The following is a 57,671-nucleotide window of genomic DNA, read 5'->3' as shown; positions in this document are numbered from 1 at the left end:
CGGCTTCCCGCGCAAGCCTCAAAACTGGGGCAGCGTGTTGATCCACGGACGAGCGGCGCCTATTCTAGGGCGCGTGTGCATGGATCAGTGCGTGGTGGATGTCACCGCCATTGAGGCCGAGTGCGGGCCGGTGCGCCAGGGCGATGAGGTCATTCTGATCGGTCGCCAGGGAGGTGAGGAGATTTCTGCGGCGGAGGCCGGTCGCCGCGTGGGGACCAACAACTACGACATCGTGAGCCGCATTCTGGCGCGCGTGCCCAGGCTTTACGTGGATTGAGTGAGGAGCAGGCTGATGGGGCAGAACGGGGCCGAGACCGAGAACTTGCAGCGCAAAGCGCGTTTTATCTACGAGACGCTGCTCGAGCACTACGGCGAGCCGCGCTTCGAGGGCTGCGACGACCCGGTCGATGAATTGATCGCCACGATCCTCAGCGCCAACACCAACGACGCCAACAGCGGCCGCGCCTTCGAGCAATTGAAAGCGCGCTTCAACGGCGATTGGGACGCCGTGCGCACCGCGCCGCTGGATGCGATCAAGGAGGCGATTCGCCCGGCCGGCATGTACAACCAGAAGGCGCCGGCGATCGTCGCAGCGTTGGAGCGCATCAAGGCGGATTGGGGCGGCTATGACCTGCGCCCTCTGGCGCAAAAGCCGGTCGAAGAAGCGCTCGCCTACCTCACCTCGTTGCCGGGCGTCGGCCACAAGACGGCGAGCATCGTCATCCTCTTCTGTTTCAATGGCGCCGCCTTCCCGGTGGATACGCACATTCAGCGCATTTCGCAACGCACCGGCGTCAGCAGCCGCCGCGCCGACGCCTATAAAATCAAACGCATCTGGGAGTCGCTCATCGAGCCGTCCGCATTCTATGCCCTGCACATCAATTTGATCCGCCATGGCCGACGCGTCTGCCAGGCGCTGACCCCCCGCTGCGAGCTGTGCCCGTTGCAGCCGGCCTGCGATTACTACCAGGGCGCTGGGGAATGGGCGTCCTCCCCAACGACGTCAAAATAAAAAAGGCCAGATTTACAACCATCTGGCCTGTGCCTATTTTTGGTTTGACCGCCAGGAGAGGCGCTTTAAAGCCTGCGCCCGCCAACCAAGGCGCACGTCGGTGCGTAAATCAGGCGGCGGCTTGATGTTTGTGCAGCATCATCACAAGCCGGCTTGTGCGCCGCGCGGCGTTGTTGCGGTGAATGACGCCCTTTTGTGCGGCGCGCGCCAGCGCGCGCTCTGCGTTGCGCACCAGCTCCGCTGCATTCGGGTCGCCGTTCAGGATCGCCAGGCGCGCCTTCTTCACGGCTGTGCGCGCACTGCTGCGATACACCCGGTTGCGAGCGGTGCGCACCGGCGTCTGACGACTGCGCTTTTCAGCTGATTTTGTGTTTGCCATTGAATTGCTCCCTTAAAACTCCACTCAACCCCGTTCAGGTTGTCAGTTTATCGGTCCGGATGTTTTTGAATGCGCTCGATCGATAAGATTTCTCAAGCCAGGCCACGAATCAACAAGCTTATAGTATAAATCCTGCAGCCGGGTTTGTCGAATCTTGAACAGGTTGAAACGATCTATGGATGGGTGTCCGGCGGCTGTCCGGCTCCGCTTGCGGCGGCGGGCGCATGGAAACTTGCACGGCGCAGCAGCTCCGTCTCCAGCACTTCCTGCATGGCCTCCTGCACGTAAGGATAGGCCAGATAGACCGCTGCAGCGCCGAAGAGGGCGCCGGTGAGCGTGCGCAGGAGCCAGTTGCTCTCGCGCAGGCCGAACAATTGCGTGCCGCCGTCGATCGCAATCGGCAGCGCCAGCAACACGAAGAGTTTGAAGGGCAGAGGGCGGGCGTTTCGCCGCAAAAAGGCATAGCTCAGGCCGGCGAGGAGCACGCCGGAATAAATGGCGACGTCGCGCTGGCAGAGCGCCACCTTCCAGCCCACCTCAGGGCTGCCGATAAACGAGCGTTCGATCAACAGCGAGTCGGTGATCGGCATGCCGCCTGCAATGAGTTCCGGCGCCTGCGGAATCAGCGTCGGGCCGAAGAGAAAGTAGCTGTGATCGGGAAGCTGATGGCAGAGCATCGAGTAGATGGCGTAGATGACGCCGGCCGCCCCTGTCCACCCGATCTGCATGAAAATCGGAGCAAGGAAGGGCGTGAAGAGATAGACGGCCCACACCGTATTGAAGATGGCCAACCAGTGACGCGCCACGCCGATGATCAGATCGTTGGCGTAGCGGGTTAGCTTTGACTCGCCTGCGCCGAGGCTCCGGTCAGTCCTGGGTTCAATCGTCATATCGTTCGCCTGGATGCAGTGGAGAGCGCCTGCCACACAACGCCTGGATCGTGCGGTGGATAGAGCAATGGGCCTCCCTCGATCTCCAGCACCGGGATCCAATAGCGATAGCGTGCAAAGTCGTCCGGATGTTCTAAAATGTTGCGCTCAACCAACTCAAAATGCAGGCCTTGCTGAAATGTGCGTAGCTCTTCCTTCAGTTCATCGCACAACGGGCAGTCTGGCTTGCTGTATAAAATAACTCGCATCGTTCACCTATCGCTGGGGCCGTGCGCCGACCGCTGCGCCGCTGAGATAGCCGATGTAGGCGGGCACGAGCGGCAGGACGCACGGACTGAGGAAGCTGATCAAGCCGGCGCCAAACGCAAGGGCGATCTCCGTAGTTGCGCCGGCGCCGATGAGCACGCCGCCGCCGGCGAGAACCGCAGAGACCTGCTCCTCCGCCTGGAAGACGAACTCGTTGAGCGCCATAAAGCGGGTCGTGAGCAGCGCCAGGCTGTCCGTCCAGAGCAGATAGGCCACGTAGAGCATGAAAAGGCCGCTAACGATGCTGACGATGCCGAGATGGCGATTAAGGCTGCGCAGCCAGCGCGTCATGCTGCTGAACATCAGGCCGGTGAGCAGGAAGGGAATCCCCAGCCCTAGGCTGTAGATCAGCAGAAGGCCGGCGCCTTGCAGCGCAGTCTGGCTGTTGCCGGCCAGGAAGAGGATGCTGGCCAGGATCGGGCCGATGCAGGGCACCCAGCCCGCGGCGAAAGTGACCCCCATCAACGCGCTGCTCAGGTAGCCCCAGCGCCGGTTGACCTGATGCATATCGGCGACGCGTTTTTCGGTGTAGAGCAGCTGATTGGGAAAGTTCAACAGCGACGCGAGCGCCTCGGCGGCAGGGTTTTGTCTCACATCGACGCGCTGCTCGAGGGCGTTCACGAGCCAGCGAAAGACGCCGAGCGTCGTCAGGCCGAAGATCAGGAGCAGGATGGCGCCAAATTTCTGGATCACGGGCATGTACGGGTTGAGGCTGCGGCCGAGCAGCCCCGCTGCAGAACCCAACAAGGTGAAAATGAGGGTGAAACCGAGCACAAAAAAGAACGCGTGCAGGAAGACGCCCCAACGCGCAGCGCCCTCACTTCTCCGCTGAGCGGGTTGTCCCTGAACAGCAACGGCAGATTTTTCTAGGGGGTTGGTTTCCAGCGTCTTAGCCATACTGCTTGCACCTTGCGTGTTCTCGTATGAACCTTGCGCTTTCCCGGCTCCGGCCTTTCATTGCCTTCGGAACTTTCATTGTCTTCGGAAGCGACGCAGTTCCCTTCGTTCTCACCGAGCAGGGCGAAGTCAAACGATAAACCCTGCTTTATCCAGCGCAACGATGCTCCACCTGGTCTGCGCAGACGCCTTGTCGCAAGACGTCTCACCCATTTTGATGCGCACGCGACCGCCAGGTTACATTACGTTCGTTTGCGATTGGCGGTTTCAAGCTCCTCGCGCAGCGCGCGCATTTCCGCATCGAGCTGGCGTTGGCGCACGCCGAGATAGACGAGATAGAGCGTCACCAGCAGCCAGACCGCTGCAAAACCCATCATCAGGTAAAACATAGCTTACGCAATTTCCTCTCTCAGTTCCGCCACCGCATCCTCGTTGCGCAGCTGACGCCAGCGCAACACCAGCAACGCGCTGAAGAGGATGCAGAAGCCGATCAAGTTGATGTGGAGCGCCTGCGTCATCGTCGGCCCGACGCTGAAGCCTCCCTGTGCATCGACATTTTCTGCGCCGTAGACGACCGGATGGATCGAACGAAAGATGCGGGCGCTGTAGAAGGTGAGCGGCACGCTCAGAAACGCAACCAGCGCGTAGATGCTGGCGAAGCGCGCGCGGGTGTGACGGTTGTCGATGCCGTTGCGGAAGAGCAAATAGGCCAGATAGACGAGCACCGTGATCGCCGAGGTGGTCAGCCGCGGATCCCAGGTCCAGTAGGTGTTCCAGGTGGGCTTGGCCCAAAACATGCCGGTGAGGATGGTGCCCATGCCGCAGATCAGACCGACTTCGATGGCGGCCTGAGAGACGCGATCCCAGTCCAGGTCGCGTTTGATGAGATAGACGAGGCTGCCGATGACCGACATCAGAAAGCCGGCGAGCGCGCCGATGTTGCAGCCCATGTGAATGTAGAAAATGCGCTGCGCAAGTTGCTCGTCGCCCGCCAGGTTGCTGGCCGGCGGCGCATAATAGAGGGCGGCCCACATGGAGACCGTCATGGCCGCTACGGCCAGCGCGCTCAAAATCAGTTGGAGAAGATCGATCCCTCGCCATCCGACAGGACGAGGCTGGGGCATCGTTGAACGCATAGATGTTCCTTTCTAACTCTAAACCGACAAGATAGACAGCCAAGGCTCATCCGCCCAAACTGCGTTACGCATCTTCCCAGATCAGATCGAACAGTAGATAGGCGACCACGATAAAAATGGCGTCGAAAGCCGCCAGGATGCCAAACCACTGGCTCAAATCCTCCCACGCCTTGCCGTCCAGCACACCGGCGGTCAGCGCCACGCCGGATACAAAGACCGGAACCATGACCGGCAACAACAAGATGGGCAACAGGGTCTCCCGGGCGCGGCTGTTGGCCGTCAGGGCGGCGAACAGCGTGCCGACGCCCACATAGCCGATCACCCCCAACAGCATCGCCGCCAGGTTGTAGGGTTGAAAGAGGTTCAGGTCGAAGATGAAAAACATCACCGCCAGGATCACCAGGGCGGTCGCCAGCGTGAAAATCAGGTTGGCGAGCATTTTGCCGAAATAGATGGCGCTGCGGTCGACGGGCGCCAGCAGCAACGAAGGCAATGTGCCGCGGTCCACCTCGGCGCCAAAGCTGCGATTCAGCCCCAACACGCCGGTGAAGAGCACCACCACCCACAGCACGCCCGGCGCAATCATCTCCGCGCGCGGCACGCGCAGATCGAACGCCATGCCGAAGATCAGCACCGCCAGCACACTGAACGCAGTCATGGTGCTGAAAATTTCGCGGCCGCGCAGCTCCGCACGCACATCCTTAAGCAAGACGGCGGCGACCTTGCCCAAATAGGCGAGGACGCCTCCATTCAGCCGCATTGCAATGGGATGCGCGGCGAGATCGATTGGAGCCGAATGCAACGGCGGTGGCTCGGCGGAGAGCGCCTTTTTACCCATGGATGGACTTTACACCTCAAGCTCCGTCATCGCCTGTCGCAGCTTCTCCGAAGTCAATCCTTCGGTCGCAGTTGACCAAATAATTTTACCATCGGCCAACAGGCTGATCGAATCCGCCCATGCGATGGCTCGCTCCAGGTTGTGCGTCGTCAACAGGATGGCGCGCCTGCCGGAGCTTAACATGCGGATGAGCTGCGCCAGCGTTTCGGCGCTGCTCGGGTCGAGGCCGGTGTCCGGTTCGTCGAGCAGCAACACGGGCGGATCGTGCAGAATGGCGCGTCCGATGGCGAGTCGTTGGGTCATGCCTCGGCTGTAGGTGCGCACCGGATCGTGCCGCCGCGTCCAAAGGTCCACGGCGCGCAGCACCGCCTCGACGCGCGCGGCGGGCTGTTGGATGTCATAGAGGCGCGCAAAAAAATGCAGGTTGTCCCACGCACTCAGATTATCATAGAGGAGCGGGGCGTGCGCCACAAGCCCGATATAGCGACGGATCTCGTGGCCTGCTTTGCGCGTGGAGACGCCGCCGAGCAAGATTTCCCCTCGATCGGGCTTCGCCAGGCCGGAGATGATGCGCAGCAGCGTCGATTTGCCTGCGCCGTTGGGACCCAGCAGCGCCATCACCTGACCTTGCGGCACACACATTTCAACGCCGTTGAGCACACGCTTGCGCCCGTAGCGCTTGACGATGTTGCGGGCGACAATCAGCCCACTCTCGTTCATCTCGTCATCCCTGCTCCGTGGACGCAAGGCGGCTTCGTGGTGTGCAGATAGCGTCGATGCAAAGCCGCAGAGAAGCAAAGGCGCAAAGCAAAGCGCAAGACAGCCAGACTTCACCGAACCGCTTCAACGAAGACCTCTTCCGGCTCTTCCTCATAGCGGCTTGGGCACTTCAGCAGCAGCGTCTGCGCCTGAAAGGTGCCGTCGGGATGGAGCTCGCCCTCAATGATCGCCGACGCCGCACGCGTGAAGTTGTCGGGCCGGGGGCCGTAGAAGACAATGGGAAGCACGTGCTGGCTTTCATCCGTGATCTGGAAGCGCAGCGTCACTTCCTGGGGGTTCCAGTCCTCGCTGCCTTCGACGACATTGCCGCTCACGCGCACGCGCTCGCCGTAAATTTGCGGGACGCGTTCATACAACTCGCCGACGGTGAGATAATAGGCGCCGGTCGTGGTGGTGGCGTGATACACCTGGAAGATCAAAAAGCCGACGAAGGTCAACAAGAGCAGCCCGCCGACGATGTACTTTGATCGAAATCCAGAGCGATTTCGTTCGCCTAATTCAACGGGGATGACAATTTGATCCGTCTTTTGCACCATTTCTACTGTCCTGAAGAAGATTTACGTCTCCGATGCGCGATCGGATGCCTCCGACGAAGCTTCTTCCTCTTCCTGCGACGATAAGAGCGCCAGCGCTTTCTCGGCCAGCGGAGCGGGCACCAGCACCTTCGAAACGGCCAGATGACCGGTGGTTAGGCCATAGATGGCGGCCAGCGCTTCTCCGCGAATGAGGGCGGGAATGCCTTCGCTTTCCAGCCGCCCCTTCACCACATGCGCCTCCATCAGGTGCGCGGCCTCCCATACGACCACCAGCTCGTTGACGGAATCGCCGCCCGTGGTGGTCGCGGCGCGGACAGAGGCGGTTTTGTTATGCGCCGTCGGCCTGTTCTCAACAGACCGGCGGAAAAAGCCGGGCAGCCGGTCGATCCATGCGCTCATTGTTAGAAATTATAAACTGATTTCGATGTTTTCCGGTAAACCGCACGGCCAGCCGTTCATCGCAAAGATGCCCGTTCCCCCACATACGGGTTGTGGACGCGCTCATAGCCGATTGTCGTCGCCGGCCCATGACCTGGGTAGACTGCATAGTCATCCGGCAGCGTCAACAGCTGTTCGCGGATGCTGTGCAGCAGCGTGGGCCCGTCGGCGCCGGGCAGGTCGAAGCGTCCGATGCTCCCCTGAAAGAGAGTGTCGCCGGCGAAGACCTGCCGACCTGCATGGTGCACGAAAACGACGTGGCCCGGAGAATGGCCTGGCGTAAAGCGCACTTCCAGCGCCTCGTCTCCAACCTGAATGATCTGCCCGTGCTCCAAGAAGTCGTCCGGGTCGTCCACCGGGTCGACGTCCATATCGAGCCACAGGCGCACGCGGTTGGGCAGGTCGTGCAGGATCGGCAGTTCGGCGCGATGCAGCAGGAAGGGCGCGCCGGTGGCGGCGCGCACGGCGGGCACGGCCAACACATGGTCGAAATGGGCGTGCGTGTTGATGATCTTTTCGACGCGCAGGGCCTGCTGCTCCACCAAACGCAGAATGGCGCGCGCATTGTCGCCTGGATCGATGATCACCGCGCTGCGCGTGCGACTGCACCCGAAAATATAACAGTTTTCCTGCAATAATCCGACGGTTAACCCTTTGACAATCATGAAAAGAGTCCAATCTTCTTGCGACGCCTGTCAGGCGTCCAACTCGATCAAGAACGCTGACATAGCCAGGCGTTGCTCCAGCGCGTCACCTCGCGAATGACGCCACCCAGGTCGCGTCCCATCGCCGTGAGGCTATACTCGACGTGCGGCGGGATGGCGCTGATCTGCTTCCGTCGCACAATGCCCTCCTCTTCGAGCATTTTCAACCTGCTGCTCAGTGTACTGGGATTGACGCCCCCTAATCTGTCCTGAAGCTCACAAAATCGCATGGAGGGGTTGTTCAATAGAAAATAGACGATTTGCAGCGTCCATTTCTGTCCGATGATGTGCGCAGCCGGCTCGATCGGGCAGAGCGGAAGTTCGAGCGCCCCCTGCCCTGTTTCAGAAAGTGGCATAAGCATTCTCTTTATACGTTGCAGTAAGCTTCCTTGCCTTCCCATTCATGCTATATGAAACGTAGTGCTATGTCAATTTGAATGCAGAAGGCCGCCAGGCCCCGTCGTTTCTCCGGGCGGGATCAAGTCTATTGCGTAGGCAATGGCTCCAGCGTGATGGAAACGCCGTCCACCGTCAGGCGCGGGCGAGCGTCGCCGCCGCCGTAGATGATTTCCACGACGCTGCGCACCAGCTCGCCCGCCGTCCATGCGCCGGTCGCATATGCGCCGGCCAGCGGCGCGCTGAGCTCCTGCTCGCCAAGGCGCAGCGCCATCGTCAGGTCCGCAGGCCAGTCGGCCGGCAGCGGCGAGGGCGCCTGCCAGTAGAAGATAAAGGTGACGGCGTCTCCCGGGCGCACCGGCGTCTTCGGCGCATGGGCAAAACCGCGACGATACGCGTCATAGCCGATCAGGTGCACCCTGCCGAGCGTCGCAGCCAGCCGATGCTGCATAGGGATGACCTCCGTCGGCGGGGCCTGGACTGCGCGCACCACGAGCACGGAGCCGAGCGAGAGCATCTCCTCTTCAGGGTGGCGCACGCGTGCGCCGGTCTCTGCGTCATAGAGCGCCGCCTTCAGGACGTAAACGCCCGGCGGCGCGCCGAAAGGAATGGCGACGCCGTGGTTGTCGATGATGCGCTGCCCCGGCGACCAGCGATCGGTCGGCAGGGCGCCCCCGCCGGGTTCGCCGTCGTGTTGTGCGATGACTTGACTGCGTTCATCGAGCAGTTGGACGCTGACCTTGTAGCGCCGGTCGAGCGAGTGTTCGACGCTCCACGTCAAGCGCACGAGCAGCGCATCCCCTGGCGAGACGCGCTGTGGTGAAGAGTCCCCCTGCTCGACTCCGAGCAGAACCATGCCGTTTTCCCATCGAACCGGCGCAAAATCGGCGGCGACCAGGTCGTTGGCCAACGTATAGACGACAAAACGTAGATTGCCCTGCCAGCTTTCCACCGTCTTGAAGGCGTTGGCGTTCAACCACCCTTCGACAAGCTGCGTCGGGTCGGCTTCGTCCGTCGCCCAGAAGAGTGCAAAGACGCGGCGCTTTTCCCTTGTCGCAGCTTCAAGTCGGGCCTGGACGTCCGCCGGATCGGCGGGCCGTTGCGCCGGCAACGCCAGCACCGGCAGGCCGGGGTCGTAGTAGCGCCAGACTTCCTGCTGTCCAGGCGCATTGAGCAGGACGAGGTCTGCGCGTGGGTCTCCCACGGCCCGCAGATAGCGTGCAATGCCCTGATAGTTGTCGCGCGCAAAGGGGTCGCTGAAGTAGTGCGGCAGCGCTGCGAGCGCTGCGCCTGCGCTGAATCCGATCGCAGCCAGGAGGAGCGCCTGCCCTAGACGGCCACTGACGCGCATCGGCGAACCTATCCATGGCGCAGCGGCGGCCAGCAGGCACCACGCAGGCGACGCCGCCAGCAAAAATTTCAAAAACGCATCCGAAAAAAGGCCCAGGCCAAACATCATGGCGACCGGCGCCAGCAGCCACAGCCCGGCTGCAAGGCTCAGGAAAGGGCGCCGACGCAACGCAAAAAGCCCCACCAGCGGCAGGAGGCCTGCCAGCGCCAGCCACGGCCCGAGAGGCTCCGGCGTAGAGCGCAGCGGCCCAAAGAGCAGCGTGCGCAACGTCAACGTCAGCCCGTCCAGCGCGCTAATTGCAACGCCGCCCTTGGGCCAGTTCAAAACGCGCTCGATCGCCGTCGGCAGCCAGGGCAGAAAAGCAAGCAGAATCAGCAGATTGAGCATCAGAAAGCGGAGAAGCAGGGCGAGGGGCGAGGGGCGCAACAGAGAACGGCGCCGCGCCATCGCCCACCAGACGACAAAGCTTGCGCCCGCCGCCGCCAGAATGACAGGGAAACTGTAGTGCGTCCACAGGCCGGCGACGCCGAAGCAAACGAACAGCGCCTGCGGGGAAAGCTGGCGCAGGACGGAAGAGAACGACGATGGCCGCGTGGAAGATTGGAGAGAGGGGGAATTGGAGCCGTCGGAGCTTTTCCATTCCCCACCCTGCGTCTCTATCATCCACAACAAAGCCCAGAACAGCCCGGTCGCTTCCACCGCCAGGAGCATGTACATACGCGCTTCCTGGCTGTAGTAGATTTGGAATGGATTGACCGCCGCCAGAAAAACCGCCAGCGCCGGAAACCATCGCCAGCTTGCTTCCCTGCGCACCGCGCGCAGCGCAATGGCGGCGATGAGCGCCGCAAGCGTCACGCCGAGCATCGCCGAGAGGCTGCGCATCGCCGCAGCGCTGTCGCCCGCCAGCAGCGACCACGCCTTGAGCAGCCAGTAATAGCCCGGTGGGTGGATGTCCGCCGCCGCCGCCGCCGCAATTTCGCCGAAGCTGCGCGAGAGCATCGCCCAGGAGTTCCCCTCGTCGTTCCAGAGGGAAGAGGCGTCGAGTCGATAAAAACGCAAGAAGGCAGCGAGTAGAAGCGAAGCGGCTACAGCGAAATGGGGAAGCTGCAGGTCGACGATCTTCGGCCGTCTTTCCACCTTGAACTTTCCCTCTTCAACCCGAAAATCCGGTCGGCGCATGGTCTTCCGCCCGTCACTTCTCCAACGAAGCCGTGAACGCGCGCATACTTTCATACACCGGCTGCGGCGTGAAATCGGGCGCCAGCAGGCGGAAGTAGGCCTCCGGCTGACGATTTTGCTCCCAGAGGTCTGTGGCGCGCTTGAGGTACCACGTATTTGCCACGCCGATCCAGGGCCACTCCTCGATGACGCGGCGGTAGGCGATGGGAAGATAGCGCGCCTGCTGCTCCAGCGTCACGCGCCCGTAGCGCGGCTCGACGTCCTCCGGCGCAGCGTTCCAGTTCATTTCTGCGATCCAGATCGGCTTGTGCGCGTCGCCGTTTTTAACCATCAAGTCGCGGATGAACTTATGGCGGCTGATGTTGATCACACGTGGGTGCATGCGGTCGTCGGTCGGTCCGCTGTAGAGACCATAGCCCTGCATTGCCATGACGTCGAAATAGGGCGCGGCGCCGGCGTCGTACATGCGCTGCAGAAAGAGCAGGTCGTTCAGGCTGTTGCCCGGCGGCGGGTCGTCCGGCTGCAGGTTGATGGTCGATGCGAGCGCGCCGGCGATGATGACCACGTCGGGGTCGGCGGCGCGCGCGGCTTCGGCGCCGGCTTTGAGCAGCTCGACGTAAGCTTCCGGCGAGATCGGATAGCTGCCCCACTCCGGGTAGATGTTCGGCTCGTTCCAGAGCTGGTAGTAGCGGATGCGCCCTTTGTAACGGCTCACCACTGCATACACAAAGTCGGCGAAGTCCTGCACGTCGTCCGGCGGCGCGAAGGTGTCCACGTTGTTCTCGCCTTCGCCCTGAGCGCGCGTCCACGCCGGCGGATTGGAAAGGCGGACGATCAGCTCCATGCCGTAGGCTTCCGCCGTCTCGACGATGTGATCGTATTTCTCCCAGGCCGAACGATGCGGCTCATGGCGGCGATCCTCGAAGTCGCCTTTGCCGTGAATTTCGATGTCTTCCCAGGGGAATTCCTGCCGCAGCCAATGAAAGCCGGCCTCGGCGGCCATGCGGATCGCCAGCTCGCGCTTGGCCGGCTCCACCTCCTGCTCCAGGAAGGTGTTGACGCCAAAGGGGTTGACGTCGGCGTGTTGCATCTCGGCGTCCGGCGCCAGCGTCAACGGCGGCCGCAGACGATCGCTCAGCAGGTCGGTGAATCCCTTGATCTGGGCGAGCAACTCCTCCTCGCCCGTATGTCGCCAGAGCCAGGCGCGCACGGGCGCCAGTTGGACGATCAAAAAGCTCAGCCCGCCGAGGAGCAGCAGGCTGAGCCAGAGGATCGAGAGTTGTTTGAACGCAGTTCGCATGAGCGGTCACCATGCCCGAGGCTTTGGGCCGGCGGTTATCTCCTGTAGAAGGTGATGCCGGTGCACTGTTCGCTCTCGTTGATCGTGCGCACCCATTTGGGCGACTGCGGCGTCAGATCGCCGAAGTTGGAGGAGAGACCGCCCGGCGGCAGCGGGCCGGGGCACTGGACGACAAAGATTTCCACTGTGGTGCCGCGTGGGGCCGGGCCGCCGAAAGGCGAGAAGCCCCAGACGCCGTCGCCGACGCCGTCGCAGCCGGAGCATTTGGTCGTGCGCGGCTCGTAGAACCAGATGTGCACGCAGACGCCGTTGACCGGGTTGTTGTTTGCATCGCGGACGTAGCCGGAAAAATAGGTCTGCCCCGGATTCGGATCGCAACGCTCCGTGTTGCCGAGGATGAACGGATAATTGTCGCCGGAGGGCGGCGCCGGCTGTTGCGGTTCAGCAGGCGCAGGTTCAGCAGGGGCGGGTTCAGCCGGCGCAGGAACCGGCGTGTTGGTCGGCGTCGGCGGGACCGGCGTGGGCGGGATGTTCTGCGCCACCGCTACGCTTTCAGCGCCGGTGACGGTGACAAGCTGTCCAAAGACCCATCCTTCGCGACCGTTGTAATCGATCCGCCACCATGCGCCGTCCGGGCTTCTGCCGGTGACGCGATAGGTGCTGCCGGGGCGTTCGGTGCCCAGGAGATTGTAGTTGGTGCCGGGGCCGCTGCGGATGTTGACGTTGTCGTTGAGCACGAGCTGCGCAACCTGCGGCGTGGGCGTCGGCTCAGGCGTCGGCGTGTCGGTGGGCGGGGCCGGTTGCTCCGGTGCAGAGGGCTGCCCTTCCTGCGCCGGCGGTTGCGTCTGCTCCTGGCCGGAGGGTTGCGCCGGCGCCGGCGGCTGGGCGATCACGCCTCCTTCCGGAGTGGGCGTGAAGGTGGGCAGCGGCGTGCGCGTAGGCAGCGGCGTGGCCTGCGGCGCGACTGCTCCACACCCCGCCGCCAGGATGGACAGCCAGAGCGCAAGGAGCATCAGGCCGATTCTGCTCAGACGAAATTGGTTCGCCATCTTTCTGTCTCCATGGATTTCTTTTCGCTCGTCCAGGCGCAAATAAAATCGATGATAACGGCGCTCATTTCATGTAACGAGCAGCATAACGCGAATTGCCCATGTTACGCAGTCAAGTGAAACCTTCTTGTAGAATGCTTCCTGGAAGGAAGCTGGATGGAATTTCACAGATGATTCTGGCGCCTCGTAGACGCAGCTGCGCTCCCTCGTATTCTCCAGAGCTTGCGGGCCATCGAGGGCGTGCGGCTGCAAGCCGTACCTACGAGGAAATCGACGTCTGCGCGTAGACGCAGCCTGCAGCTGCGCTTCCCGCATCACCGCAGACCTTGTGGTTCACCGAAAACGTGCGGCTGGGAGCCGCACCCACCATCACCTCCGCCTCTTTGCTCAATCCGCTCCATCAATTGCCAGGTGCAACTGCGCACTCTTCGTCCATTATACAGCACTTGAGAATAAGACGCCGAAACTGAATCGTTCGGTTCCTTCACTCTCGCCATACACTGCCCTTCAGGCGCGCGACTTCCAGGAAGCTTGGGCGCTTCCTGGAAGTCGCGGATGCACGTTTCAGATGAATCTGGAAATCATCAAAGCCGGATGCGCCGCAGTCGCAGGCTGTTGCTGACGACGAAGACGCTGCTGAAGGCCATCGCTGCGGCGGCGATCATCGGGTTCAGCTGGTAGTGCGGCCCGAAGAAGGGCACGAGCACGCCGGCCGCCACCGGAATGGCGGCGACGTTGTAGGCGAAAGCCCAGAAGAGGTTTTGCTTGATGGTGCGCAACGTGCGCCGGCTGAGATGGATGGCCTGCGGGACGCTGCGCAAGTCCCCGCGCATCAACGTAACGTCGGCGGCCTCGATGGCGACGTCGGTTCCCGTCCCGATCGCCATGCCGACGTCCGCTTGCGCCAGCGCCGGCGCGTCGTTGACGCCGTCGCCGACCATCGCCACTATGTGGCCGGCTTCCTGCTCCTGCCGCACGACCTCGGCTTTTGCGCCGGGCAACACCTCCGCCTTGACCTCGCGCGCCGGGTCCAGCCCCACCTGACGCGCAATGGCTCGAGCCGTGCGCCAGTTGTCCCCGGTCAGCATCACCACGCGCAGGCGCAGCGCATGCATCTGGCGGATCGCCTCGGCGCTCGTCTCCTTGAGGGTGTCGGCCACCGCCAGCAAACCGAGCAGCTCGCCGTCCACCGCCACCGCCATCACCGTTTTGCCTTCATCCTGCAAGCGGTCGATCTCGGCCTGCACCGGCTCGAGGTCGACGCCGCGCTCCTGCATCAGCGCAGGGCTGCCCAACAGCACCGAGCGTCCATCCACCCTCGCTTCGACGCCGCGCCCCGTGATCGAGTTGAACGACTCCACCTCGCTGAGGGAAACGCCGTGCGCCCTGGCGTATTCGACGATCGCCTCGGCGAGCGGATGTTCGCTGGCGCGCTCGGCGGAGGCGGCGTAGTGGAGGAGCGGAGAGGGGGAGGGCGGAAGCGGGTGGGGGCGGGAGAGGGTGAGAGCAGAAGACTGGACGGCGGCGAGATCGCTGTCGACGGCGCCGCCCTGGGGAGCTTCCCTTGAGCGGTCGAGCGAGGCTTCTTTTTTGAATCGCTCGCCTTGAATTTCCACCACATCGGTCACCGCCGGTTTGCCGCGCGTGATGGTGCCGGTCTTGTCAAGGATCACGGTGTCCACCGAGCCGGCCTTCTGCAGCGCCTCGGCGTTCTTGATGAGGATGCCGTGCTGCGCCCCGACGCCGGCGCCCGCCATGATCGCCGTAGGCGTGGCCAGGCCCAACGCGCAGGGACAGGAAATAAGCAGCACGGTGGCCATGAAGATCAGCGCAACGCCCAGCGGGTTCTCATGGTGATGGTAAACTGCGGCGCCCCAGAAATACCAGTATGCGCCCACCGCCAGCGCCAACGCAATCACGGCGGGCACAAAGACCGACGACACCTTGTCGGCGAGGTCTTGAATCGGCGCGCGGCTGGCCTGCGCCTCCTGCACCAGCTTGACGATCTGCGCCAGCGCCGTCTGCTTGCCGACCGCTGTGGCGCGAAAGCGGAAGCTGCCCGTCTTATTGATGGAGCCGCCGATCACCACGTCCCCGACCGTCTTGCTGACGGGCAGGCTCTCGCCGGTCAACATCGACTCATCGACCGTGCTCTGGCCGGCGATCACCACGCCGTCGACGGGGATCTTTTCGCCGGGGCGCACCACCACGATGTCGCCCACGAGCACGTCGTCGACCGGAACCTCCGCTTCCTCGCCGTCGGCGCCGCGCACGATGCGCGCGGTGCGGGCGCGCAGGCCGAGCAGCTTGCGGATGGCCTCGCCCGCCTGGCCCTTGGCGCGCACCTCCAGATATTTGCCCAGCGTGATCAACGTGAGAATCATCGCCGCCGACTCAAAATAGACGTGGTAGTGCATGGGGTCCAGCCCGAGCGCCAGGATCGCCAGGCTGTAGAAGTAGGCCACGCTCGACCCCATCGCCACCAGCGTGTCCATGTTGGCGGTGCGGTTTTGCAGCGCCTTCCATGCGCTGACGTAGTAATCCTTGCCGAGATAGGCCTGCACCACCGTGGTCAACGCCGCCACGATCCACAACCGCCCCGGAAAGTCGAGCGGCAGCCCGACCATCTCCGCCATGCTCAGCACCATAATCGGCGCGCTGAGCGCGGTGCCGACGATCACCTTGCGCCGTTTGTCCGCGATCTCGGCGTTGCGCGCCGCCTGCTCGGCGTCCACCTGCTCCTGCTCGTCGCCTGCGACCTCGATGATCTTGTAGCCGGCGTCGCGCACCGCGCGCTTGATGTCGCTCAGATCGACCATCGAGGGCAGATAGACGACATGCGTGCGCTCGCTGGCGTAGCTGGTGTTGACGTCGAGCACGCCGTCGAGGCGTTTGAGGGCGCGCGTGATCGTGTTGGCGCAGTTGGCGCAGGTCATGCCCGCCACCGGCAGGTCGACCTCGGCCAGCGCCGCGCCGTAGCCGATGCTCTGGATCGTTTCGATCACCTGCTCGGGCGTCACCTGCTTGGGGTCATAGGTGAGAATGGCGCGCTCATTGGCGTAGGAGACGTTCACCGCCTCGACGCCGGGCAGGCGCTTCAGGCTGCGCCCTACGGTGTTGGCGCAGTTGGCGCAGTGCATGCCGGTGATCGGGATAATCAGTTCTTTGGTGCGTCCACTTTTCGAGGGCGCCGCAGCGACCGTTGTCATCTTTCTTCCTGTTCACTATCTTCTCCGCACTGGCTGCGCATTACGCCGCCGGATAGCCGATCTCCTCCAACAGTTTTTCGACTTCCGCCAACACTTCCTCCGCGTTGACCTCGACCGTCACCGATTTGGTTTCCAGCTCAGCCTTGACGCTCTTCAGCCCCTCAACGGATTTGAGCTCGCGTTCGATCGTGTTGACGCAATGGCCGCATGAAATATTGGGGACATGATAGGTTTTGGTGGTCATGTTGAACTCCTTTGCTGATACAAAAAGATTGACTTCACAACTTGCCCGTCGCCTTGAAGACGTCCATGATCTCCGCCACCACGCGCGCTTTCTCCGCCTCATCCTGGCTGCGGATGGCGGTGGTGACGCAGGTGTTGAGATGATTTTCCAGCGTGAGTGCGCTGACTCGCTCGAGCGCCTGCTGCACGGCCTTGATCTGTCGGAGAATGTCCATGCAGTAAGCGTCGTCTTCAACCATGCGCTCGATGCCGCGCACATGCCCCTCAATGCTGCGGAGGCGGTTGATCAGTTCTCGTTTGCGTTCCGGATCGATCATTCTCTGTAGACTCTGTGTTCGCATTACCCTCCCCCAAGGGGGGAGGGATTAAGGCCTAGTTTAGAACGATCGGGCGCAATTGTCAAATTATTGAACCTCCGTTGCGAGAAACTCAGGAGCAATTTTATCCGTAGGGTGGAATCCGTTGCGTCTGCGAGAGGGGGCGCTTCAAATAAAGGAGCGGAGTTCAGCGTCTTGCGATATATTGCACATTTTCCAGACCCACAAAATGTAGTGTCCTCATTCTGGAGACCGGCGCAATTGGCTGCTCTCGCGCACGATCAGGAGGGGTTGCAGCAGATCGCCTGACGCGTTGGCCGAACTTGGCTGAAGATTGCCGGCGATCAACGCATCCAGTTTCTGCACAGCGAGCCGTCCAAGCTCGAGCAAGGGTTGGCGGACGGTGGACAAGCGCGGCCTGATGAAAGCGGCTTCAGGAATATCGTCGTAGCCCACGATTCCGATATCCTCTGGAATGCGCAAATTGAGATCGGCGGCGGCGCAAAGGGCGCCGATCGCCATCTGATCGTTCGCTGCAAAGACGGCGTCCAACTCTGGAAACGTCGCCCTGAGTTGATAAAAGGCGCGCTCCCCACTCTGCGGGCTCCAGTCGCCGTAGGCGATTTGTCGCTGCTCAGGCTCCTTCCCTGCCTCTCGCAGCGCAAGCTCCCACCCTTGCCTGCGCATTTGAGAGGCATGCCAGTCCGGCGGTCCGGCGATCAAGCCGATATTTTGAAACCCATTGGCGAGCAGATGCCGGGTCGCTTCATATCCTCCTCGCTGATTGTCGATATCGATGACGATCAAGCCCGATGCGTTCGGATGATTGATGAGCACAACCGGCGCGGGGACGCGCGAGAGCGCTTCCTGCCTTTGCTCGAGATGTTTTCCGATGTGCGGGGAGGCCCAAATAATTCCATCCACCTGATGCGTGATCAGATGGGCGAGGACGGCTTCCGCGTCGACGGTGGCGGGCTCGTGAATCAGGTTGAGGATCAGCGTGTAACCCCGTTCGCTGGCTTCCTGCTCAATTCCGACCAACACCCTCGACGGCCCAAAATATTCCAGCCCGGAGGCCACGACCCCGATCGTTTGACTGCTGCGGCTGACGAGACCTTGCGCAAGTCGATTCGGACGAAAGCCAATTTCCTGGACGATCTCCAGCACGCGCCGCCGCGTCGCCTCTGCGACCGGCCGTTTCCCGGTCAACACGTTCGACACGGTGCTGACCGAAACTTGCGCTCGTTTGGCGACATCATGAATCGTCGGCGGTTTCGACATAGTGAAATGCACTCCACAGCAATGCGATGATCAACGACAGTCAGAGGACGCCGAGAATTTTGAAAAACTATTGACATCTAAAACGTTTTTATGATATACTGTCCTCGCATAAAACGTTTTAGATGCATCCATTCTGTGGTTTTTCCCCGAATTTGTCAATGCTCTGTCGCGTCTTCACAACAGTATACAAAGGATTGAGGAGGGAACAAACATGATGCAGCACACCTGTCTGATCCGGAGACCGTTGAACCTGCTGGCGCTCGCCGCCTTGTTCGCTGTGTTATTGTCGGCCTGCGCGCCGGCCCCCGGCGCCGAGGGCGACGTCTCAGCGCCAGGGGAGGCGCAGGCGACCACCATCACCGTGTGGGGATGGCCGGCGGCCGACGTGGCGTTCGAGGCGATTCTTCCTGACTTCGAGGCGGCGTATCCGGACATCAAGCTGGACATTCAGATGATGTCCTTCAACGACGTTCACGACAAGTTGCTCGCTTCTCTGGCGGCTGGAGCGGGCGCTCCCGATGTGACGATGATCGAGATCAACCACATCGATCGCTTCGTCGCCAAGGGCGGTCTGGTCAATCTGTTGGAGGAGCCGTTCAACGCAGGCCAATATAAAGATGACATGGTGGCCTACAAGTGGGCGCAGGCGACTTCGCCGGATGGTCGTCTCGTTGCGTTCCCATGGGATATTGCGCCTGCCACCTTTTTCTACCGCAGGGATCTGTTCGAGGAGGCCGGCCTGCCCTCTGACCCGGAGAGCATCGCCGAGCTCACGGCGACGTGGCCCGGTTTCATCGAGGTCGCCAAGAAGCTGACCGACCCGGCGAAGCAGCGCTGGGCGATCGGCAACGCCAGCGACATTGTCTACACCAATTTCGCCCACCGCAACCTTTTCGACGCCGACTGGAACTGCGCCGTCAACAATGAGCTCGCCGTGCGCCTTCTGACCTATGCGCAGGAAGCGCGCAACGCAGGCGTGGATGCGAAGGTGGCGAATTGGTCGCCGGAGTGGCAGACCATGCTGGGCAACGGCTCGATCGCCATGCAATATGGCGGCGCATGGTTTGGCGGCTTCTTGAAGGGCTGGCTCAAGCCGGAGGGAGTCGAGTGGGAAGGCAAATGGGGCATTTTCGAGGTGCCGGAAGACCCCGGCCAGAACTGGGGCGGCTCCTTCCTGGCGATACCCGAGCAAAGCACGAAAAAGGAGGCGGCCTGGAAGTTTATCGAATTCGCCCTGGCCCGCGCAGATTCTCAGAACAAGATGTTCGCCGCAGTGGATTATTTCCCGGCCTACATTCCTGCCTTCGACGATCCGATGTATCAGGAGCCCGATCCTTTCTTCGGCGGTCAGAAGACGCGCGCGATCTGGGTGGACATCGCCGTCAACAAGATCAAGCCGTTCATCACTACGCCGATGGACGCCCAGGCGGAGCAGATTTTTATGTCCTATGTGACGATGGCGCTCGATCAGGGGCTGGACCCTCAGACGACGCTGAATGAGGCCTGCATCGAAATCGAACGGCAGACTGCGCCGGATAAAGAAGAGGCGCTAAAATTGCGCCAGTAAAGAGGGTTGAGGGGGCGTGGCTGCGTCGTCGATTGCGGCCACGCCCAGCTTTGCTTCAGGAGCTTCCCGATGGGTCAAACCACCGCCAGCGCCATGCCGCTCTCCGCCTCGCGCCGAACGACGCTGTGGCGCGAGATACGTCGCAACTGGGTGGCCTATGTGTACATCTCCCCCTTCTTTATTTTGTTTGCGATCTTCGGCGCGTTTCCGATCTTCTTCTCGTTCGTTCTGAGTTTCCACCAGTGGAACGCCATCACCCCCCCTCAATGGGTTGGATTGGACAATTACGTTCGCCTGTTCCAGGATCGGCTCTTCTGGCTGGCGATGTGGAACACGATCTTCATCGGGGTGATTGCGCATATACCGATTTTAGGCGGCGCCATGGTGCTGGCCTTCATCATCAATTCCGCCGCCGTGCGCTTCAAGCATTTCTACCGGAGCGCCTATTTCTTGCCGGTTGTGACCTCTCCCGTCGCCGTGTCGCTCATTTTCAGCACGTTGTACGGCGTGCGCTTCGGGCTGATCAACTGGGTGCTGGTGACGCTGGGGTTGCCTCCCATCGATTGGTGGGGTGGCAACGGCGAGTGGATCAAGCCGGCGATCATCATTCTCTTCATCTGGCGCTGGCTGGGTTGGAACATGATCATCTATCTGGCGGGCTTACAGGGCATCAATCCCGAGCTGTATGAGGTGGCGGCCATCGATGGCGCCAATCTGCGCCAGATCTTCTTCAAGATCACCCTGCCGTTGATGCAGCCCATCATCCTGTTCACGCTCGTGCTCTCGACGGTGGGCGCCATGACGATCTTCGACGAACCCTATTTGCTGGTCGGGACGACAGGCGGCACCAACAACGCCGGCCTCACGATCACCATGTATCTCTACGATCGCGGCTTCCGCTTCGCCCATCTCGGCTATGCTTCGGCCATGGCCTACGTGGTGTCGGCGGTGATTGTCTTTGTCTCTGTGTTGAATATTCGGTTCTTTGGGCGTAGCCGTACGGAGGTTTGAGCGAGCGATGACTCCTTCCGAAACCACGCGATTGATCGAGACCGCCCGCAGGGATGCGAGGAGGAAGCCGCGCACAAAGCGCTGGCGGCAGCTTGCGCGCGAGATCGTTTTCAACGGCATCCTCATGGTGGGCGCGTTCCTCTCCGCCTTTCCTTTCTACTGGATGTTCATCCTGGCCACACAGAGCACAAATCAGATTTTCAGTTGGCCGCCTCAGTTTACGCCGGGGGACAATCTGGTCGCCAACTACCAGAACATGTTGACGATCATCCCTTTTTGGCGCAATTTCGCCAACAGCGTCTTCGTGGGCGTCACCCATACAGCGTTGGCGCTGCTCTTCTGCTCGATGGGCGGCTACGCCTTCGCCATGTATCGCTTCCCGGGGCGAGATTGGCTCTTCGCCGTGCTGCTGGCGACGATGATGATTCCATGGATCGCCGGCATCGTGCCCTGGTTTATCCTGATCAGCAAGTGGCTGCAGTGGATCAATCGCTTCGAGGCGTTGATCATCCCCGGCGCAGCCAGTGCATTCGGCATTTTCTGGATGCGCCAGTATATTCAGGAGTCGGTGCCGTCGGAATTGCTCGACGCCGCCCGCATCGATGGCTGCCATGAATTCACCATCTTCTTTCGCATCGTGGCGCCTCTGTTGGCGCCCGCCTTCGCCGCGCTCGGCATCATGATCTTTATCAACAACTGGAACGCCTTCCTGGGCCCGCTGCTGGTCATGCAGGATAAGTCGATGTACACGCTGCCGGTGGCGCTCTCCTTGTTGCGTCAGGACCCGCGTCGCGGCTTCGACGCCGGCGTGTTGATGTTGGGCACGGCCATGGCGACATTGCCCATGCTGATTGTTTTCCTCATCGCGACGCGGCGCTTCATGGCGGGGTTGACGCTAGGCGCCCTGAAAGGTTAAGAGCGATTCTGTAAAATTGGCCGGCGACTGAATGAAGTTTCCGTAGCCTTTGTTCGCCGCGCCTGCGAATTCATGCAAAAATGTTGGGGAGGATCAAGATGTTTCGATTCGGTGTGGATTACTATCCGGAGCACTGGCCGGAGGAGCGGTGGGCGCTCGACGCCCGCCTGATGCAGGAGGCGGGCTTCAATACGGTGCGCCTGGCCGAATTCGCCTGGAGCCGCCTGGAGCCGGCCCCTGGGCGCTTTGACTTCGATTGGCTCGATCGTGCCATTGCCATCTTGCAGGAGCGCGGCCTCCAGGTTGTTTTGGGCACGCCCACGGCGTCGCCTCCCCCCTGGGTGATGGCGATGCACCCGGACGCGCATCGCGTGCTGCCGTCGGGCTTGCGCGTCGCCTATGGCAACCGTCGCAACTATTGCCCCACCCACGCCGGCTATCGCGAACGAGGTCGGATCATTACGCAGGCGATGGCGGAGCACTACGCCCATCACCCGGCGGTGATCGGCTGGCAGATCGACAACGAGTTCGGCGATCGCTGCTACTGCGAGCATTGTCGGGCGGCGTTCCATGTCTGGCTTCAGCACAAATATCAGAGCCTGGATGCGCTCAATGAGGCGTGGGGGACAGTGTTCTGGAGCCAGGTGTACACTGAGTGGTCTCAAATTCCTGTCCCGCTGGAAACGGCGGCGCCGTTCGGCGACGGCTCGCACAACCCAGGGCTGGCGCTCGACTATTATCGCTTTCTGTCCGATCAATATGTGGCTTTTCAGCGCGAGCAGGTCGCCATCTTGCGCCGCCGGTGCCCCGGTCACTTCATCACCCATAACATGATGGGGGCAGGCTATGACCGCCTCAACTACTTCGACCTTGCCGCCGATCTGGACTTTGTCAGTTGGGACAACTATCGACGCATGCAATGGACGTTTCGACCTGAAGTGATCCCGAGCGAGGCTGCGCTTTCCCATGCAGCCATGCGTGGGTTGAAACACAAAAATTTCTGGGTGATGGAGCAGCAGGCGGGCGCCGGCGGCTGGCAGATCGTCAGTGTGGCGCCGCGGCCGGGCGAGCTGCGCCTGTGGGCCTATCAATCGATCGCGCACGGAGCCGACGCCATCATCTTTTTCCGCTGGCGCACCGCTCGCTTCGGCACGGAGCAGTACTGGCATGGCCTGCTTGAACATGATGGGCGCGCCGGCCGGCGCTACGCCGAGATCAAACAGATGGGCGCCGAGATCGCACGCGTCGGCGCCGAGATCGCAGGCAGTGAAGTGCGTGCGAACATCGCCATCTTGCTCGATTACGACAGCCGCTTTGCGTTTCAGATTCAGGCCAACAACCCGGCTTTTCAGTACACGAACCATCTCCATGACATCTATCAGGCTTTTCACAGACGCAATCTGGCGGTCGATGTCGTCTCGGGCCGCGACGACTTCAGCCGCTACAAGCTGCTGATTGCGCCTGCGCTCTATGTGCTGACGGAGGAGACGGCCCGCCGCATCGAGGCGTTTGTCCAGAACGGCGGCGTCCTGATGACGACTCCCCGCACCGGCGTCAAGGACGCAACCAACACGGTCGTCAACATGCCGCCGCCGGGTCTGCTGGCGGGTGTGTGTGGGGTCGAGGTGGAAGAATACGATTCGTTGCCGGAGGGCGTCAGTCAACCGCTGGCTTTTGTGCAAAGCGATTTTCATAACGGGCCGCCGCCCCACGCCCGCATCTGGTGCGATGTGCTGCGCCCGAGCAGCGCCCAGCCCGTCGCCCTTTACACGCAGGATTATTACGCGGGCAAGCCCGCAATCACGGAGAATCGCTATGGCGCAGGCCGGGCGGTGTACGTCGGAACGTTCGGCGACGGCCAGCTGTACGCCGCCCTGGTCGATTGGCTGCTCGACCTGGCGAACCTCCGGAGTGAAATCAGCACGCCTCCGGGCGTGGAATGGAGCACGCGCTGGCGCGGCGACCGCCCGATTCACTTCGTGCTCAATCATACACGGGAGAGGCAGCCGGTGAATCTGAAAGGCCGGATGCGGAATTTGCTCAACGGAGAGGCGCTGGAATCCGGCGTTCTGGAGCTGCCGCCCTATCAGGTGACGATCTTGACGGCGGAGCCTGTAGACGATCCGATGGAAGATAAAGTCTCTGGGGAGAAACTTGCGGGCGCTTACGGACGCTAGTCGCTCGGCGGCAGAGTCGTCGCTTTAAGACGACTCTGCCGCCGGTGACGCTCGCAAGAGTGGAGGGTTTTCTCTGCTCGCTCGTTCAGCTGTAAGCAAAAACGTTGGCGGGTTGAGTGTGATTTTCACCCGCGCTGCTCGATCGGCACGTAGTCGCGATAGTCATATCCCAGATAAATCTGGCGCGGGCGCGCGATCTTCTGCTCCGGATCGGTGACCAACTCCACCCATTGCGCCAGCCAGCCCGGCGCGCGGCCCAGCGTGAAGAGCACCGTGAACATGTCCGGCGGGAAGCGCATCGCCTGATAGATAATGCCGCTGTAGAAGTCGACGTTGGGATAGAGCTTGCGCGAGATGAAGTATTCATCTTCCAGCGCCACCCGCTCCAGCTCCACCGCAATGTCGATCAGCGGATTCATGCCCGTGACTTCGAAGACCTCGTAGGCGATGCGCTTGATGATCTTGGCGCGCGGGTCATAGTTTTTGTACACGCGATGGCCGAAGCCCATCAGGCGGAATTCTCCTTTTTTCACGCGCTCGATATACGCCGGCACATTTTTCACGTCGCCGATTTCGGTCAACATCTTGACGACCGCCTCATTGGCGCCGCCGTGCCGCGGCCCGAAGAGCGCCGCCGCTGCGCCCGCCATGGCGCTATACGGGTCGGCGTAGGCGGAGCCGATCGAGCGCATCACCGAGGTCGAGGCGTTCTGTTCATGGTCGGCGTGTAGGATGAAGAGCACATCGAGCGCCTTGGCCAGCACCGGATTGACCTCGTATTTGGTCTGATGCATGTAATCGAGCATGTAGAGAAAATTCTCGGTGTAGCCCATGTCGGCGTTCGGATAGTTGAAAGGCCGGCCGATGCGATGACGGTAACAGAAGGCGGCCACGGTGGGGAGCTTGCCGAGAATGCGATAGATCTGCTTCAACCGCACCTCTGGGTCCTCGATGCGGCTGGCTTCCTTGTGCAACGTCGACATGAAGGCCAGGGCGCTGATCATCATGCCCATCGGGTGGGCGTCGTAACGGAAGGCGTGGAAGAGCTCCGTCATGTTCTCATGCAGGAAGGTGTGATGCATGATCTTGTATTCCCACTCGGCCAGCTGTTGTTTGGTCGGCAGCTCGCCGAAGATGAGCAGATAGGCGACCTCTAAAAAGGTGCTCTTCTCCGCCAACTGTTCGATGGGATAGCCCCGGTAGCGCAAAATGCCCTTTTCGCCATCGATATAGGTGATGCGGCTCTTGCACGACGCGGTGTTGTCGAAACCTGGATCGTAGCTCATCGTGCCGAACTCATCGGGATGCACCTTGATCTGGCGCAGGTCTCTCGCCCGAATGGTGGAATACTCGACGGGAATTTCATAGGATTTCCCGGTGCGATTATCAATGATCGTAAAAGTATTTTTGCTCATTGGTCGCTACTCCTTCGATGGTTGAGCGGAATCTATTGGTATGCGGACCAGCGGACTGAAACGAAATATGGGAATTTTCCCCATTTTATCACGACATCGAGCGAGCTTGCGACATTCCAGAGCGACCGATCGTGTGAATTCCCCGCCATCTGACCAGCCCCCCAAATGGGCCACCTTGCGGATGAAGCGATCCGCCAGATGTGCTATAGTGAAAAATGACGCAGAAGTCGCTCCAGCTTCATTTCTACAAGGAGGTGGAAAGATGTCCTGGATCAAATGGTTTTCCGAGTTGACGATCGACGACGTGCCCAGCGTCGGCGGCAAGAACGCCAGCCTGGGCGAGATGATCCGTGAGCTCTCTCCGCGCGGCATCCAGGTGCCGGATGGTTTCGCCATCACAGCCGAAGCGTATCGAGCCTTTCTTCATTACAACGAGCTGGACGGGCGCATCCGCGAAATCTTGCGCGATCTGGACGCCAAAGACGTCGGCGACCTGATGCGGCGCACCGGTCAGATTCGTCGCATGATCCTGCGCGGCGAGTTCCCTCCTGATATGGAGAAAGAGATCATCGAGGCCTATCAGGAGCTCAGCCGGCGCTACGGCATGCGCAGCGCCGACGTAGCCGTGCGCTCCTCCGCCACCGCCGAAGACCTGCCCACCGCCAGCTTCGCCGGCCAGCAGGAGACTTACCTCAACGTGCACGGCGAGGCGATGCTGTTGGAGTCGGTCACCAAGTGTTTCGCCAGCCTCTTCACCCCGCGCGCCACCAGCTATCGCCAGGACATGGGCTTCGACCACACCCAGGTCGGGCTGTCGGTCGGCGTGCAGAAAATGGTGCGCTCTGACCTGGCCTCCAGCGGCGTCATCTTTACGCTCGACACGGAGAGCGGCTTCCGCGACGTGGTCTTCGTGACCTCCGCCTATGGCCTCGGCGAAAACGTCGTGCAGGGCCGCGTCTCGCCCGACGAGTTCTACGTCTTCAAACCGACGCTGCGCCAGGGGTATCGCCCCTTGATCTGGAAGCGGCTGGGCGCCAAAGAGCAGCGCATGATCTATGACGAGGCGGGCAACAAACTGGTCAAGAATGTGTTGGTTTCGCCCGAAGACCGCGCGCGCTTCTCGCTCAGCGACGATGAAGTGCTCAAGCTGGCCGAGTGGGCGATGGCGATCGAGGAGCACTACACGACCAAACGCGGGGTCGACATGCCCATGGACATCGAATGGGCGAAGGACGGACGCACGGGCGAGCTGTTCATCGTGCAGGCGCGACCGGAGACCGTCCACAGCCAGCGCGTGGTCACCCAGATCGAGACCTATCGGCTCAAGGAGAAGGGCGAAGTGCTGGTGAAGGGGTTGGCCGTGGGCGATAAGATCGCCGTCGGCAAGGTGCACGTCATCCCCAGCGTCAGCCAGATTCGCGAGTTCCGCCCCGGCGAAATCCTGGTGACCGACGTCACCGACCCGGACTGGGAGCCGATCATGAAGACGGCGGCGGCGATCATCACCAACCGTGGAGGCCGCACCAGCCACGCCGCCATCGTCTCGCGTGAGCTGGGCATCCCCGCCATCGTCGGCTGCGGCGACGCCACGCGCGTGCTGCAGACCGGTCAGCCGGTGACGGCGTGCTGCGCCGAGGGCGAGATCGGTCGCGTCTACGCCGGCGAGCTGCCCTTCGAGGTGCACACGGTGGACGTCAGCCAGCTGCCGCGGCCGCGCACACAGATCATGATGAACATCGGCAGCCCTGAACAGGCCTTCAAGCAGTCGGCCATCCCCAACGACGGCGTCGGGCTGGCGCGCATGGAGTTCATCTTCGCCAACTGGGTGCAGGTGCATCCGCTGGCGCTCACCCGCTACGACAGCCTGCCTGCGGACGTGCGCGCCAAAGTTGATGAGCTGACCGTGGGCTACAGCGACAAGACGGAGTTCTTCGTCGACAAGCTGGCGCAAGGCATCGGCATCCTGGCCGCAGCCTTCTATCCCAAACCGGTCATCCTGCGCCTCTCCGACTTCAAGACCAACGAATATGCGCACCTGATCGGCGGCCATCTCTTCGAGCCGAAAGAGGAAAACCCGATGATCGGTTGGCGCGGGGCCAGCCGCTACTATCATCCCGACTACCGCGAGGGCTTTGTGCTCGAGGTCAAGGCGATCAAGCGCGTGCGCGAGGTCTTTGGGCTGACCAACCTGCTGGTGATGGTGCCCTTCTGCCGCACGCCCGCCGAAGGCCGCCAGGTGTTAGAGGTGATGGCGGAGGAGGGATTGAAGCGCGGAGAGAACGGTTTGCAGGTCTACGTGATGGCGGAGATTCCCTCCAACATCATCCTGGCCGACCAGTTCAGCGAGCTTTTCGACGGCTTTTCGATCGGCTCCAACGACCTGACGCAGTTGACGCTCGGCGTCGACCGCGACTCTGCGCAGATTGCGTCGCTCTTCGACGAGCGCAACGATGCGGTGTTGCGCTCCTGCGCCCAGCTCATCCAGACGGCGCACAAATACGGCCGCAAGGTCGGCATCTGCGGCCAGGCGCCCTCCGACTATCCCGAGTTCGCAGCGTTCCTGGTCGAGCAGGGCATCGACTCCATGAGCCTGATTCCGGACGCCATCCTGCGCACGACGGCGGACGTTCTGGAGCTGGAGCAGCGACTTTACGCGGAGGCTCCGAAGCAAGTTCCGACGCCGGCGTGACGTCTTCGAGAATGGATGCCCCTTCCAGGAAGCAGGGAGCTTCCTGGAAGGGCGACCGGCGGATGCCCCAGGCGGATCGTCATGCCACGCCGGGGGCGATGACCTGCATGCACAACCGTGCCACGCCGGAGACGATCCTCCGGTGCAAACCGTAGCTGCGGCTCGCAGCCGCAGGCTCCGGCCACAAGATTTCGCAAAATCCGTAGGCGCAGCTGCGAGCAACGCCTACGGACGACCAAAATCATTTGTTCAATTCCGTCAAAACGATTTTTTATGCCGGCCGCCGGTTTCTAGCCGGCGGCGATTTCCACCCACACTCCTGGACAATGCAACGGCTCGCTTCCCTTGACGACGACCCCACGGCGCTCCTGCTGCGCCTGCACGACGGCCAGCCAGGGGTGGTGGCGATAGGCGAGCGCTGCGCCGAGCAGCAGCCAGTGCGGAACCTTCCCGCTCAACACGACCCCGCGCCCGGCCTCCAGCAGCGGCAGCGTTGCGCCGCTCACCTCCTCGTAATCGAGATAGGGCGTTCCAGGCAGAATTTCGAGCCAGGTGTAATCGGCCTGAACGGTGAGTTTCCACCCCAGGACATCGGGGGCAGCCGCTGCGGAGCAGGCGAGTGCGGCCGGCGCCGTCCAGCCCAGGCGCGGATCGAAGAGATAGATGGGGTGCGGCGCCGCATGCAGCGCCAGCGCCGCGTACAGCCAGTTAGGGCCACGGCCGTAGATCGAAATGGCATCTTGGGGCGTGCAGGTCAGGGCGGCGGGAAGATGCTCCGGGCGCCAGCGCCGCTCTTCTGCGGGCAGGCCGACGCAGTCGCCCAGCTGGGCGATGTCCACGATCAGCTCGGTCGGCGCGTGAGGAAAGTGCAGAGATTTTAGTTCCTGCTCGCTATAAGAGAAAATTTGTTGCAAGCGTCTCGCCAGCGCCTGCAACATCGGCCCGCCGACGCCGGTGCGTCGCTCCAGCCCGCCGATCCGTCCGCGCAAGACCGGCGTCTCCGCTTCGATGAAATCATCGCCGTCGAGCACGGAATGCAGCTCGGCGATGACGACCAGGCCGTGGCGCTCGGCGAGCGCACGCCAAGGCGCCAGCGCTTCTGGGGCGGCGGCGATCAGCACGGCGTGGGTGCATTGGTCGAAAATGCGCTCCTGCTCGGGCGTCGGCTTGCCGCCGACGTCGACCAGCAGGGGAAGATGGCGTTGCTTCAGATCGCGGCAGACGAGGTCGACGAAATCGGCGCTGAAGTGTCCTTTTTGGCGCAACAGGCGCACCGTCTCCGGCGGCGCTTCCTGGCTCCAGTCTCCCTCGCCGTCGGGGCAAGCGCGCAACACATAGTGCTCGACTTGCCAGGCGCGCAGTCGCCGGGTGAGCAGATAGGTGAGCACCGACTTGCCGCTGTGCGGCGGGCCGCCGATGACGACCGCAGGGAAAGAATTCATAGAAGGAATCTCCATGCCGTTTACGATTATACAAATGGTTGCATCAATTGATGGATGTCCCCATGAATGAAAATAGCTATAGTGGTTCTAGCGCCGCCACCTTGATCGCCACGCTGGGCGGTCAGCCACAGGTGGTCACCTTTGCCCTCGACGCCCTGCTTGCCCGGGGCGAACAGATTACGGAAGTCTATCTCGTGCATCTATCATTGGAAAACCCGCGCACCCGTCAGGCGCTCCACCGCCTGCAGCAGGAATTCCTCGACGACCACTACGCCGGTCGGCGCTGTCGGCTGCGCCGCGCGCCGATTCAGGCCAACGGCCAGGCTTTGACCGACATTCGCACCGCCGCCGACGCCGAGGCCACCTGGCAGAGCATCCGCAATCTCATCGCCGAGCTGAAGAATGAAGGCCGACGTCTGCACCTGTGCCTGAGCGGTGGGCGCCGCATGATGGCGTTGCTGGCGATGTCGGCGGCGGCGCTGCTGTGCGACCATCAGGATCGCATCTGGCACATGCACACGCCGGAGGAGACGCTGCGTCGCGTCAAGGACGGCGCCGTCATGCATGTGACGCCCGCCGACGGCGTGCAGCTGATCCCGACGCCGCTGGCGCCGTGGGGGGCCTACTTCCCGGCCTTGCGCACCCTGGCGCAGACCTCCATGCTGGCGGCGCAGGAGCAGCTGCGCCTCTTCACCGCCCTCGAGGACCCGGCCTGCCGTCGCGTCTGGGAGCAGCTCACCCCTCGCCGGCGCGACGTCCTGCGCGCCTTTGCGGAGGGCAAACGACCCGACGAAGTGGCGGCTGCGCTCTCTATCTCGCTGAGCACCGTCAACACGCACAAGACCGCCATCCTGAACGAGTGTCGCGTGGCCTGGGGCCTGCCTGAGGACGAACCGCTCGACTACCGTTTCTTGCGCGAGCGCTTCGCCCGCTTTGTGCAGCAAGTATAAACCGCCCCTCGGCGCGGCGAGATCAGAGGAGCTGCTGATTTGAATCAACAGGAGTGAGGATGTCGAAGCCCCCTCCAACGTGCTATCGTAGAGGCGCCTTCCCCTTCCACCGGCGCCTCCCGCGACGCCGGTGGGGAGGGGGAGGGAAAATAAAAAGGGAGCACACGCTATGGGAGGTCAATTGACAGAGAGCGCCCCAAGAAAGCGTACCCAGAAATACTGGGAAAAGAAACCTGGCTACGACTGTTACATTAACGAGCTGCTGGGCCGGGAGCTTCAGGAAGCCAGCAAGGATCCTACCCGCCTGCGCGGCGTCGGCAAACCGGTGCACACCCTGGCGCTCACCGTGGGCGAGTCGTTCGAGCCGCTGTTGCAGGTCGTCTGCGTGTTGCGGCCAAAGCGGGTGGTGCTCATTCTCAACGCGTTCTATGGCGATACACCAGGAAGCGACCGCGGCGTAGATCTCAAACAGCTCATGCTTAAGTTGTCTCAGGTTTCCGATCTGCCTAAAGGAATGCGCCCGGAATTGCATAGTGGAAATTTCGACTTGGTGGAACTCACGAAGGACACCCCTACCCAAGTTTTCCGAGCGCTACGTCAGGCGATGCAGAAGCCAGAAGCGCAGCCACCGGAAGGCTCCACCAACGCCGTGGACATCACCGGCGCCAAGAAGAGCATGGTGGTGGGCGCGTTTCTCTATGCGGCTCATTCAGGGCTGCCCATCACCTATGTGGATTTCGATGAGTACGACACCCAATCGGGCAAGCCCTACGGCTACACCTGCCGGATCGGTGAAATTGCCAACCCCTACGAGGCTTTCCACCTGCGCGACTGGGAGCAGGTGCGGCGGTTGTATGAGAGCTACAGCTTCCGCAACGCGCGTGCGTTGTTGGGCGAACCAGCCGGTGGCGGGAACTCAGGGACAGGGATCCTTGGTGCAATGTCACGGACACTCGGCGGCGATGGCGGTGAACCTCTATTCGATCAGAATGACATCGAAAGGGTGATGCGTCTGGCATCGCTGTTGGAGATGTACGAGGCCTGGGAAAACGGTGATTATGCTGCGGCAAAACGGTTAAGAGAGAGCTTCAATCCACCGTTGCCCTCAGAAGTTATACCCTGGAGCGTGGAAGAGCTGGGTGATGTTTGGCCTGCAACGACCGGCGCCTCGGATGCCAGAACGGCAGCGGACACGCTGCTTAGGGCGCACCTAGCGCTCAAACAGGGAGCATCGAAGCCGTCGGACTCGCTGTTTGCTCAACCTATGCGATTGCTCGCTTATGTTCGCGACGAGATGGCCAAGATTGAGCGCCTGATTGCAAAAAACGAAGACTATCGCTCGGCATATCTGCGCGCTGCCGGGCTACACGAGTTCCTGCTTAAAGCGCGACTGGCTCTTTGTTGGCTTAACAATGTTTTAGAAGCAAAGCCCACGGGCACATCAGCTTGGCAACCAATTGTCACCGCATTCGGAGCGGCAGAGAACGAAGCGTTTGCTTCCCTTATGGACGAGTCAAGCGAATGGAAACTTCGTAGAACTCTGCAAGTCTCCCCACCTTCTGAGACGAATGTAAAGGGCGGAAACATCCGACGGTCTGTTACAGCGCCCTCGCTTACTCCCTATTCTAATGGACTGCCACTTGACTTGGCAGCAGCCGTATACACCGATGCTGCTGGCAATAGTGCCCCCCTCTTCGTCAGACTTCGCGGCGAAGCCATTCACACTCATCTATGTATCCCCCGCTCTATCGCCGAAGCAGCGCTAGATTTAGTATGCGCTGCCGTGACTGAGTTCGAAGCCAATTGGTTGGAACATTTCCATCCAGGCACTCTGGGCAGTATGGCAGACAAGCTAGTTGAAGCGCCGTCTTGGGCTCAGCTTTGCAAGGTTTGCGAACTGACTTTCCTGCCGCCTCGATTGCGTCAATGACCTTGTGAAGGAGGTTCAATCATGCCCTACCTACTGGCCGCTGAGGCCGATAAAATCCAGGAATTCATCTTCCGCTCCTCGCGCTTGCGCGAGGTGGTGGGCGCCAGTCAGTTGCTCACGCGCTTCTGTCAGAGCGTGGAGGACACGCTGGCGAAACGTTACAACGCCCAAGTGGTGGTCAACGACGGCGGCAGTTTTCGCGTCATCTTCGACACCGGAGAACAGGCTGTGGCTTTCGGTGCCGACCTGGCCGAGCTCTATCGGCTGGCCTTGGGTGGCAGCCTGACGGTGGCCGAGCCGGTAGAACTGAACGGCAACTTCCGCAAGGCGAACGATGAGGCTGGCCATAAATTGCGCTGGGCAAAGAGCCGTCGCCAAGGGGTAATGGCCGAGCCGCACATGCCGTATGTGGCTTTTTGCGCCTCTTGTGGGGTTGGTTTAGCGAATACGCGCGGCCGTCTGAAAGGACGCCGCACAGCTCAGCGGTCTCAATACCTGTGCGAGACATGCCAGACCAAGACCGCAGAGCGAGATCGCAAGCCTCGGGCGCTCCTCGATGAGTTTTACGAGGCATATCGTGAGATGCTCGAAATCAAACAACGAGAGGAGCCTGACTGGGCCGAAGATGCCGATGACATTGCTGAATTCGACCTGCGGCAACGGAATTACGTGGCCTATCTGGTAGCCGACGGCAACGGCATGGGAAAGATTTTTGGCAGCTGCGACCAAGGTCAAATGACAACCCTCTCCAAGAGGCTAACCCCAGTCCTACATTCTAGCCTGGCACGCGCCGCTGCAGACTTCAAGCGAACTGTGCCCGGCCAGGGGGACATGATCCCGGTGCTGCCCCTCATCCTCGGCGGCGACGATCTCTTTGCCCTGATCCCGGCGCCGTATGCGCTCGACTTCGCCCGACGCTTCTGCCTTACATGGGAAGCGCAGATGGACGAGCTAGTGAAAGGTATAGGCCTGACCGACGTTCCTCGTCCCACCGTAGCGGCTGCCGTTGTCATCTGCAAGAGCAAGTACCCCTATGCGCTGGCGCACCGTCGAGCGGAGGAGCTGCTCAAGGAGGCCAAGCGCCGGTGTAAGCTGCTGGCGGCAGAGAAAGGCGAACACCTCTCCGCCGTCAACTTCGAGGTCATCCTGGGCAACCGTTTGGCGGGTCTGGAAGAGGAAGATGAGCAAGCTGGCGGGGTCAGACCAACGTTGCGTCCGTATTGGGTAACGAACAACGGTTTGCCGGCGAGCGCCCAAGAGCGAGGTATCGAACTGAAGCAGTTGCTAGATCAGCGACTGGCGCTCAAGAACTTTCCGAACAAGCGTCTGGCTGAACTACGCCGGTGTTTTGAGGACTTGCCCGCTGACATAACCATCCATAATCGCCATGAAGAGTTAGAGAGCTGGACAACCCGTAAGCTGTCCAGGATTTTGCAGCGATTGGGCAGCTCTTTTCGAGCGCATGTTGAAGCTGCCCTTCATGCCTTGGGCAAGCGCAAGGACGAAGGCACTGGACGCCATCACTGGCGCGAAATTCCAGGGCGCGATGGCACTTTGCTCGCGCATGGCATGTTGGACCTGCTGGAAGCCTGGGACTTTGCGCAGGACCTCGGCCATAGCCCCGACAAGTACGAACCGCAGGAGGAAGAGGCATGAGCATCCGCTTGGAGTTCGAGATTGTTTTCAAGAGCGACTACCACGTCGGCGCCGGGCATGGCCTGGGCCTGCAGGTGGACTCGGCGCTGCTGCGCGACCCGGACAAGGTGCCGGTTATCCGCGGCACGGTGCTCGCCGGTCTGCTGCGAGAGAGCATGGAAAATTTGTGCCAGCTCGCTGGGAAGCAACAATAAGACATCCTCGCGAGCATCTTCGGTACACCCAGCCAAAAGAAACGTTGGCGCATCTCGTCGGCCAGGCCGGAAGGGCTGACGGCGCCACTGGCGCCCTCCCACGATTGGCGCCCAGGCGAGACGGCCGCACAGACGACCACGCGCGTGCGGGTCAACCCGCGCACGCGCCGCGCCGAGGAGAACAAGCTTTTCACGCGCGAGGAGGGCGACGGCAGCCTGCGTTTCCGCTTCGTGGCCGAATGCGACAGTGACGACGCAGCAGCCCAGCGCGAAGCGGAATGGTTGGTTGCGGCGGCGCGGCTGCTGCGCAACCTGGGCGCGGGCAAACGCCGCGGCTACGGCGAGTGTGACGTCCACCTGGTCGATCGGGGCAAAGAAGCAGAACTGCTAGCACGGTTTGCCAGTCAGCTAAAGGGCGAACTGGCGGAGGACCCTGAGCACAAGACCTCACAGGCAGCCCTGGCGCCCCTCAATTTACCTGCTGACCCAAGCCAATATGCTTACCGGCTCGAAGTGCTGCTGCGCCTTGACGAGCCGCTGCTGATCGCTCGTCGTTCGGAGGCGGGCAATCAATTCGAGACCCTGGATGCTATTCCGGGCGGCGTGTTGCGCGGCGCACTGGCGTGGCGCATAGCCCAACGGTTTGCAGCGGATCTCGAATGCCAAGGGGGCACTTTTCGGAACTTTGCCAACTTGTTTTTTGGCGACCTCGTGCGGTTTTCATCGCTGACGCCTGTAGAGGTGCGCAAGAAAAACCTTAGCACAGGCTATCTCACTGTCGTTGCGCCGCGCGACCTGTTCACCTGTGAGTTGCATCATGGTTACCGCAAACCGAGCAGTGATGAGGGCCACGGCATATGGAGTCTTTTGCGGGAGAACCGGCAGGAGTGTCCAGTCTGCGCCACCGAAGACACAGCCAGCGGTCGAAAGGCGGCGTCGATGAAGTTGGAAGCGTTGGGCGGCTTCATCTCGTTGGTCAGGAATGCGCCTCGCTCTAAGCACAAGCCCAAACAGACGGTCGAGATGCATATCCGCATTGACCGCAAGAGTGGCCGGGTGAACACCGGCGACCTGTACGGCTACGTGGCTTTGGAGCCGGGACAGTACTTCGTCGGCGAGATCACTTGCACCAATCAGAGTGTCTGGAAAGCGCTGCAGACGATGGCCGGGCTGCAGCCGGAAGAAGTCAACGAGCTCAAGCTGGGCAAAGCTACCCAGCGCGGCTATGGCAAGGTCAGCGCCGTGTTCCGGCCACGCGAGAAATCGCTGTGGCATTTGCAGGACCTGAGCCAACGCCTCACCTCCACCCAGAGCGTGACCATGCTGCTGCTAAGCGACGCCATCGTGCCCGATCCATGGGGGCGCTTTTGGCGTGGCTTCGATCCGGCCTGGTTGAAACGGGAACTGCGACTGCCACCGGAAGCCGAGGTCTCCATTGACAGGAACGAGGACAAGGAGGTGTTGGCGTTTTCTGCGGCCCGCACGGTGGATGCCTTCAACGCCAAGCTAGGCCTCCCGCGCACGCGCGATATTGCGATCGTGGCCGGTTCCAGTGTGCGCCTGACCTTCACCGGGATCGACTTAAGCGACCTGTTGAAGGCGCTGGAGGAGGCGGAGGCCCAGGGGATTGGCCTGCGTCGCGATGAAGGCTTCGGCCGGGTGGCCTTCAATCATCCGGTCTATCAGCAGCTTCAGGGCGTAGAAAGCCGCATGCTTGACCTATCGCCATTGGAGCTGGGAAGAGCGAGCAATTCGCACCCATCCGTGGCCATTCTTCAGTTTGCACTGGACTGGCTGAAAAAGCTGGATGAACAACCGTTAAGCCACTTCAACGACGAACGATTTGAGGCTGTGGCTCGTCTGCTGCACACCTCTCGCCAGACATCGGTCGAAGCGATCAAGCAGGAATTGCAGCGCATGGGCAGGCCGGAAAATTTGCTTGCTATGCCTCTGTCCGGTCGAGACAAACCGAACTTCTTCGAAACGGATGGTAAACAGGGCATGGAAGCGGTCCAGCGGATGCTCGACATGTTGGCTGAAGAGCTGCATAACAATCAACTGGACAGAAGCCCAGAAGCCTGGCGCATCGGCCTGCAGCTGTTGGCTGCCCGGATCGCCGGACCCGCTCGCCAGAAGGCCCAGGAACGGAGGTAACCATGACCTTTCGAGCGATTACTGCCAAACTCACGCTGCGCACCGCCCTCCACGTAGGCACGGGCGAGGACACGGAGACCGCCGACGACCTGCTGCGCCGCGACGCGCGCGGCCGGTTGCTCATCCCCGGCACAGCCATCGCCGGCGCGCTGCGCAGCATCGCCACCCGGCTGGCGCCAAGATTTGATGGCGCAAAGCCATGTCAGGCGTTAACCGGTGAACAGTCGAACGAGGCCTGTCAATGCCTCGTGTGTCAGCTCTTCGGCGACGTGAACCCGCGCGAGGACACCAATGTCGCCACCGCCGCTCGCGTGTTGGTGTATGACGCCGTGTTGGACACATCGCCGGCGGTGCTGATCCGCGATGGCGTCGGCATTGACCGCGTCACCGGCGCCGCTGCGCGGCGGGAGCGCATCAAGTTCGACTATGAAGTACTGCCCGCTGGGACGACCTTCAAACTTCGGCTGGAGATTGATAGTCGCCTGGCGAACGAAGAGAAGACGCTTCCCTTGCTCGCCGCTGCTCTGGCCGAATGGGAACAGGGACGCGGCGCTGTCGGCGGGCGCGTGGGGCGAGGGTTAGGCGCGTTCGACCTGACCGATGTGCAATGGATCGAGCGCGATCTTACGCAGACCGATGTGCTCATCGAGTTCCTGCGCACCGGACCGCCGTGGGATGCAAGCGACGGGGATCGGGATTGGCTTGCCAGCAAGGTGCGCCGCCTGATCATCACGTCGTATACCGGCGACCTTCCGGTTGCCTGCTCGTGGGCGCTGGCCGAGTTCACGTTGGCGGCGACCGGTCCCTTCCTCACCCATGACCTGGCCCAGGCAGGGCGCAGCGGTTTCGACCATGCGCCGGTGCTGGCCGCCTATGAGAAGGGCACCAAACCCGTGCTGCCCGGCTCCAGCCTGCGCGGGGTGTTGCGCAGCCAGGCCGAGCGCATTGCCCGCACCCTGGCTACTCTTGCTGTATGGGACGGTGCGCAAGATGCGGAAAGTCGGAAGAAGATGTTTCTGACCAACTGCCCGGCCTGTAATCCCTTAACGACAAAGAGCGATGATCCTGTGGCGAGTTGCAACAGTCTTATCAAGGCTATGGGGAAGAAGAAGCGCGACGAACTTGAGATCGAGCAGAAAGGCGCTGAGGAGAAGCTTTGTCTTGCCTGCCGACTCTTCGGCAGCACCTGGAACGGCAGCCGGCTGCGGGTCGAGGACGCCCCCTTTGTCGGCGAAAAGGTCGAGACCAAGGTGCTGGACTTTCTGGCCATTGACCGCTTCACCGGCGGCGGCCGCGATGCGGCCAAGTTCGACGCCGTGGTGTTGTGGCAGCCGAAATTCCGGGTACGGCTGTTCCTGGAAAACCCGCAGCCGTGGGAACTGGGCTGGCTGGCGTTGGTGTTGCGCGATCTGAACGATGGGCTGATCACCGTTGGCTTCGGCGCCGCCAAGGGCTTCGGCCAGTGCCGAATTGAGGACGAGAAGCTGACCTTCGGTTTTCTCACCGATGAGGACTTCCCTCAACCTGCGGATAACAGTCAAGATCCAACGGTGCAACAGGCAATCGGCGCAGGACAACGACTATTGCAAGGTCAGCGGGGCGCAAGCGGGGTGTTCCAGACGCTGGCGTATGACCAGGCGACGCTTGATGACTGGATGACCCTGGCCGAAGGTTGGGTCAGAGTGTTCAACCAAAAGGTGTTAAACCATCAACACGCCTTCGGTCTGAACAAGGATAGCTACTTTGACCAGGTTGACGGCTACTGGCTGTCTGAGCTTTATCCTGCGAGGGTGCCATGAGCGACAAGAACATTGATTTCAAGCAGTTGTACCAGAAAATGGAGCAGGCGAAGCTCGCTCAGGAAGAGCGTCCGGCAATCCTGGGCGGCGAGTTTCCTGCCGATCGCCTGAACGACTTCTTGAGCGTGTGGCGGGCCCGGTGGAGCGCTATGCCCTATCGCATTTGGGAGCACATCAGCTTCATCGAATTTGCCGACGAGCCAAAGCAGCCGGAATTTCTCCAGCGCGCCGAGATCTTCGGCGAGGGCGGGCATCTTTCTTTGCGTCGCGATGGTAATCGTTGGCTATGGCACTATGTAGGAGAGGCAGTTGATTTGCCATTGAACGGCTTTGGTGCAACAGACTTTTGGAAGGCAAACCCCATCTGCCAGCTTCGGCGTTACGCTGAGTCGGTCATCCTGTGGGGAGAGCGCAAAGATAACCAGGACCTCTGGCATGAGGACCGGGTTGCGGCGGCAAACCTGGCTTACCCCCTCAGTACAAACGGCCGTGTCTACCTGCACTTTTGGCGCTACACCGAGAACGGACAGACGGCGTTTGTCTGGTATCGGCAGTTGAGCGATCAGCCGCCGCGCGAGGAGGACAAGCCATGACCGAAGGCGTGATCATCCGCTTCCAACACAACAGCGGCAAAATTCAGGACGACGACGGCAAGACCTACGACTTCAATCGCAAGGCCATCGTCCAGGGCAGCATCGAGGATGCGACGCCCGGCCGTCGCGTGCGCTTCGAGCCGGAGGACGAGCGGGCGCGCAACGTGGTTTTGCTTGGCGAAATCGTGTCCCTTGCGAAGACAGCGCCCGCCTCAGCGCCTGCCCCGCAGCCCCAGCAACCTGCCGTGCCACAACCAACGTCTGTGGCAAAGCCTGCGATCGAGCAGGCTGGCTCTACACCGTACCGCTTCCTCAACCCCTACAACTTCGTACGCACGCTAGAGGTGCGCAATCCGAAGGCTGCGCCATTGCTCAGCCGCTGCGCGCCGCCGCCGCATGACCGGTATGTGGGGCTGACGGGCCGGGTCATCTGCCGATTGACCGCCACCACGCCGATCTTTGTCTCCGATAGCGAGGAGATCGTCGAAGAGTCGGTTAACGGCAGAAAACATCGCTCGTACCGCTTTTTCCGCGATCCGGAAGGAAAGGTCGCCATCCCTGGAACGAGCCTGCGCGGAGCTGTGCGCTCCATCTTCGAGGCAGCCACCAACTCCTGCTTCGCTCACTTTGCGGGGAAGAAGCGGTTGAGCTATCACCTGTTGCCGGAGCTAGCCCTGCGATTGGTGCCGGCGCGGGTCCGCAAAACGGAAGATCGCTGGGAGCTCGAGCTGCTGCCCGGCACGACCCCGATCACGCCTAGTCAGCGCCCTTCTGGTCACCAGTACGCCGCCTGGGTGCACGTGTATGACCCTATCCAGAAGAGCAAGACCGTCACCCAGGCGCCCAACACTCCATATGCTCAGCGGAAAAAGCTTTCGCTGGCGGGCTATCAGCACGGCGAGCAGTGTCAAGCCATCATTGAGCCCATGAAGCACCCCCGGCGCAACTTCGACTTCTGGAATGTGGTGCACCTGGCGAAACCAGGGCAGCCCATGCCAAAACCTGTCGGCAACCAGCGTCTGGTCAACGGCTACCTTTGCATCACCAACCAGAACATCGAGAACAAGCATGACGAGCGTCTGTTCTTTACCACCCAAAACCTGAAGACAGTCGAGTTACCCAAAGAGGTGCGAGAGAAGTACGAGGAACTGATCGCCGACTATCAAGAGCGACACCAAGATGAGGTGAACAAGCGCACGGTCCGAGACCGTCCCGAAGGTAAGGAGCCTGCCTTTAGCCGTTTTATCCTTGAGCGTACTCGCCGCGATGAGCCCAAACTGCGCGATGGTGACCTCGTCTATGCCATGTTGGAGGAAAGGTCGCGCGGAACGTACACGGTGAAGTTCATCGTGCCGGTCTCGGTGCCGCGCGTTGGGTTTGAGCGCAAGATCGGCGAGCTGCTCTATCCGCCGGAGCTGGCGAAGTGCACCGAGTACGAGAGGCTCTGTCCAGCCTGTCGCACCTTCGGCTGGGTGTGGGGCGACGACGACCCTGATCAGCCGAGGCCCGAACTGGATAAACCTACCGCCTACGCCGGGCGGGTGCGCTTCAGCCATGCCGTGTTGACCCAGGATGCCGGCGTCTTCGACGCCACCCTGGCCATCCTCTCGGCGCCCAAGCCGACGACGTATCGCTTCTACCTGCGGCCTCGCAACGGCAAGCCCCAGGATGGCCTGAGCGATCAGCAGGTGGACTACGACAACGCAGGCCAGATCCTGCGCGGGCGCAAGGTCTATCGCCATCACGGCGACAGGCTGAACCCGCAGGAATATCAAAGCGTCAACTGCGTCAAAAGCGACCAGAACCGTACGGTGCGCGGCGTCCAAAAGACGGGAAGCGTCTTCGAGTTCACCGTGTACTTCGAGAACCTGGCGCCGGTGGAGCTGGGCGCGCTGCTGTGGAGCCTGCAGCTGGAGGGCTGGCATCACCGCATCGGCTACGCTAAACCGCTGGGCTTCGGCTCTGCACGCATCGAAGTTCTAAAGGTCTCTTTGGTAGACCCCAAAGTCCGATACGCCTCGTTGGCCGGCGAGAACGATGGCTGGAGCGACTATACCTTGGCCTGGCAGGAATGGGTGGACGTCTTCAAGGATGCGATGGCGACGCGCTACGGTAAACCTTTCGAGCGCCTGGAGAATATTCGAGACTTGAGGGCGCTCCTGGCGGACACGCCGCCGTTGCCCGTGCATTATCCGCGGCCGACGCGTCAGCCGCAGGTCGAAGGAAAGCAGTACGAGTGGTTTGTTGGCAACAAGCGCGGAGGGCAGACGCCTGGACCTCGGTTAGCTTTGCCGCTGGCGGAGGAGGATCGGGCTGGGCTGCCGTTGATTGACAGAGATGGCAACATCGTGAACGGGTGAGACACCATGGCCAAGCACAAAGGTAAATCCACTGGTCCCTCGATCTCTCGCCAACAGCAGAAGGAAGCCAAGAAAGCCAAGCGCGCGGCCGAGCGCGAGCGGCGCCAGGCGCTTGCCGAGGCTCAGGCAGTCAAGCCGCAGGAGACGCCGAAGCTGCCCTGGCCAGCGCCAAGGCAACCCACTGAGAGCAGGGAGAGCTATCGCTTTCTCAACCCCTACAACTTCGTGCGCTACCTGCCTGAGCCGGTCATACCACTCGACGATCCTGATGCACAGTTGTTGAGCCGGTGCGCGCCGCCGCCCCATGATCGCTACATCGGCTTGACCGGGCGCATCACCTGCGCTCTGGAGGCGGTCACACCGCTTTTCATCTCGGACAGCCACGACATCAAGGTCACCAAAGTGCGGTTGTCCGATAGTCGCGAGGTTGAGCACAAGAGCTATCGCTTCTTCCAGTACGCGGGCAAGGACGCCATCCCGGCCACCAGCCTGCGCGGGATGATCCGTTCCCTCTTCGAGGCGGTGACCAACTCCCCCTTCAGCGTCTTCAACGGCGACGAACGGCTGGAGTATCGCATTGACCCGGCGGAGGCGCGGCGCTTCAGACCCGGCATTGTGCAAAGTCTGCCCACCGGTGACCAGCCGGGCGTTATTGCCCTATGTGAAGAGGCCAAGGTCGCCGCCTATTATGACGATCCGACTGCCAACATCTTGGACGACTCGTGGCGGTGCGGCAACGAAACTTATGCGATCGTCGGTAAGACCAAGAACAATGTACCAAAAGTGGAGTTAATCTCCCGCAACCACCAGGCGCTAGCCTCCGATGGCCGTCCGGTTCGCCACGGTTGGGTGAAGGTGACCGGCCGCACCATTGACACGAAGCGCAACGAGAGCTTTTTCTACTACAAGGAGGACTCGGCCAAGGCAAAGAAGGTATACTTCGACGCCGACCGGGAAGCGGACTTCAACGCCGTGCTTCATGCACAACTGCACGATCGCAAAGAGGACTTCCATACTCAAGTCCAAAGCGAGCGCCTTGCGCCGGGAAACCTGGTCTACGTTGAGCTGGAGACAGACGGGAAAACGGTACGCAACATCGCCCTGGTCAAGGTGGCGCGGCTCCGCTATCGGCACGCCATCGGCGACCTGTTGCCCGATCATTTGAAACCGAGTGAGCAGTACGAGAAGCTCGACATCGCATCCCGTGTGTTCGGCTGGGTGAAGGCGACGCCCACCGAGGATCGCAAAGCACGCGTGGCCTATGCCGGGCGGGTGCGTTTCAGCCATGCCGTGTTGATTGAGGACAAGGGCATCTACGCCGACGAGATGCCGCTGGCCATCCTCGGCGCGCCGAAGCCGACGACCACGCTGTTCTATCTGCGCAAGAAGGAAGGGGAATGGAGCGAGGAGGAACGCAAGCTACCAGGCGCTGCCACCACGATCGGCTACGACGGCCCCAACTTGCTGCGCGGGCGCAAGTTCTACCGCCACCACGGCGAGGCACTCAACCGGCTGGAGTACGAGCGGGCCGGCCCTCGTCGAGACCACCAAAACCGCAGCGTGCGCGGGGTTCGTGCCCCGGGTAACGTGTTCGAGTTTACGATAGATTTCCACAACTTGGCGCCTGTGGAATTAGGATCTCTGCTGTGGACGCTCAACCTCAGCACTGATGAGGGATGCTTCTTCCGTCTCGGATACGCTAAACCACTCGGTTTCGGAAGCGTCAGGCTCTCTGTCGAGCAGATCGAGCTGTTAAATCCTGGCGTTCGGTATAGCAACCTCACTGCGAACAGTTGGCGCAGTACCACCCCGGCCGAACGAGGTGACTGGCTGGCGCGTTTTGAGAAGGCAATGCAGCGCTGCTACGGCAAACCGCTGCGCAATCTGCCGAATATTGCTGACTTGATCACATTGCTGACCGAACCGAAACCCCATCAACCGCGTCACATCCACTATCCGCGCACTGACTTACGGCCGGATCCAGAGGGAAAGAACTTCGAGTGGTTTGTCGCCAACAAGGCGAAGTCTACTAACACAGAAAAGGCGGGTCCTAATTTGCCCCTGGAGCTGCCAAGCATGGAACAAGGACTGCCGCTGCTGCAGAAAGTTGAGAAGAAGTGACCATGTCCACCCTCCTCCACCTCATCGGCGAGCAGCCCATGCCCGTGCTGTTGCCGGACCGGTTCCTGCGGCCGGAGCGGTCGCTGTTGGTCTGTTCCGCGCGCACGCGGCCGGTGGCGGAGCGCCTGCGACGCCTGATGCCCCACGCAATCGTCGAAGAGACCGACGCCTACGACCTGCCGGCCATCCTGGCGCGGCTCAACAGCCTGGCCCCTGCGGACCGGCCCACGGTCGTCAACCTCACCGGCGGCGCCAAGATGATGATGCTGGTCGCCTTCGCCCTGGCCATGCAGCGCGGCTGGGACTGCGTCTACCTGGAGAGCAAACGGCCTTGCGTTCCTGGCCTCCGCGTAGAGCCATGGAGGCTATAAACAAGTTCACTGCATCTTAACCATCCGACATCCCCCTGCCTCGCTCCCCCGAGGGATCGGTGCAGGCAAGCTTTGATGGAGGGAACAATCGATGAGTCATGAGACGATCGCACTGGCCGGTCTGTTGCACGACATCGGCAAGCTGATGCTGCGCGCCTCGGTCGCCGGCCGTTACTCCTGGGAGCGCACGGCGCAGGGCGACTTTGGCTATAAGCACGCCATGCTCAGCGCCACGTTTGTCGAGGAGCTGCTGCCTGCACCGTGGCGTAAGGAGGTGCTGGGGCCGGTCGGCTATCACCACAGGCCGCAGAGCCGCCGCGACCGCATCGTGCAGCTGGCCGACCATCTCTCCGCCGCCGAGCGCAACGACGGCCTGCAGGATGAACAGCCGCGCGTCGAGCATCCCCGACAGCTGCTTTCGATCTTCTGCCAGCTCGAAGCCGACGGGCAGAGGCTGCCTGCAGACCGGCGCCGCTATCTGCCCCTACGGCCGCTGCGGCTGGAAGAAGAGGCGCTCTTCTCGGGCGATGAGCTGCCGCCGCAGGAAGTCTGGCGCAGCTACGAGGCTCTGTGGAGAGACTTTCGCCAGGAGGCGGAGGCGCTGCGCGACGCCCACGCAGAGGGAGGCGACCTGCCCACCTATCTCGAAAGCATGTTGCTTCTGCTGCAGCGCTATGCGTGGTGCGTTCCCTCAGCGTATTACGGGAGCCTGCCCGACATCAGCCTCTACGACCACAGCCGCATGACCGCCGCGTTGGCCGCCGCGCTCGACCGGCCCGACGTCGACGACGCCTGGCTGGAAGCGGTGAAGCAGCGACCGGAGACGAGCGCGCAGGAAATCGCCCTGCTCGTCGGCGGCGACGTCAGCGGCGTGCAGGATTTCATCTACACCATCACCGCACGCGGGGCGACGCCCTCCCTGCGCGGGCGCTCCTTCTATCTGCAATTGCTCACCGAGGCCGTCGCCCGCTACGTGTTGCGCCGGCTCGACCTGCCCATCACCAACCTGATCTACGTCGGCGGCGGCAACTTTTACTTGCTGGCGCGACCGGGCGACCTCGCCGCCCTAACGGCGATCCAAGGCGAGATCAGCCGCGTGCTGCTCCAGTATCATCGTGGCGCGCTCTATGTAGCGGTGGCGGGGCTGCCGTTGCGGGGCATGGATTTCTTCGAGGGCAGGATCAGCGCAGCGTGGGGACGGCTGCATGAGCGCCTTCAGCAGGCCAAGCTGCGCCGCTTTGGCGAGCTGGAGCCGGCGGAGATGGCGCAGCTTTTTGCTCCCCTGGACCATGGCGGCAACGAGGAGCAACAGTGCCAGGTCTGCGGGCTGGAGCATCCCGACGTTAGAGCAGAGCGCGCAGGTGCAGACGCCGAGCCGGTGCGCAAGTGCCCCGCCTGCCGTGCGTTCGAGGACTTGGGCGATGCGCTGCGGCGGGCGCGCTGGCTGCAGTGGCGCGAAGGCAAGGCGACGGCTCCGACGCTGACACTCGATCTGACCACGCCGCCCGGAGTCTGGCGCGAGGCGTTGGCGGCGCTGGGGTGGACGGCGTCGCTCTTCGACGAGGCTCCCAACACCAAACCAACGCCGGCGCGCAGCGTGCTGTTGGCGCTCGACGACGATGCGCTGGCGACGCTTAAACCTGCAGCGCAGACGGCAATAGGGCGACGGCTGCTCGTCAACACGACGCCGATCCTCACCTTCGACGAACGCCAGGCGCTGCAGGCGGACCGCAGCTTCCCGGAGGACGAGCGGCGTCAGCTTCCGCCGTCCGACCGGGTGAAGCCCTTCAGCGTGCTGGAGCATCAGTCGCGCGGCATTCGGCGGCTGGGGGTGCTGCGCATGGACGTGGACAATCTCGGCAAGCTCTTTCAAAGCGGCCTGGGCGAGCAGGCGACGCTCTCGCGCGTGGCGATGCTGAGTTTCGCCGTCAGCCTCTACTTCGAAGGCTGGGTGGCGAAGCTGGCCGAGGAGGTGAACCGGGCCACGCGTCGCCCGCCGGAGCAGGGAGGACGGCTCTACGCCATCTACGCCGGCGGCGATGACCTGTTCTTCGTGGGCAGTTGGGACGCGGTGGTGGAGCTGGCGATCGCCGTGCGCCGCGATCTGACGCGCTACGCAGCCGAACATCCGGGCATTCACGCCAGCGGAGGCGTTGCGCTGGTGGGCGGCAAGTATCCGCTTTCCCAGGCTGCGGACGACGCCAAACGCGCCGAAGAGCAGGCCAAGGCGCTGCGCTGGCGAGCGAACGGCGTTGAACATCGCAAGGACGCCATCGGCTTCCTCGGCGCGGCGTTGCCCTGGTCGCTCTTCGGCATGGAGGAAGAGGCGCAGACGCCCAATCTGCGCACGGTGCATGGATTGATGCACGAGCTGACCGGGCTGGTCGAGGCGGGCGCGCCCAAAGCGCTGCTGCGCCGGCTGGTGGATTTCTACGGCGAATACATCGATGCGCAGCGGCGGTGGCAGCTTACACAGGGGCGGAGCGCGTGGGTGCACGATGCGCAGACGGTGTGGGGGCGCTGGATGTGGCGCAGCGTCTACACCATGAAACGTATGGCGGAACGCAACAGGTCGCTGGAGACAAGGCTGGAGCGACTGCGCACTGCGCTGCAACAGGACGACTATCGCCTCTTCGAGCGCTTAGGCGTGGCCGCGCGCTGGGCGGAGCTGATCACGCGGCGGGAGGAGAGGTAGACGCAGCCCTTTGTGGAAGCGACCCGCAGCCGCACGTCCTCGCCGGCCCGCAAGGTCGTGGGTGAGCCGGGGAAGCGTTTTCCGGTAGGTGCGGCTCGCAGCCGCACGTCCTCGCCGGCCCGCAAGGTCGTGGGTGAGCTGAGGAAGCGCCGCTGCGAGCAATGCATACAAAAACATTATTTCTTTTGAAAAGGAGTCACACCATGCCCAATCTCTCATCAAACGACCTTCAGCGCATCATCACCGATCCGGATGCGGCGCAACTGCTCGTCGAACGCGCCGACCAGATCGGCAAGACGCTGAAGGAGATCAACCTGACGACCAGCCAGATCCGCGCCCTCTTCGGCGAAGTGCGCCAGATTCAGGCGCAGTGGAGCATGGAGAAGCCCGAACAGCAGCAGAAGGCGCTGCGCCGCTTCATCCTGCTCAAGCCTAAGATGGCCTACCGCGCCAAGCGCGAGCGCGGCAGGGCGGTGCAGGAGCTGGTGAACGTCTTGGACCCGGCCATTGATTTTGTCGTGAAAGAAAAAGACCCGGCCAGATGCAAGGACAACTTCCAGCGCTTCGTCGATTTCTTCGAGGCGATCCTGGCCTACCACAAAGCCTACGGCGGCAATTGATCCGCATTGAAAGGGAGATCGAGCCATGAGCAAACAGATTCAACTCAAAGGTCGCGTCTTTTTGAACTTCAACATCCGCGCCGTCTCCGGCCTGCACATCGGCGGCTCGGACGTGGGCGTGGAGATCGGCGGCGTGGACAAAACTGTGATCCGCGACCCACTCACCAACCGACCCTACATCCCCGGCTCCTCGCTCAAGGGCAAGGTGCGCAGCCTGCTGGAAAAGTACGACGGCCTGCCGCAAAATCAGCGCATCGGCCAGGGATACATCCATTCGTGTGACAAGCCGGAGGCCTACGCCGGGTGTGCGGTCTGCCAGGTCTTCGGCGTGCCGGGCGAGCGCGATTTCGGCACCCCCACGCGGCTGGTCGTGCGCGACGTGCAGATGACCGAGGAGAGCGCCGTCAAACTGGAGACGAGCGGCCGCACCGACCTTCCCTACACCGAGATCAAGACCGAGGTCTCGATCGACCGCGTCACCTCGGCGGCGAACCCGCGACAGATGGAGCGCGTGCCGGCCGGCGCGGTCTTCGGCCTCGCGGAGATGGTCTATTCGATCTACGACGGCGAAGGCTGCGACCCGCAGCGCGACGTGGTGCAGCTCGCCAAGGTCGTCGAGGGGTTGGTGTTGCTGGAGGACGACTATCTCGGCGGCCTTGGCTCGCGCGGCTCCGGCAAGGTGCGGCTGGAAGGAATCGAAGTGAGCCTGCGCAGCCAGAACGGAATGCTCAAACCGGCGCAGTCGTTGGGCAGGTTTGACTCGCTCGATCGCTTGGTCGCCGCCTTGCCCCAGGTGCAGGAGCAGATCCGCAGCCGCCTGGCGCAGGCGTGAAGGAGGCGCCTATGCCGACCTTATCGGTCTATCGGCTTGCCTTTCGCAGCGGATTGCATCTCGGCGCGCGCGGGGTGAGCCTGGAGGAAAGCAGCGTGGCGCTGCCGTCGGACACGCTCTTCGCCGCGCTGATCGACGGCTGGCGGCGGCTCGGCGGCGACCCCGCTGCGTGGCTGGCGCCCTTCCTCGGCGACCCGCCTGATCCGCCTTTCGCGCTGACCTCCGCCTTCCCGTTCGTGGGCGGCGTGCGCTTCTATCCCATGCCCGTCGATCTGCGGCGTCTTTTTGCGCAGGCGGAGGCGGGCAAGCGCGTCAAACGCATCGCCTATCTCTCGGAAGGGCTGCTGCGCCGCGCGCTGAACGGCGAGAAACTCGACGCCTGGCTGCCGCCGGAGGAAGGAGCGAGCCGAAACGGCGGGAGCCCGCAACGGGAGGCCGGCCTGTTTTTGCAGGAGGGCAGGCTCTGGCTGGACGGCGAAGGCGAGCTGGCGAAGCTGCCGGAATGGATGCGCGTCGACCGCCAGAGCAAACGTCCGCGACCGCGCGCCGCCTATCCGCTGTTGGAGGTCTGGAAGGAAGGGCGCACCCCGCGCGTCACCGTCGACCGCATCTCCTCGGCGTCGACGATCTTCCACATCGGCCAGGTGCGTTTCGCCGAGGCGTGCGGGCTGTGGTTCGGCGTGCACTGGCGACGACCGAAGCAGGGCATCGAGGGGGCCTCGACGACTTACGCAGAGAGTGTGACCGCCATCCTGGATTTTCTGCAAGGCGAAGGGCTGGGCGGCGACCGCAGCGTGGGCTACGGCGCGTTTACGCTGGCGGGGCCGGAGGAGGCGACCTTGCCCGATCCGCAGCCTGGCCGGTTGGCGTGGCTGTTGAGCCGCTGGCGCCCGCGTACGCAGGCGGAGATTGCGGCGTTGCAGGCGGAACGAGCGGCCTACCGACTGGTGGACGTGGCGGGCTGGCTGCGTTCGCCCGACGGCCCGGCGCAGCGACGGCGGCGCATCCACCTGCTGGCGGAAGGAAGCTGGATCGCAGGCGACGCGGTGTTGGGCGGCCTGGTCGATGTGCGGCCGGTCTATGAAGCTTCACAAAACATGTTGCCCCACCCGGTCTATCGCAGCGGCTTGGGGGTGGCGGCGGGATTCACCCAGGAGGCGGCGCATGGCTGATTACGCACTCTACGATGTGACGGTGACGACGATCACGCCGGTGCACATCGGCAGCGGACGCGCGCTGCTGCACGCATACGATTACGTCATCCGCAATGGGCGCACCTGGCGCATCAACGAGGACGCCCTGCTCGATGCGCAAAATGTCGAGGATGCGAGGCTGGCCGAGCAGCTGGCGCGCAGCCGCCCGGCCGAGCTGCTGAAAAGCGGCGATTTTCGCGAAGGCAGCCCCTTCTTTCGCTATGTCTTGCTCGGCGCGCCGCGCAGTGAGGGAGAGGGCGCGCAGCTGCGCGAGCAGATCAAGGACGCCTTCGACCGCCCCTACCTGCCCGGCTCCACGCTCAAAGGCGCGCTGCGCACCGCCCTGGGCTGGTACGCATGGGGCCAACGCAAGCTGCAGCCGGAAAGCAGGCTGCTCAACCGCGACCGCCGCTTCGCTGCGCAGCAGTATGAGCAAATGCTCTTCGGCTCCGACCCCAACCACGACCTGCTGCGCGCCTTGCAGGTGAGCGACAGCGAAGCGCTCGGCGTCGACCGGCTGATGGTCGCCAACGCCCGCGTCATCAACCGCCGCGGGGAGCTGAAGGCGCCGATCGAGATGGAGGTCATTCGTCCTGAAAGCGCCTTCCGCCTCACGCTCAAAGTCGACCATCGCCTCTTCTCGCGCTGGGCGCAGGCGCATCGGCTGCAGCTCCAGGGCGGCGAGCTGCTGGAGCGGCTGCCGCTGATCGTGGGCGAGCACGCGCGCCACCATTGTGCACGCGAGGCGGCCTGGTTCAGCAAAGCGCAAGGCGGAACGCGCATCGCTCAATTCTATCAGCAGCTTGCGCAGACGAAAACCGGCGAGCGGCGCTTCCTGATCGCGTTAGGCTGGGGCACAGGTTGGGAAAACAAGACCTTCGGCACGCGGCTGCTCGCCAGCCGGGACTTCATGCAGCGCATCCTGCGCGACTATCGGCTGAGCCGGGCGCCGGCGCAAGACAACGCCGGCAAGAGCAACGCTGTAAGGGATATCCTCTTTCCGACCAGCCGCCGCGTCTTTGTCGGTGCGGGGCAGGATGCGCAGGGGCGGCGCGTGGAAACGCCCCAGGCGGCGCCGGGGTGGTGTCTGGTGGAGATGAACAGACGCACGTAGATGCAGCCGATGATCCAGGTCGGAGAATGCATTGGGCGTGGTTGGGAGTCCACCGACTACGCCGTTGCGAGCGACGTCTACGAGGGATGGTGCAGGCGTCTTGAGGCAAGGAAGGAGCAATGAGCCATGACAAGACAACGACAATTGGTGCTGACGACGGTGGGCATCAGCCTGTTTCTGAAATCCCTGTCACCTGAAGAACGGGAAGAAGGGGGAGAGAAAAGGCTGAATCGTCATGCAAACGCAACGGAGTTGCCGCCTGACCTGGAGGCTTTTCTTGCCGAACTGGTCGCGCGTGCGGAGCAAACCCTGACCGAAGGGACGGTTGCGGCGAAGCGCCTGGTAAGCGCCGAATTGAACGGACTCTACGGCCTGTATGAAGACCAACTTCAGCGCGCCCGCAACGATGTGCATGTGCTTGTCGCCACGGATACGGTGCTCGGATGCAGGGCCGCGCAGACGCTGGAAGCCTTCTTGCGCAGCCAGGGGATTACCAATGTGCAGATGTGGGTCCCTGAACAGTTGAGCAGCGGCGATAACCGGCGCTTCTCCCATGGAATCAAAGAGTTGCTGCGTTGGTGCGAGGAGACCATTCCCGAATATCGAGCCGATGGCTATCGCATCGTCTTCAATCTCACCGGCGCCTTCAAGAGCCTGCAAAGCTATCTCAATATCGCCGGCATGTTCTATGCGGATGAGATCGTCTATATCTTCGAGAGCAGCAAACAACTGTTGCGCATCCCCCGCCTGCCGATCCAGGTCGACATCGCGCCGCTGCAAACCTATTGCACCCAGTTGGCGCTGCTGGACGCCGGGGCGATTCTTCCACACGGCGAAGTCGCCAACCTGCCGGAGGGGCTGCTCGACATCGATCAACATGGCGATGTCACCCTTTCCGAGTGGGGACGCCTGATTTGGAACCGCGTGCGGCATGAGCTGCTTCAAAAAGAATTGCTCCCTTTCCCGAACCTTGTGTATGAGGAGTCGTTTCGGCGCGATTTCGACAGGGCGGCGCCGGAGGAACGCGTCGATCTGCAAAGGACGCTGGCCAGGGTGAGCGTGCTGCTCAATGAAGGCGGCGTTGTGAGGCTTAAACAGGATGGTGGCCTTCAGTACGAAGATTATCAGAATCGCAGGTCCGTCGACGGTCGCCCCATCGGTCATTTTCGCCTGACGCAAGGTCGCCGCGTCAGCTGCGTCGCCGAGGGCGAGAGGCTGCGCCTGCGCCATTTCGGCGCCCATGATCGAGTCAACGACAACCCGTGAGGTTTCCAAAAACAGCCATGAAAGCCATCACTTTCCTCGGCGCCAACGTCGCCCATGAAACCACCTACGTGCTTGCCGACGGGCGCGAGCATACGGCGCCCTACTTCGGCGTTGCGTTGGCGCGCTTTCTTCCTGACCTGACGATGCGCGTTTTTGTAACGGAAAGGGCCAAGGAAATGCATTTGGAGCGCTTCCTGAGCCTGGTTGAGGACTCTGTCGTCGATGTGCAGCCGGTCGACATTCCCAATGGGGGCAATGACGCAGAGTTGTGGAGGATTTTCCAGGCGGTCGTCGACGCCGTGGAGCCGGAGGAGGCGGTGGTCTTCGACATCACCCACGGCTTTCGTTCCCTGCCCTTCCTATCCTTCCTGGCGGCCGCCTATCTGCGCGTGGTCAAGAAAATCCAGCTAGAGGCGGTGCTCTACGGCAATTTTGAGGCTCGCGACCAATCGGTGACGCCGCATCGCGCCCCCGTGATCGACCTGACGCGCTTCGTCGAACTTTTCGACTGGATGGTGGGCGCCGACCGCTTCGTGCGCTTCGGCGACGCGCGCGACCTCGCCCGGCTGCTCCACGCCCGCCATCAGAGCATCAAGCCTGATCCGAGCACCGCCGGCAAGGCTGCGCTTTCCACGTGGAACGACTCGCCGGTGAAGAAGACGGCCGGCAGCCTGACGCGCGCGTCGCGAGCGCTGCGCGTGGTGCGCCCCGCCGAGGCGATGGACGCCAGCGAGCGCATTTGCAGACAGCTGCCTGCTGCGTTGGAAACCAGCGCAGCGCTGGCGCAGCCGTTCGCGCTGTTGGGCGACCATGTGCTCGCAAGCTTTGCGCCGATTGCCCTCAGCGCAGAGGCGCAAAAAGCCGATCCGCTGCGCGCGCTGACGACCGAACGCGCCCTCATCGGCTGGTATCTGGAGCGCAACCAAATCTTTCAGGCCGTGGCGCTGGCGCGCGAATGGCTGGTCTCCTGGGTGATGACGCGGCTTGGAATGCAGGACGACTTGCTGAAAAAGGGCGCCCGCGAGGCGGTTGAGCGCGCCCTGGGGCTGGAGCTGCAAAAGCGCAAAGCGAAATCCTCAGCTGCGCCTGCAAAGGAAGCCCTGCTCGACCTCGGCGGCCTGCCCTCCTTGGACGAGGTCGTCCAGCTGTACGGGGACTTAGGCGACCTGCGCAACGACCTCATGCACGCCGGGAAACGCGAACAGGCGCTTCCGTCCGATGAGGTTGAGAAGCGGGCGAAGGCGTTGCATCGCCGGCTGGAGGCGTTATTGTGTTGAGTGTTGTGTGTTGCGTGTTCCGTGTTGCGTCAGGAGGCGGCGCACGCACCTCGCAACACGCAGCACGTTCGTCTGGATTTTTGTCTTCATTTCAATCAACGAAAGGGTTTCCGTATGACTCGCCTACCTTTTGCACTTATTCTGGCTTGTTTTCTCTTCTTTTGGACGAGCGGGGCAGCCCACGCCAACGATGATTATCTGGTGCCTATCACCGTGGGCGGCAAGACTTTTACGCTGACCGTCTCCGTCGGCGCAACCGGCGTCAGCGTGCGCGTGAGCGACCCTTCGGTCGTGCTCGGCGCCGTGACCAAGCTCCCCAAGCCGGGGGAGGTCGCCGCCCAACAGGACCTGGAGAGCCGCAAGGCGCAGGCCGTTGCAATTCCCTACGATGACCTCTTCCGCTACAATGAACGCCATGTCGGCAAGACGGTGCGCTACGTCGGCAAGGTGCTGCAGGTGCAGGAGAAAGAGTGCCTGATCTTCTGCGACGAGAACGATCAAGGCTACATTCTGCGCGTGGCCGTGACCCGGGGAAGCTACGGCATCTGGGACGACCCGATTTGGGTTGACTATCCCGGAACGCAGCGCTTCCTGGAGGACGACATCGTCACCGTCTGGGGTGTGGTGGAAGGGCTGCAAAAGTACACCGCCGTGCTCGGCAACCAGGTGACGATCCCCAAGATCAAGGCGCTCGACATTCAGTTGGGCGAGGTCGCCAACCCCCGGCCTTCGGCGCCGGCGGGAGCGCCTGTCGCCAATAACAACGCCAATCTGCGCGGGGGGCCGGGCACCCACTATCCGGTGGTGGGGGGCGTGAAAGCGGGCGACGCTTTGGACATTGCAGCGCGCAACGAGGCCGGCGATTGGCTGCAGCTGCGCGATGGCAAGTGGATCGCCGCCTTCCTGGTCGACAACGCGCCCGGCGACCTACCGGTGGCGACCGACGTCCCCGCGCCGCCGGCGTCCTCTACAGGGGGAGGCGGTTCGACCTCGTCCGCCGGAAGCAGCGCTGCGCCCGTTGGCAACGTCGCCGCCATCGGTGAGGAGATCGAGGCCGGCGGCTGGCGTTTCAAAGTCTCCGAGGTGCGCAAGCGCAAGGCGGTCTACTTCTACAGCAATTCGTACATCGCCATGGGGCACTTCTTGATCGTGGTCATCGATGCGACCAACTTGCAGGCCGGCACCGACTACTTCGACCGGAACATCGATCCCTGGGTCGTCGATGAAAGGGGGCAACGATACAGCGCCAGCGGCAAGGGAAGCGGCTATGCTCAGTGGCAACTCGGGGGGTTGGACAGCGTCTACACCGATGTGAATCCGGGCAATTCTGTGCGCATTGCGTTCGCCGTCGATCTGCCGGACGCCACGGGCCGCGTCTATTTGCAGACCGACGTCGGCAAGCGCGTCGACCTAGGCAATTTCGCCGAGATGCCCTCCCAGGACAACTAGCGACGGCGAGGCGTCGTCGATTTCACAACTTCACAACGGCGGCGGAGGCGGCGGCTGGCTGCAGTCGATCGACAGGTCATCCCCGGCCTCGTCGTAGACAGCCGTCAGCGCCGCCTGTAAATCGAGCACTGCGTCGGGATCGGGCGGCAGCAGAGGAACCGGGATGGTGGGCAGGGGCTTGTCCAAACCAATCGGCCAGGCTTCGACCTGCGTCGCCTGGCTGCGCAAGAGCGTCACCAGATAGAGAGACGGAGGCGACGTGGGATAGGAATAGGGGTGTTGACCGCGGCGGATCAGGTCGATCTCGATCAAATGGACGCCTGCCCGTTGCAACCGACGGCGTTTTCGTCGATAGAGGGACAACCCAGGCTCACGCTTGTTGACGGGCGACAAAATTTCAATGGTGGTGACCAGGCGGTTGGCGTTGGCGTCGCGAATCTCGATTTCGGGCACGCGCACCGGGATCGGGGCCGGCGCCGGCGCAAGGATGGATGGCGTAAACGGTGAAGCGCCGGCTGCGTAGGAGGGAGAACGCTCCCTCACCGTGCGCGAATGCACAACTTCAACGTCAGGATACAGGATGCCGAGCTTTGTTTCGGGCGCAGTGTCTTCGATCCAGATAAGGGTCCATTCCTGGGAAAGGCGATGGCATGTTTTCTCCTCAGCAATTCGTGTCTGATGATTCAGTATACATCGCTTATGGAAAGAAGCAACTCCAATGATTGTGCTCAATTTTTCTCACCCGTTGAATGAAGCGCAGCGCAGCCAGATTGAGGCACTGACGGGGGCGCGCATCACAGAGGTGCGGGAGATTCCCACGCAGTTTGACGAGCAGGCGCCTTTCGCGCCCCAGGTCGAGCGCCTGCTCGATGCAGCAGGTCTCACCTCGGAGCAGTGGCAGACGACGCCGATTCTGGTCGTCTTGCCTTCTCTCAACTTCATCGCCGCCGCATTGCTGGCGGAGCTGCACGGCCGCATGGGCAATTTCCCCCCCATCGTGCGCATCCGGCCGGTGGCGGAAAGCCTGCCGCGACGCTACGAAGTGGCGGAGATTCTCGACTTACAGGCGATCCGCGACGCCGCCAGACGCAAGCGGTGAGAAGGGGTGCGTGTTGCGTGATGCGTGGCGTCTGTTGAGAGTGAAGGTTTCGGTAGGGTGAACAGGCGTCGTGCACGTTGGTTTCGTTTTGTAGAACTTTCTGTTCGAGGTGTTTTATGTTGATTTCAATTGTTCTGACGTTGGTCTCGCCCACGGTGAAGACGCTGCCGGGCTTTCTCGGTCGCGCCAACTACGCTGCGACGCTTGCCCGGCTGGGCGAGATTGACCCTGCGCTGGTGCGGCGCATCCACGACGACGAGGGCCCAAAGCCGGTGACCTGCTCCGGTTTGCTCGGCGCATACAGCGGCGCAAAAAGCGTCACCGTGACGCCGGAGAAGCCTGTGCAGGTGCGCGTCACCGGCCTGGTTCCTGAAGTGAGCGAAGCTCTGGCGCACGCTCTGCTTGAGGAGCGGCCGGAGATATGGGAGCTGGAAAGCCACCGTTTCACCGTGCAGGAGACCATCTGCGACTCCGACCGCCATCCGTGGAGTGGGCGCACGAGCTATGAATTGCTGGCGGCGACGCAGTTGACGCGGTTGGAAGCGCTCGACCGCCAGGTGACGCTGGAGTTCGCCTCGCCAACCGCTTTCAAGTCAAAGGAGATGACCATGCCTGTGCCGTTGCCGGGGCTGGTTTTCGGCAGTCTGGTCGAGCGCTGGAACGCCTTCAGCCCGGTGACGCTCAGCCCGGAGATGCGTCGTTACGGCGAGGAGGTGATGGCGATCAGCCGCTATCGGCTGGAAAGTTTTCCGGTTGTATCTAAGGATGGAGCGCAACGCATCGGCGGCGTTGGGCGCGTCACCTATCGGGCGCTGGCGGGCGATCGTTACTGGTTGAGCATCATGAACATGCTGGCGGATTTCGCCCTCTACAGCGGCGTCGGCGCTCAGACGGCGACAGGCATGGGACAGGTGCGGCGCCGGGAGAGGATATGACGTTCTTTGGCGGGGTGTCTCGATGCGCAACCCACTTTATGTCATCGAACAGGGGGCGAAACTCAACCGTGAAGGGCGCCGCATCATCGTCAGCAAGGATGGCGAGACGCTGGCGCAGGTGGCGACGCTGCAGATCAGCCAGGTTGTGCTCTTCGGCAACGTTCAGGTGACGACGCAGGCCCTGCGCCTGCTGTTGGACGAAGGCGTCGAGGTTGTCCTTCTCAGCGAGGATGGGCGTTTCTACGGCCGCTTGGTCGGCGCAGAGAGCGGACATGGGGCGCTGCGCGTGAATCAGGTGTTGTGCAGCCAGGACGCCAACTTTGCGCTGCGCACCGCTCAACAGATGGTCTATGGCAAGTTGCACAACATCAAAATGTTTTTGGAGCGCCAGGCGCAGCGGTTGAACTCGGAGACCGTCCATCTGGCCGCCGCCGGGGTCGAACACCAGCTTCGGCGCACGCTGCGCACGACGACGCACAACAGCCTCATGGGCGTGGAAGGGCAGGGGACGGCGATTTACTTTGGCGTATGGAAGGCGCTGCTGCAGCCGCCGTGGCGTTTCGAGGGGCGCGTGCGGCGTCCTCCGACCGACCCGGTGAACGTCCTGCTGAGCTATGGCTACACCGTGCTGTTGCAGAATGTGCTGGGCGCTGTATTGACCGTTGGGCTGGACCCGTATGTTGGCTTTTTGCATCGGCTGGAGTACAACCGTCCGAGCCTGGCGCTCGATCTGATGGAGGAATTTCGCCCACTGATTGTGGATTCTGTTGTGTTGCACTGCCTGAATGATGGCGTGATCAAAGAAGAGCATTTTCGGCCTGGCGAGAGTGAAGAGCGCCCGATCTTGCTGGCGCCGGAGGGGGTGCGGCTCTTCGTCCGCGAGCTGGAGGCGCGCCTTACGCAAAGCTTCAAACATCCGGAGAGCGGCGAGCAGGTCACCTATCGTCGGCTCTTTCACTTGCAGGCGTATGCGCTGGCGCGCTCGTTGGATCCCACCGGCGCGGCGCCAGCGTATCGACCATTTCTTGCCCGATGAGAGGAAAGCGCTTTCTCGTCATCAGCTATGACATCGTAGACGACCGTCGGCGGCTCAAGGTCGCCAAAACTCTGCTGGATTTCGGCGCGCAGCGCGTGCAACGTTCGGTCTTCGAGTGCTACATTACGCCGGCCAATCAAGAGAAACTGCGTCAACGGCTGCAACGCCTCATTGACGAGCAAGAGGACAGCGTGCGTTTCTATCGTCTATGTGACGAATGCTTGACCACTGTAGAGCGCATGGGCGTCGCTGCGCCGATCGATGAACCGGGTCTGCTGATCATCTAAGTGCAGTGGAGTGTTTCAATGTTTTCGGAAGTGGAAAGGTTGTGGGGAAGGGGTCTTCGGAAGCTTTGACAAGAGGGAGGTGGTTGGATATATTGGGTTTATTGCTGGCTGTGGAATCAATTGGATGTCGGAAACAGATTTGGGGCGCAAGCAAATGCGATTGTGCAGATATGACAATTGGCCTCTCTCCCAGAGAAAGCGGGAGGCGACAGCGCCACAAATTACAGTTTTGGGGCATTTGAGGGGTCGGAAGACAGTGAATCCTCGTCAGGGGATTGAGAC

49 protein-coding genes and 3 pseudogenes (1 of these 52 running past the window's edge) are annotated in these 57,671 nt (G+C 62.0%); 29 read left to right on the top strand and 23 right to left on the bottom strand.

Annotation, left to right across the window (positions count from 1 at the left end):
* Together alr and nth are read left to right on the top strand one after the other, a co-directional pair.
* On the top strand, positions 1-277 hold the final stretch of the coding sequence (gene alr, locus Q0367_RS08655) for an alanine racemase (RefSeq protein ID WP_297637432.1). The gene continues 914 nt to the left of window position 1, outside the view; 277 of the gene's 1,191 nt are visible here — the last part of the coding sequence; its start codon lies beyond the left edge, outside the window; it ends in the stop codon at positions 275-277.
* A gap of 15 nt (positions 278-292) precedes the next feature.
* A complete protein-coding gene (gene nth / locus Q0367_RS08650) occupies positions 293-1,012 on the top strand; it encodes an endonuclease III (protein ID WP_297637429.1) in 720 nt (239 codons plus the stop codon).
* Between the two features lie 109 nt (positions 1,013-1,121).
* Here nth and rpsT read toward each other — a convergent pair whose 3' ends face one another.
* From rpsT to Q0367_RS08550, 20 genes and pseudogenes are all read right to left on the bottom strand, one after another.
* A complete protein-coding gene (rpsT, locus tag Q0367_RS08645) occupies positions 1,122-1,391 on the bottom strand; it encodes a 30S ribosomal protein S20 (protein WP_297637426.1) in 270 nt (89 codons plus the stop codon).
* 173 nt (positions 1,392-1,564) lie between these two features.
* Positions 1,565-2,281: a DUF2085 domain-containing protein gene (locus Q0367_RS08640; RefSeq protein WP_297637423.1), complete on the bottom strand. Its 717-nt coding sequence runs from the start codon at positions 2,279-2,281 to the stop codon at positions 1,565-1,567.
* Positions 2,278-2,529: a glutaredoxin family protein gene (locus tag Q0367_RS08635; RefSeq protein ID WP_297637420.1), complete on the bottom strand. Its 252-nt coding sequence runs from the start codon at positions 2,527-2,529 to the stop codon at positions 2,278-2,280. The genes Q0367_RS08640 and Q0367_RS08635 overlap by 4 nt, the downstream gene beginning before the upstream one ends.
* A gap of 31 nt (positions 2,530-2,560) precedes the next feature.
* A pseudogene (locus Q0367_RS08630) lies at positions 2,561-2,656 on the bottom strand (cytochrome c biogenesis protein CcdA); the annotation flags it as partial.
* A gap of 144 nt (positions 2,657-2,800) precedes the next feature.
* Positions 2,801-3,484 (bottom strand): annotated as a pseudogene (locus tag Q0367_RS08625) (cytochrome c biogenesis protein CcdA); the annotation flags it as partial.
* A gap of 242 nt (positions 3,485-3,726) precedes the next feature.
* Positions 3,727-3,873 (bottom strand): CcmD family protein, encoded by a 147-nt coding sequence (locus tag Q0367_RS08620; RefSeq protein ID WP_297637417.1) that lies wholly within the window; start codon positions 3,871-3,873, stop codon positions 3,727-3,729.
* A 3-nt stretch (positions 3,874-3,876) separates the two neighbouring features.
* Positions 3,877-4,620 carry a cytochrome c biogenesis protein gene (ccsA, locus tag Q0367_RS08615; protein ID WP_297637413.1) on the bottom strand — a complete coding sequence of 248 codons (744 nt, stop codon included), beginning with the start codon at positions 4,618-4,620 and terminating at the stop codon, positions 3,877-3,879.
* 64 nt (positions 4,621-4,684) lie between these two features.
* Complete coding sequence (locus Q0367_RS08610) at positions 4,685-5,458, bottom strand: heme exporter protein CcmB (protein WP_298981642.1); 774 nt, start codon at positions 5,456-5,458, stop codon at positions 4,685-4,687.
* Positions 5,459-5,467: 9 nt separating this feature from the next.
* Complete coding sequence (gene ccmA / locus Q0367_RS08605) at positions 5,468-6,178, bottom strand: heme ABC exporter ATP-binding protein CcmA (RefSeq protein ID WP_298981640.1); 711 nt, start codon at positions 6,176-6,178, stop codon at positions 5,468-5,470.
* A 110-nt stretch (positions 6,179-6,288) separates the two neighbouring features.
* The gene (locus tag Q0367_RS08600) at positions 6,289-6,774 is read right to left on the bottom strand and encodes a cytochrome c maturation protein CcmE (RefSeq protein ID WP_298981638.1); all 486 of its coding nucleotides are present in this window, start codon (positions 6,772-6,774) and stop codon (positions 6,289-6,291) included.
* Positions 6,775-6,795: 21 nt separating this feature from the next.
* A complete protein-coding gene (locus Q0367_RS08595) occupies positions 6,796-7,173 on the bottom strand; it encodes a putative signal transducing protein (RefSeq protein WP_298981636.1) in 378 nt (125 codons plus the stop codon).
* A 56-nt stretch (positions 7,174-7,229) separates the two neighbouring features.
* Positions 7,230-7,877 carry an MBL fold metallo-hydrolase gene (locus tag Q0367_RS08590; RefSeq protein ID WP_298981633.1) on the bottom strand — a complete coding sequence of 216 codons (648 nt, stop codon included), beginning with the start codon at positions 7,875-7,877 and terminating at the stop codon, positions 7,230-7,232.
* Between the two features lie 47 nt (positions 7,878-7,924).
* Positions 7,925-8,272 carry a helix-turn-helix domain-containing protein gene (locus Q0367_RS08585; protein ID WP_298981630.1) on the bottom strand — a complete coding sequence of 116 codons (348 nt, stop codon included), beginning with the start codon at positions 8,270-8,272 and terminating at the stop codon, positions 7,925-7,927.
* A 128-nt stretch (positions 8,273-8,400) separates the two neighbouring features.
* Positions 8,401-10,842, bottom strand: coding sequence for a glycosyltransferase family 39 protein (locus Q0367_RS08580; RefSeq protein WP_298981627.1), 2,442 nt, complete (start codon positions 10,840-10,842; stop codon positions 8,401-8,403).
* Between the two features lie 13 nt (positions 10,843-10,855).
* The gene (locus tag Q0367_RS08575; RefSeq protein WP_298981624.1) at positions 10,856-12,142 is read right to left on the bottom strand and encodes a cellulase family glycosylhydrolase; all 1,287 of its coding nucleotides are present in this window, start codon (positions 12,140-12,142) and stop codon (positions 10,856-10,858) included.
* Between the two features lie 35 nt (positions 12,143-12,177).
* Positions 12,178-13,191, bottom strand: a complete 1,014-nt coding sequence (locus Q0367_RS08570; protein WP_297637387.1) for an SH3 domain-containing protein — start codon at positions 13,189-13,191, stop codon at positions 12,178-12,180.
* A gap of 584 nt (positions 13,192-13,775) precedes the next feature.
* Entirely contained in the window at positions 13,776-16,400 is a 2,625-nt protein-coding gene (locus Q0367_RS08565; RefSeq protein ID WP_298981621.1) for a heavy metal translocating P-type ATPase, read from the bottom strand.
* Positions 16,401-16,440: 40 nt separating this feature from the next.
* On the bottom strand, positions 16,441-16,644 hold the full coding sequence (locus Q0367_RS08560) for a heavy-metal-associated domain-containing protein (protein ID WP_298981618.1): 204 nt from the start codon (positions 16,642-16,644) through the stop codon (positions 16,441-16,443).
* A 34-nt stretch (positions 16,645-16,678) separates the two neighbouring features.
* Positions 16,679-16,960, bottom strand: a complete 282-nt coding sequence (locus Q0367_RS08555) for a metal-sensitive transcriptional regulator (RefSeq protein ID WP_297637378.1) — start codon at positions 16,958-16,960, stop codon at positions 16,679-16,681.
* A gap of 240 nt (positions 16,961-17,200) precedes the next feature.
* A complete protein-coding gene (locus Q0367_RS08550) occupies positions 17,201-18,241 on the bottom strand; it encodes a LacI family DNA-binding transcriptional regulator (protein WP_298981615.1) in 1,041 nt (346 codons plus the stop codon).
* Positions 18,242-18,452: 211 nt separating this feature from the next.
* Here Q0367_RS08550 and Q0367_RS08545 point away from each other — a divergent pair, with 211 nt between their 5' ends.
* The 4 genes from Q0367_RS08545 to Q0367_RS08530 all read left to right on the top strand — a co-directional run bounded on the left by Q0367_RS08545 (position 18,453) and on the right by Q0367_RS08530 (position 23,912).
* Positions 18,453-19,808, top strand: a complete 1,356-nt coding sequence (locus Q0367_RS08545) for an ABC transporter substrate-binding protein (RefSeq protein WP_298981612.1) — start codon at positions 18,453-18,455, stop codon at positions 19,806-19,808.
* A 69-nt stretch (positions 19,809-19,877) separates the two neighbouring features.
* A complete protein-coding gene (locus Q0367_RS08540) occupies positions 19,878-20,819 on the top strand; it encodes a carbohydrate ABC transporter permease (protein ID WP_297637369.1) in 942 nt (313 codons plus the stop codon).
* A gap of 7 nt (positions 20,820-20,826) precedes the next feature.
* Complete coding sequence (locus Q0367_RS08535) at positions 20,827-21,735, top strand: carbohydrate ABC transporter permease (protein ID WP_297637366.1); 909 nt, start codon at positions 20,827-20,829, stop codon at positions 21,733-21,735.
* Between the two features lie 98 nt (positions 21,736-21,833).
* Complete coding sequence (locus Q0367_RS08530; RefSeq protein ID WP_298981607.1) at positions 21,834-23,912, top strand: beta-galactosidase; 2,079 nt, start codon at positions 21,834-21,836, stop codon at positions 23,910-23,912.
* Between the two features lie 125 nt (positions 23,913-24,037).
* Here Q0367_RS08530 and Q0367_RS08525 read toward each other — a convergent pair whose 3' ends face one another.
* Entirely contained in the window at positions 24,038-25,327 is a 1,290-nt protein-coding gene (locus tag Q0367_RS08525; protein WP_298981603.1) for a citrate synthase, read from the bottom strand.
* A gap of 262 nt (positions 25,328-25,589) precedes the next feature.
* On the opposite strand from Q0367_RS08525, the gene ppsA reads away from it, so the two are divergent.
* Positions 25,590-28,016 carry a phosphoenolpyruvate synthase gene (gene ppsA, locus Q0367_RS08520; RefSeq protein ID WP_298981600.1) on the top strand — a complete coding sequence of 809 codons (2,427 nt, stop codon included), beginning with the start codon at positions 25,590-25,592 and terminating at the stop codon, positions 28,014-28,016.
* A 290-nt stretch (positions 28,017-28,306) separates the two neighbouring features.
* Here the strand turns inward: ppsA and Q0367_RS08515 are convergent, their stop codons facing one another.
* Complete coding sequence (locus Q0367_RS08515; RefSeq protein WP_298981598.1) at positions 28,307-29,458, bottom strand: CRISPR-associated protein Csx3; 1,152 nt, start codon at positions 29,456-29,458, stop codon at positions 28,307-28,309.
* A 62-nt stretch (positions 29,459-29,520) separates the two neighbouring features.
* Here Q0367_RS08515 and Q0367_RS08510 point away from each other — a divergent pair, with 62 nt between their 5' ends.
* The 18 genes and pseudogenes from Q0367_RS08510 (at position 29,521) to Q0367_RS08425 (ending at position 54,032) form a co-directional block, all read left to right on the top strand.
* Positions 29,521-30,408, top strand: a complete 888-nt coding sequence (locus Q0367_RS08510; RefSeq protein ID WP_298981596.1) for a CRISPR-associated ring nuclease — start codon at positions 29,521-29,523, stop codon at positions 30,406-30,408.
* Between the two features lie 169 nt (positions 30,409-30,577).
* On the top strand, positions 30,578-32,338 hold the full coding sequence (locus Q0367_RS08505; RefSeq protein ID WP_298981593.1) for a hypothetical protein: 1,761 nt from the start codon (positions 30,578-30,580) through the stop codon (positions 32,336-32,338).
* Positions 32,339-32,359: 21 nt separating this feature from the next.
* Positions 32,360-33,994 (top strand): Cas10/Cmr2 second palm domain-containing protein, encoded by a 1,635-nt coding sequence (locus Q0367_RS08500; protein WP_298981591.1) that lies wholly within the window; start codon positions 32,360-32,362, stop codon positions 33,992-33,994.
* Positions 33,991-34,524, top strand: a pseudogene (locus tag Q0367_RS21070) (RAMP superfamily CRISPR-associated protein); the annotation flags it as partial. The gene Q0367_RS08500 and the pseudogene Q0367_RS21070, both read left to right, overlap by 4 nt.
* Positions 34,525-35,127: 603 nt before the next feature.
* Positions 35,128-36,342, top strand: a complete 1,215-nt coding sequence (locus Q0367_RS21065) for a hypothetical protein (RefSeq protein ID WP_363325847.1) — start codon at positions 35,128-35,130, stop codon at positions 36,340-36,342.
* Between the two features lie 2 nt (positions 36,343-36,344).
* Positions 36,345-38,141, top strand: coding sequence for an RAMP superfamily CRISPR-associated protein (locus Q0367_RS08485; RefSeq protein ID WP_298981584.1), 1,797 nt, complete (start codon positions 36,345-36,347; stop codon positions 38,139-38,141).
* Entirely contained in the window at positions 38,138-38,734 is a 597-nt protein-coding gene (csx19, locus tag Q0367_RS08480) for a CRISPR-associated protein Csx19 (protein ID WP_298981582.1), read from the top strand. The genes Q0367_RS08485 and csx19 overlap by 4 nt, the downstream gene beginning before the upstream one ends.
* Positions 38,731-41,094, top strand: coding sequence for a TIGR03986 family CRISPR-associated RAMP protein (locus Q0367_RS08475; RefSeq protein ID WP_298981579.1), 2,364 nt, complete (start codon positions 38,731-38,733; stop codon positions 41,092-41,094). Before csx19 ends, Q0367_RS08475 begins: the two co-directional genes overlap by 4 nt.
* 6 nt (positions 41,095-41,100) lie before the next feature.
* The gene (locus Q0367_RS08470; protein WP_298981576.1) at positions 41,101-43,215 is read left to right on the top strand and encodes a TIGR03986 family CRISPR-associated RAMP protein; all 2,115 of its coding nucleotides are present in this window, start codon (positions 41,101-41,103) and stop codon (positions 43,213-43,215) included.
* Positions 43,216-43,217: 2 nt separating this feature from the next.
* On the top strand, positions 43,218-43,586 hold the full coding sequence (locus Q0367_RS08465) for a hypothetical protein (RefSeq protein ID WP_298981574.1): 369 nt from the start codon (positions 43,218-43,220) through the stop codon (positions 43,584-43,586).
* 91 nt (positions 43,587-43,677) lie between these two features.
* Positions 43,678-46,281, top strand: coding sequence for a type III-A CRISPR-associated protein Cas10/Csm1 (cas10, locus tag Q0367_RS08460; RefSeq protein WP_298981572.1), 2,604 nt, complete (start codon positions 43,678-43,680; stop codon positions 46,279-46,281).
* Between the two features lie 203 nt (positions 46,282-46,484).
* A complete protein-coding gene (gene csm2 / locus Q0367_RS08455) occupies positions 46,485-46,901 on the top strand; it encodes a type III-A CRISPR-associated protein Csm2 (protein WP_298981571.1) in 417 nt (138 codons plus the stop codon).
* Positions 46,902-46,926: 25 nt separating this feature from the next.
* Positions 46,927-47,733 carry a type III-A CRISPR-associated RAMP protein Csm3 gene (gene csm3, locus Q0367_RS08450; protein ID WP_298981568.1) on the top strand — a complete coding sequence of 269 codons (807 nt, stop codon included), beginning with the start codon at positions 46,927-46,929 and terminating at the stop codon, positions 47,731-47,733.
* 11 nt (positions 47,734-47,744) lie between these two features.
* Positions 47,745-48,905 carry a type III-A CRISPR-associated RAMP protein Csm4 gene (gene csm4 / locus Q0367_RS08445; protein ID WP_298981566.1) on the top strand — a complete coding sequence of 387 codons (1,161 nt, stop codon included), beginning with the start codon at positions 47,745-47,747 and terminating at the stop codon, positions 48,903-48,905.
* Positions 48,898-50,040: a type III-A CRISPR-associated RAMP protein Csm5 gene (gene csm5 / locus Q0367_RS08440; protein WP_298981563.1), complete on the top strand. Its 1,143-nt coding sequence runs from the start codon at positions 48,898-48,900 to the stop codon at positions 50,038-50,040. Before csm4 ends, csm5 begins: the two co-directional genes overlap by 8 nt.
* 126 nt (positions 50,041-50,166) lie before the next feature.
* Positions 50,167-51,306, top strand: a complete 1,140-nt coding sequence (locus Q0367_RS08435; protein ID WP_298981561.1) for a putative CRISPR-associated protein — start codon at positions 50,167-50,169, stop codon at positions 51,304-51,306.
* A gap of 17 nt (positions 51,307-51,323) precedes the next feature.
* Complete coding sequence (csx2, locus tag Q0367_RS08430) at positions 51,324-52,583, top strand: TIGR02221 family CRISPR-associated protein (protein WP_298981559.1); 1,260 nt, start codon at positions 51,324-51,326, stop codon at positions 52,581-52,583.
* 114 nt (positions 52,584-52,697) lie between these two features.
* Positions 52,698-54,032 (top strand): SH3 domain-containing protein, encoded by a 1,335-nt coding sequence (locus Q0367_RS08425; protein WP_298981557.1) that lies wholly within the window; start codon positions 52,698-52,700, stop codon positions 54,030-54,032.
* A 30-nt stretch (positions 54,033-54,062) separates the two neighbouring features.
* Here the strand turns inward: Q0367_RS08425 and Q0367_RS08420 are convergent, their stop codons facing one another.
* Positions 54,063-54,590: a DUF4058 family protein gene (locus Q0367_RS08420; RefSeq protein WP_363325846.1), complete on the bottom strand. Its 528-nt coding sequence runs from the start codon at positions 54,588-54,590 to the stop codon at positions 54,063-54,065.
* Between the two features lie 160 nt (positions 54,591-54,750).
* Here Q0367_RS08420 and csx15 point away from each other — a divergent pair, with 160 nt between their 5' ends.
* The 4 genes from csx15 to cas2 all read left to right on the top strand — a co-directional run bounded on the left by csx15 (position 54,751) and on the right by cas2 (position 57,389).
* Positions 54,751-55,131: a CRISPR-associated protein Csx15 gene (gene csx15 / locus Q0367_RS08415; RefSeq protein ID WP_298981553.1), complete on the top strand. Its 381-nt coding sequence runs from the start codon at positions 54,751-54,753 to the stop codon at positions 55,129-55,131.
* A gap of 116 nt (positions 55,132-55,247) precedes the next feature.
* The gene (cas6, locus tag Q0367_RS08410; protein ID WP_298981551.1) at positions 55,248-56,066 is read left to right on the top strand and encodes a CRISPR-associated endoribonuclease Cas6; all 819 of its coding nucleotides are present in this window, start codon (positions 55,248-55,250) and stop codon (positions 56,064-56,066) included.
* A gap of 22 nt (positions 56,067-56,088) precedes the next feature.
* Complete coding sequence (gene cas1, locus Q0367_RS08405; protein WP_298981549.1) at positions 56,089-57,102, top strand: CRISPR-associated endonuclease Cas1; 1,014 nt, start codon at positions 56,089-56,091, stop codon at positions 57,100-57,102.
* Positions 57,099-57,389: a CRISPR-associated endonuclease Cas2 gene (gene cas2, locus Q0367_RS08400; protein ID WP_298981547.1), complete on the top strand. Its 291-nt coding sequence runs from the start codon at positions 57,099-57,101 to the stop codon at positions 57,387-57,389. Before cas1 ends, cas2 begins: the two co-directional genes overlap by 4 nt.
* Positions 57,390-57,671 lie beyond the last annotated feature (282 nt).

Source organism: uncultured Caldilinea sp. (genome assembly GCF_937128415.1).
Taxonomy (GTDB): Bacteria; Chloroflexota; Anaerolineae; order Caldilineales; family Caldilineaceae; genus Caldilinea.
Note: the sequence above shows the minus strand (reverse complement) of the source record. Positions and strands in the feature narration are given on the sequence as shown.

Coding starts and splice junctions, on each gene's coding strand:
- csm4 (WP_298981566.1), top strand. CDS start 47,745: ATGCCGACCTTATCGGTCTATCGGCTTGCCTTTCGCAGCGGATTGCAT.
- Q0367_RS08525 (WP_298981603.1), bottom strand. CDS start 25,327: ATGAGCAAAAATACTTTTACGATCATTGATAATCGCACCGGGAAATCC.
- cas6 (WP_298981551.1), top strand. CDS start 55,248: ATGTTGATTTCAATTGTTCTGACGTTGGTCTCGCCCACGGTGAAGACG.
- Q0367_RS08475 (WP_298981579.1), top strand. CDS start 38,731: ATGACCGAAGGCGTGATCATCCGCTTCCAACACAACAGCGGCAAAATT.
- ccsA (WP_297637413.1), bottom strand. CDS start 4,620: ATGCGTTCAACGATGCCCCAGCCTCGTCCTGTCGGATGGCGAGGGATC.
- Q0367_RS08530 (WP_298981607.1), top strand. CDS start 21,834: ATGTTTCGATTCGGTGTGGATTACTATCCGGAGCACTGGCCGGAGGAG.
- Q0367_RS08505 (WP_298981593.1), top strand. CDS start 30,578: ATGGGAGGTCAATTGACAGAGAGCGCCCCAAGAAAGCGTACCCAGAAA.
- Q0367_RS08425 (WP_298981557.1), top strand. CDS start 52,698: ATGACTCGCCTACCTTTTGCACTTATTCTGGCTTGTTTTCTCTTCTTT.
- Q0367_RS08575 (WP_298981624.1), bottom strand. CDS start 12,142: ATGCGAACTGCGTTCAAACAACTCTCGATCCTCTGGCTCAGCCTGCTG.
- Q0367_RS08560 (WP_298981618.1), bottom strand. CDS start 16,644: ATGACCACCAAAACCTATCATGTCCCCAATATTTCATGCGGCCATTGC.
- Q0367_RS08640 (WP_297637423.1), bottom strand. CDS start 2,281: ATGACGATTGAACCCAGGACTGACCGGAGCCTCGGCGCAGGCGAGTCA.
- Q0367_RS08470 (WP_298981576.1), top strand. CDS start 41,101: ATGGCCAAGCACAAAGGTAAATCCACTGGTCCCTCGATCTCTCGCCAA.
- cas10 (WP_298981572.1), top strand. CDS start 43,678: ATGAGTCATGAGACGATCGCACTGGCCGGTCTGTTGCACGACATCGGC.
- Q0367_RS21065 (WP_363325847.1), top strand. CDS start 35,128: ATGAAGTTGGAAGCGTTGGGCGGCTTCATCTCGTTGGTCAGGAATGCG.
- Q0367_RS08535 (WP_297637366.1), top strand. CDS start 20,827: ATGACTCCTTCCGAAACCACGCGATTGATCGAGACCGCCCGCAGGGAT.
- Q0367_RS08565 (WP_298981621.1), bottom strand. CDS start 16,400: ATGACAACGGTCGCTGCGGCGCCCTCGAAAAGTGGACGCACCAAAGAA.
- Q0367_RS08515 (WP_298981598.1), bottom strand. CDS start 29,458: ATGAATTCTTTCCCTGCGGTCGTCATCGGCGGCCCGCCGCACAGCGGC.
- Q0367_RS08620 (WP_297637417.1), bottom strand. CDS start 3,873: ATGTTTTACCTGATGATGGGTTTTGCAGCGGTCTGGCTGCTGGTGACG.
- Q0367_RS08610 (WP_298981642.1), bottom strand. CDS start 5,458: ATGGGTAAAAAGGCGCTCTCCGCCGAGCCACCGCCGTTGCATTCGGCT.
- Q0367_RS08510 (WP_298981596.1), top strand. CDS start 29,521: ATGAATGAAAATAGCTATAGTGGTTCTAGCGCCGCCACCTTGATCGCC.
- Q0367_RS08465 (WP_298981574.1), top strand. CDS start 43,218: ATGTCCACCCTCCTCCACCTCATCGGCGAGCAGCCCATGCCCGTGCTG.
- csm5 (WP_298981563.1), top strand. CDS start 48,898: ATGGCTGATTACGCACTCTACGATGTGACGGTGACGACGATCACGCCG.
- ccmA (WP_298981640.1), bottom strand. CDS start 6,178: ATGAACGAGAGTGGGCTGATTGTCGCCCGCAACATCGTCAAGCGCTAC.
- csx15 (WP_298981553.1), top strand. CDS start 54,751: ATGATTGTGCTCAATTTTTCTCACCCGTTGAATGAAGCGCAGCGCAGC.
- csm3 (WP_298981568.1), top strand. CDS start 46,927: ATGAGCAAACAGATTCAACTCAAAGGTCGCGTCTTTTTGAACTTCAAC.
- csx19 (WP_298981582.1), top strand. CDS start 38,138: ATGAGCGACAAGAACATTGATTTCAAGCAGTTGTACCAGAAAATGGAG.
- Q0367_RS08485 (WP_298981584.1), top strand. CDS start 36,345: ATGACCTTTCGAGCGATTACTGCCAAACTCACGCTGCGCACCGCCCTC.
- nth (WP_297637429.1), top strand. CDS start 293: ATGGGGCAGAACGGGGCCGAGACCGAGAACTTGCAGCGCAAAGCGCGT.
- Q0367_RS08635 (WP_297637420.1), bottom strand. CDS start 2,529: ATGCGAGTTATTTTATACAGCAAGCCAGACTGCCCGTTGTGCGATGAA.
- Q0367_RS08435 (WP_298981561.1), top strand. CDS start 50,167: ATGACAAGACAACGACAATTGGTGCTGACGACGGTGGGCATCAGCCTG.
- csm2 (WP_298981571.1), top strand. CDS start 46,485: ATGCCCAATCTCTCATCAAACGACCTTCAGCGCATCATCACCGATCCG.
- rpsT (WP_297637426.1), bottom strand. CDS start 1,391: ATGGCAAACACAAAATCAGCTGAAAAGCGCAGTCGTCAGACGCCGGTG.
- cas2 (WP_298981547.1), top strand. CDS start 57,099: ATGAGAGGAAAGCGCTTTCTCGTCATCAGCTATGACATCGTAGACGAC.
- Q0367_RS08590 (WP_298981633.1), bottom strand. CDS start 7,877: ATGATTGTCAAAGGGTTAACCGTCGGATTATTGCAGGAAAACTGTTAT.
- csx2 (WP_298981559.1), top strand. CDS start 51,324: ATGAAAGCCATCACTTTCCTCGGCGCCAACGTCGCCCATGAAACCACC.
- Q0367_RS08545 (WP_298981612.1), top strand. CDS start 18,453: ATGATGCAGCACACCTGTCTGATCCGGAGACCGTTGAACCTGCTGGCG.
- Q0367_RS08550 (WP_298981615.1), bottom strand. CDS start 18,241: ATGTCGAAACCGCCGACGATTCATGATGTCGCCAAACGAGCGCAAGTT.
- Q0367_RS08555 (WP_297637378.1), bottom strand. CDS start 16,960: ATGATCGATCCGGAACGCAAACGAGAACTGATCAACCGCCTCCGCAGC.
- ppsA (WP_298981600.1), top strand. CDS start 25,590: ATGTCCTGGATCAAATGGTTTTCCGAGTTGACGATCGACGACGTGCCC.
- Q0367_RS08595 (WP_298981636.1), bottom strand. CDS start 7,173: ATGAGCGCATGGATCGACCGGCTGCCCGGCTTTTTCCGCCGGTCTGTT.
- Q0367_RS08585 (WP_298981630.1), bottom strand. CDS start 8,272: ATGCCACTTTCTGAAACAGGGCAGGGGGCGCTCGAACTTCCGCTCTGC.
- cas1 (WP_298981549.1), top strand. CDS start 56,089: ATGCGCAACCCACTTTATGTCATCGAACAGGGGGCGAAACTCAACCGT.
- Q0367_RS08540 (WP_297637369.1), top strand. CDS start 19,878: ATGGGTCAAACCACCGCCAGCGCCATGCCGCTCTCCGCCTCGCGCCGA.
- Q0367_RS08580 (WP_298981627.1), bottom strand. CDS start 10,842: ATGCGCCGACCGGATTTTCGGGTTGAAGAGGGAAAGTTCAAGGTGGAA.
- Q0367_RS08570 (WP_297637387.1), bottom strand. CDS start 13,191: ATGGCGAACCAATTTCGTCTGAGCAGAATCGGCCTGATGCTCCTTGCG.
- Q0367_RS08600 (WP_298981638.1), bottom strand. CDS start 6,774: ATGGTGCAAAAGACGGATCAAATTGTCATCCCCGTTGAATTAGGCGAA.
- Q0367_RS08500 (WP_298981591.1), top strand. CDS start 32,360: ATGCCCTACCTACTGGCCGCTGAGGCCGATAAAATCCAGGAATTCATC.